The 51323-nt window shown below is 57.2% G+C and carries 30 protein-coding genes and 1 pseudogene; 5 read left to right on the forward strand and 26 right to left on the reverse strand.

Features of this window, described 5'->3' with window-relative positions; all coding sequences use genetic code 11:
* The first annotated feature begins 202 nt into the window (after positions 1–202).
* A complete protein-coding gene (locus Q2B33_RS04080; protein WP_300791893.1) occupies positions 203–1513 on the forward strand; it encodes an ATP-binding protein in 1311 nt (436 codons plus the stop codon).
* Between the two features lie 48 nt (positions 1514–1561).
* Here Q2B33_RS04080 and eno read toward each other — a convergent pair whose 3' ends face one another.
* The 6 genes from eno to gpmI form a co-directional block, all read right to left on the reverse strand.
* Positions 1562–2887: a phosphopyruvate hydratase gene (eno, locus tag Q2B33_RS04085; protein WP_300782317.1), complete on the reverse strand. Its 1326-nt coding sequence runs from the start codon at positions 2885–2887 to the stop codon at positions 1562–1564.
* A 91-nt stretch (positions 2888–2978) separates the two neighbouring features.
* Positions 2979–4181 (reverse strand): ATP-binding protein, encoded by a 1203-nt coding sequence (locus tag Q2B33_RS04090; protein WP_334305371.1) that lies wholly within the window; start codon positions 4179–4181, stop codon positions 2979–2981.
* Positions 4182–4324: 143 nt separating this feature from the next.
* Entirely contained in the window at positions 4325–5347 is a 1023-nt protein-coding gene (locus Q2B33_RS04095; protein WP_300782313.1) for an aldo/keto reductase, read from the reverse strand.
* 21 nt (positions 5348–5368) lie between these two features.
* Positions 5369–6367 (reverse strand): hypothetical protein, encoded by a 999-nt coding sequence (locus Q2B33_RS04100; protein ID WP_300791895.1) that lies wholly within the window; start codon positions 6365–6367, stop codon positions 5369–5371.
* Between the two features lie 65 nt (positions 6368–6432).
* Complete coding sequence (locus Q2B33_RS04105; protein WP_300782307.1) at positions 6433–11991, reverse strand: fibronectin type III domain-containing protein; 5559 nt, start codon at positions 11989–11991, stop codon at positions 6433–6435.
* Positions 11992–12124: 133 nt separating this feature from the next.
* Positions 12125–13669 (reverse strand): 2,3-bisphosphoglycerate-independent phosphoglycerate mutase, encoded by a 1545-nt coding sequence (gene gpmI, locus Q2B33_RS04110; RefSeq protein WP_300571337.1) that lies wholly within the window; start codon positions 13667–13669, stop codon positions 12125–12127.
* 267 nt (positions 13670–13936) lie between these two features.
* Between gpmI and Q2B33_RS04115 the strand changes: the two genes are divergently transcribed.
* Together Q2B33_RS04115 and Q2B33_RS04120 are read left to right on the forward strand one after the other, a co-directional pair.
* Positions 13937–15103 carry a cation diffusion facilitator family transporter gene (locus tag Q2B33_RS04115; protein WP_300913876.1) on the forward strand — a complete coding sequence of 389 codons (1167 nt, stop codon included), beginning with the start codon at positions 13937–13939 and terminating at the stop codon, positions 15101–15103.
* Between the two features lie 67 nt (positions 15104–15170).
* Entirely contained in the window at positions 15171–15599 is a 429-nt protein-coding gene (locus Q2B33_RS04120) for a M48 family metallopeptidase (RefSeq protein WP_296458697.1), read from the forward strand.
* A gap of 99 nt (positions 15600–15698) precedes the next feature.
* Here the strand turns inward: Q2B33_RS04120 and Q2B33_RS04125 are convergent, their stop codons facing one another.
* The 9 genes from Q2B33_RS04125 to Q2B33_RS04165 form a co-directional block, all read right to left on the reverse strand.
* Positions 15699–18374 (reverse strand): extracellular solute-binding protein, encoded by a 2676-nt coding sequence (locus Q2B33_RS04125; RefSeq protein WP_300571342.1) that lies wholly within the window; start codon positions 18372–18374, stop codon positions 15699–15701.
* A gap of 4 nt (positions 18375–18378) precedes the next feature.
* Positions 18379–19686 carry an ABC transporter permease gene (locus Q2B33_RS04130; protein WP_300571345.1) on the reverse strand — a complete coding sequence of 436 codons (1308 nt, stop codon included), beginning with the start codon at positions 19684–19686 and terminating at the stop codon, positions 18379–18381.
* Between the two features lie 21 nt (positions 19687–19707).
* Complete coding sequence (locus Q2B33_RS04135; protein WP_300571347.1) at positions 19708–21594, reverse strand: HlyD family efflux transporter periplasmic adaptor subunit; 1887 nt, start codon at positions 21592–21594, stop codon at positions 19708–19710.
* Positions 21595–21688: 94 nt separating this feature from the next.
* Positions 21689–22648 carry a carbohydrate ABC transporter permease gene (locus Q2B33_RS04140; protein WP_330684645.1) on the reverse strand — a complete coding sequence of 320 codons (960 nt, stop codon included), beginning with the start codon at positions 22646–22648 and terminating at the stop codon, positions 21689–21691.
* Positions 22645–23592 carry a carbohydrate ABC transporter permease gene (locus tag Q2B33_RS04145; protein ID WP_300571349.1) on the reverse strand — a complete coding sequence of 316 codons (948 nt, stop codon included), beginning with the start codon at positions 23590–23592 and terminating at the stop codon, positions 22645–22647. The genes Q2B33_RS04140 and Q2B33_RS04145 overlap by 4 nt, the downstream gene beginning before the upstream one ends.
* A 26-nt stretch (positions 23593–23618) precedes the next feature.
* Positions 23619–25913 (reverse strand): extracellular solute-binding protein, encoded by a 2295-nt coding sequence (locus Q2B33_RS04150; protein ID WP_300571351.1) that lies wholly within the window; start codon positions 25911–25913, stop codon positions 23619–23621.
* A 203-nt stretch (positions 25914–26116) separates the two neighbouring features.
* Complete coding sequence (locus Q2B33_RS04155; RefSeq protein ID WP_300571353.1) at positions 26117–26950, reverse strand: PHP domain-containing protein; 834 nt, start codon at positions 26948–26950, stop codon at positions 26117–26119.
* 71 nt (positions 26951–27021) lie between these two features.
* Entirely contained in the window at positions 27022–30411 is a 3390-nt protein-coding gene (locus Q2B33_RS04160) for an FtsX-like permease family protein (protein WP_300571355.1), read from the reverse strand.
* Positions 30412–30415: 4 nt separating this feature from the next.
* Entirely contained in the window at positions 30416–31120 is a 705-nt protein-coding gene (locus Q2B33_RS04165; protein ID WP_300571357.1) for an ABC transporter ATP-binding protein, read from the reverse strand.
* 147 nt (positions 31121–31267) lie between these two features.
* On the opposite strand from Q2B33_RS04165, the gene Q2B33_RS04170 reads away from it, so the two are divergent.
* Complete coding sequence (locus Q2B33_RS04170) at positions 31268–34399, forward strand: phospholipid carrier-dependent glycosyltransferase (RefSeq protein WP_300571359.1); 3132 nt, start codon at positions 31268–31270, stop codon at positions 34397–34399.
* A gap of 98 nt (positions 34400–34497) precedes the next feature.
* Here the strand turns inward: Q2B33_RS04170 and Q2B33_RS04175 are convergent, their stop codons facing one another.
* Together Q2B33_RS04175 and gpr are read right to left on the reverse strand one after the other, a co-directional pair.
* Positions 34498–35856: a stage II sporulation protein P gene (locus Q2B33_RS04175; RefSeq protein ID WP_300804629.1), complete on the reverse strand. Its 1359-nt coding sequence runs from the start codon at positions 35854–35856 to the stop codon at positions 34498–34500.
* 109 nt (positions 35857–35965) lie between these two features.
* A complete protein-coding gene (gene gpr, locus Q2B33_RS04180) occupies positions 35966–36889 on the reverse strand; it encodes a GPR endopeptidase (RefSeq protein WP_300815152.1) in 924 nt (307 codons plus the stop codon).
* Positions 36890–37134: 245 nt separating this feature from the next.
* Between gpr and rpsT the strand changes: the two genes are divergently transcribed.
* Positions 37135–37398: a 30S ribosomal protein S20 gene (gene rpsT / locus Q2B33_RS04185; protein WP_300571365.1), complete on the forward strand. Its 264-nt coding sequence runs from the start codon at positions 37135–37137 to the stop codon at positions 37396–37398.
* Positions 37399–37535: 137 nt separating this feature from the next.
* Here the strand turns inward: rpsT and Q2B33_RS04190 are convergent, their stop codons facing one another.
* The 9 genes and pseudogenes from Q2B33_RS04190 to Q2B33_RS24685 form a co-directional block, all read right to left on the reverse strand.
* Complete coding sequence (locus Q2B33_RS04190; RefSeq protein WP_300571367.1) at positions 37536–38420, reverse strand: sugar phosphate isomerase/epimerase; 885 nt, start codon at positions 38418–38420, stop codon at positions 37536–37538.
* 59 nt (positions 38421–38479) lie between these two features.
* Positions 38480–39262 (reverse strand): histidinol-phosphatase, encoded by a 783-nt coding sequence (locus Q2B33_RS04195; protein WP_300571369.1) that lies wholly within the window; start codon positions 39260–39262, stop codon positions 38480–38482.
* Positions 39263–39316: 54 nt separating this feature from the next.
* On the reverse strand, positions 39317–40216 hold the full coding sequence (locus tag Q2B33_RS04200; protein ID WP_300571371.1) for a TPM domain-containing protein: 900 nt from the start codon (positions 40214–40216) through the stop codon (positions 39317–39319).
* A 36-nt stretch (positions 40217–40252) separates the two neighbouring features.
* Positions 40253–41242: a hypothetical protein gene (locus Q2B33_RS04205; RefSeq protein WP_300571373.1), complete on the reverse strand. Its 990-nt coding sequence runs from the start codon at positions 41240–41242 to the stop codon at positions 40253–40255.
* A gap of 43 nt (positions 41243–41285) precedes the next feature.
* Complete coding sequence (locus tag Q2B33_RS04210; RefSeq protein WP_300571375.1) at positions 41286–41810, reverse strand: hypothetical protein; 525 nt, start codon at positions 41808–41810, stop codon at positions 41286–41288.
* 165 nt (positions 41811–41975) lie between these two features.
* The gene (gene mnmA / locus Q2B33_RS04215; RefSeq protein WP_300571377.1) at positions 41976–43067 is read right to left on the reverse strand and encodes a tRNA 2-thiouridine(34) synthase MnmA; all 1092 of its coding nucleotides are present in this window, start codon (positions 43065–43067) and stop codon (positions 41976–41978) included.
* 165 nt (positions 43068–43232) lie between these two features.
* Entirely contained in the window at positions 43233–45815 is a 2583-nt protein-coding gene (locus Q2B33_RS04220; protein ID WP_300571379.1) for a leucine-rich repeat protein, read from the reverse strand.
* Between the two features lie 128 nt (positions 45816–45943).
* Positions 45944–49516 (reverse strand): leucine-rich repeat protein, encoded by a 3573-nt coding sequence (locus Q2B33_RS04225; RefSeq protein ID WP_300795087.1) that lies wholly within the window; start codon positions 49514–49516, stop codon positions 45944–45946.
* Between the two features lie 33 nt (positions 49517–49549).
* Positions 49550–51205, reverse strand: a pseudogene (locus Q2B33_RS24685) (leucine-rich repeat domain-containing protein); the annotation flags it as partial.
* Positions 51206–51323 lie beyond the last annotated feature (118 nt).

Below are 51323 nucleotides of genomic sequence, written 5' to 3' on the forward strand. Positions count from 1 at the left end.
CAAAAAGTATACTTTTGGGTAATCAGCTTTTTTGATGTTAAAATACTTTTCACATAGGCATTCCCCGCTCAGTCCACTCCATCGAACGCATCGCTAAGCACTAACATTCGTTGTAAAAAATGTACCTCTCCCACATTTTTTCATTGTATTTTTTGTAAACATCTGCTATACTATCCCCATATCCCCTTGAGGAGGTACACATATGTATCGAGTCGCAATAGCGGAACTCTATAAATGGAAAGAAAGCAGGCACCGTAAGCCGCTGATTATCCAGGGAGCCAGGCAGGTGGGAAAGACCTGGCTGATGAAGGAATTCGGCTGCCAGGCCTATGCGGATACCGTATATATCAATTTTGACTCTAATTCCAGAATGGCCGAACTCTTCGCCTCGGATCTGGACACAGACCGCCTGGTCATGGGAATCGAACTCTATGCAGGCAGAAAAATAACCCCGGACAGCACATTGCTGATTTTCGATGAGATACAGGAAGTCCCGAGAGCGCTTTCGTCCCTGAAATATTTCTGTGAAAACGCACCGCAGTATCATATCGTCTGCGCAGGCTCCTTACTGGGCATCGCCCTGCACGAGGGCACATCATTTCCTGTGGGAAAGGTGGATTTTCTGCCCCTTTATCCACTGTCATTTAAGGAGTTTTTGATGGCGGTTGCAGGCGAACGCTTTGCCGGGCTCCTGAATTACCGGGACTTCCAAATGATCGCCTCTTTTAAGCAGACATACATTGATGCACTCAAACAATATTTCTTTATCGGCGGCATGCCGGAAGCTGTGCAAAGCTTTGTGGAGGAAAGGGATTTTAATGCGGTTCGGAATATTCAGAAGCGCATATTGGCTGCATATGAACAGGATTTTTCCAAGCATGCTCCGATTGAGATTGTGCCGAAAATACGGATGATCTGGAACAGCATCCCCTCTCAGCTTGCAAGGGAGAATAAGAAGTTCGTTTACGGTCTAGTGCGCGAGGGTGGACGGGCAAAGGAATACGAGGCGGCAATCATGTGGCTCTGTGACTGCGGGCTTGTGCACAAGGTCAGCCGCGTCAATGCATCAGGCATCCCCCTGAAAGCCTATGAGGACTTGAAGGCCTTTAAGCTTTTCATGGTGGATGTAGGGCTTCTCGGCTGCATGAACGGCCTGCGCCAGCGCACGCTGCTGGACGGCAATGCGCTGTTTACCGAATTCAAGGGCGCGCTTACAGAACAGTATGTATGCCAGCAGCTTAAGACAGTTGGCGATTTAACTGTCTTCTATTATACCAATGACCGCAGTTCCTGTGAGATAGATTTTGTGGTCGATACCGGGGAACAAATCGTACCTATAGAGGTCAAGGCGGAAATCAACCTGAAAGCAAAGAGTCTGAAAACCTATCGTGAGAAATTTAGCCCCGAACTTTCCGTCCGCACTTCCATGGCGGATTATAAAAGAGAGGATTGGCTGCTCAATCTCCCACTGTATGCAGTAGAAGAAATCTGTAACTGTCTGGAACAGCATTGAACACGGGGGATTCCTGACAAATGCCGGGAATCCCCCATAAAAAATCCATCACTGCACATGAAATGCCGTAAGCCCCGGATACTCCGCAGCCCCTTTCAGCTCCTCCTCTATCCGCAGCAGCCGGTTGTACTTCGCCACCCTGTCGCTGCGGCAGGGCGCGCCGGTCTTGATCTGCCCCGTATTCCAGGCCACCGCCAGATCCGCGATGGTGGTGTCCTCGGTCTCGCCGGAACGGTGGGACATGACGGCGGTGTAATTGTTCTTGTGGGCCAGCTCCACGGCCTCGAAGGCCTCCGTGAGGGTGCCTATCTGGTTCACCTTCACCAGAATGGAGTTCGCCGTCCCCAGCTTGATGCCCGCGGCCAGGCGCTTCTTGTTGGTGACGAACAGGTCGTCGCCCACCAGCTGCACCTTCCCAGCCAGCCTTTCCGTCAGCTTCTGCCAGCCGTCCCAGTCGTCCTCCGCCAGGGCGTCCTCGATGGATATGATGGGGAAATCCTGGGTGAGCCTTTCGAAATAGGAGATCATCTCGTCCGTGCTGCGGATGACCTCCTCGCCTTTTAAGCTGCTCTCCCCGGGGAAGTGGTACATGTCCGTTTTTTCGTTATACAGTTCACTGGAAGCCGCATCCATGGCAATCCACACGTCCTCGCCGGGCTTGTAGCCGGAGGCCCGGATGGCGTCCACCAGGAAGGTCAGCACGCTCTCCGCGTCCGGCAGGTCAGGCGCGAAGCCGCCCTCATCCCCCACGCCTGTGGAAAGACCCTTATCCTGCAGGAGCTTCTTTAAGTTGTGGTAGACCTCCGCACAGATCCGCAGGGCATCGGAAAAGCTGTCCGCGCAGATGGGCATGATCATGAACTCCTGGAAGTCCACCGTATTGGCGGCATGCTTGCCGCCGTTTAAGATATTCATCATGGGAACCGGCAGCAGATGGGCCCCTGCGCCGCCTACGTAGCGGTAGAGGGGCATGGACAGGGCCTTGGCGGCCGCCTTGGCGCAGGCTAGGGAGACGGAAAGCATGGCGTTTGCCCCCAGGTTCCCCTTGTTGTCCGTGCCGTCCAGCTCTATCAGCTGCCTGTCTATGGCAATCTGGTCCATGGCGTTCTTCCCCACCAGCACAGGAGCGATCTTCTCATTCACGTTCTTCACGGCATGCTGCACGCCCAGACCGAAATACCTGGGCTCGCCGTCCCGCAGCTCTACCGCCTCGAAGCGTCCTGTGCTGGCCCCGGAGGGCACCGCGGCGGTGCCGATATGGTACTGCCCGTCAGAGCTGCTTCGGACGAAGACATCCGCCTCCACGGTGGGATTGCCCCGGGAGTCCAGGATTTCACGGGCATGGATTGATTTGATTTCAAGATATGTGGTCATAATAATTCCTCCTTGACATATGGAATCTGCGTATTTTCGCTGCCGCTAGGCTGCCATTAGCATATCCCACATGGGAGAAATTATTCCGTTTTCAATCCGTAAGCCCCAAAAGCCAGTCCCTGGCATTGACGCGGCGGATGCCGTCATATTGGGCCTCCGGATCATCGTCCATAGTCAATATCATCTTGGGATAATGGTCGCGGATGGACATCAGGGGCCTCAGCGCTCTCTCCAGCGTCTTTTCATCTCGCACGGAAAGCGCTGCCTGAAAATAGGCGGTTCCCCTTGCGTCCACAGCCACAAAGTCCACTTCGAACGCGTCCACCTTTCCCACATAGACATCGTACCCCCGTCTCAGAAGCTCCAGATAGATCACATTTTCCAGAATATGCCCCGCATCAGCCTGTCTCGATCCCAGCAGCATATACCTCATTCCGATGTCTACGATATAATATTTGTTCAGGCTCTTCAGATACTGCTTGCCCTTGATATCATACCGCTTTGCCTCATAAATGACATAGCTCTCGGACAGCGCTTCCAGATATTTCTCGACCGTCTTCCCATCGATTTTCCTTCCGGCCGACGTCATGGTATCGGCTATCTTTTTGGAGGACAGGGGGCTTCCGATATTGTCGAATACAAATCGCAATACGCTCTTCAGCATCATTACATCCGTGATTTTCCTGCGGTTCACTATATCCTTTACCACGATGGTATTGTAGATGCCCTCCAGGTAATCCCGGATTTCATCCGGCCGCCCCCTAAGCACCAGCGCATAGGGAAAGGAACTTTCCCGCAGATATTCCGCATACTTGACGCCCCGATCCTCCATGCTGCCCGTACTCTCCATATACTCCCGAAAGGACAGAGGAAGCATCTCAATCTGAACATATCTTCCGGAAATCAATGTCGCAATCTCACCGGACAGCATGTACGCATTGGAGCCCGTGATATAGATATCCACATTTTTCCTGATATAGAGGCTGTCCACCACCTTCGGGAAATCATCGATATGATGCACTTCATCCAGAAAGATATAAGTCATCTTATCCTTTATTAGCCTGGATTTAAGGAATGCATGGAGCTTTCTGCAATCAGTCAGCTCCTCATAGTCCATATCCTCAAAATTGATGGATATGATCTGGGTTTCTGAAACTCCGTTCTCCCGCAGATAGTCCTGATATATTTCCAGAAGCGTGGACTTTCCACAGCGGCGGATGCCTGTCACGATTTTTATCAACTGCTTATCCCGAAACGCAATCAACTTGCTAAGATACTCTCTTCTCTGAATCAGCATAAATATCCCTCCTCGCAGCTTGTATACCCAGTATATGCCGATTTTCCAAAAAAATCAACACTTTTAGGAGAGCAGTCCTAAAAGTGTTGATTTTTATCCATTATCAGGAGCCTTATGTCAGTGCGCTCAGACAGCGCGCCTCAATATGCCTTCCCTGCCAGTATCTCCCGGTAGTCCTTATAATTCTTCTCCAGCAGCGCGGGTGTGTCCAGGCCGTAAGGGCATTTGGACTTGCATCTGCCGCAGTGGAGGCAGCTCTCGATTTTCTTCATCTTCTCCTGGGCCTGTGGCGTGAGCTGGGCCGCGGAGGGGGAACGGCGAATCAGCAGGCTCATGCGGGCACAGTTGTTGATTTCGATGCCCACAGGACAGGGCATGCAGTATCCGCAGCCCCGGCAGAAATCGCCCAGCAGCTCCTCCCTGTCCTTCGCGATGACAGCCGCCAGCTCTTCATTCATGGCAGGCGGGTTGTCGATGTAGGACAGGAACTCGTCCAGCTCGCTCTCCCGCTGCACGCCCCAGATGGGCAGCACATGACCGTACTGCGCCAGGAACGCATAGGCCGCCGCGGAATCGGTGATCAGCCCGCCGGACAGGGCCTTCATGGCGATGAAGCCCATGCCCGCCTCCCTGCATTTCTCCACCAGTTCCACATCCTTCTCCGTGGCCAGGTAGCAGAAGGGGAACTGCAATGTCTCGTACAGGCCGCTCTCCACCGCCTCGTGGGCCACGCTGAGGCGATGGTTGGTGATGCCGATGTGGCGCACCATGCCTTTCTCCCTGGCCTCCAGCATGGCTTCATAGAGGCCGCTGCCGTCCCCCGGCTTGGGGCAGAAGGCCGGATTGTGGAACTGGTAGATGTCGATATAGTCGGTGCGCAGGTTCTTCAGGGAGGTATGGATGTCCTTCCAGAAGCCCTCCGCGTCCGTTGCCCCGGTCTTGGTGGCGATATAGACCTTCTCCCGCATGCCCTCAAAGGCTTCCCCCAGCTTCTCCTCGCTGTCCGTGTAGAACCGGGCCGTGTCGAAGAACGTCACGCCCCTGTCATAGGCCTTTCGTAAAAGCTTTACTGCCTCCTGGGTGGAGATCCGCTGGATGGGCAGGGCCCCGAAGGCGTTCTTCTCCACTGTGATTCCTGTATTGCCCAATGTTACTTTTACCATAGGTATCTCTCCTCTTCCTGCTTACCGCTTCGGCTTCTTCACCAGATACCACACCAGTGCAGCGCCTGCTCCTGCCACGGATACCGCGATTGCAAAGCCTATCAGAACCGGCTTCACGGTTTCCCAGAAGCCGCCCCCGGAGCTTCCCTTATCCGGCGCCCCGATGACGGGTGCCAGCGCCTCCTGATCCTCTCCCGCCGTCTCGCTCTCATCGGAGGGATCCAGCTCCACTTTCTCTATCTCCGGTGTGGGAGAAGGGCTGGGAGACGGAGATGGCCTGGATGTCTTCTCCGGCTTCGGGCTGTTCGTTGGCTTTGTCCCGCCGATTACAGGCCTTCTGCCGCCCGCCGTCTGAGTGTCTTCCACAGGGGCCCGGGTGCTCTCCGCCGGCGGCTGCCAGCTGTTCCCGCTGTTCCCACTGTCTCCGCCTGTCCCTCCGGGCCTCTGGGTAAAGGTGGGGGGCTGCGTCTCCTGGGGCGGCGTCTGCGTGGCATCCGGGGGCTGCGTGGTATCCGGAGGCTGCGTGGCATCCGGGGGCTGCGTCTCCCCGGGAGGCGTCACTGTAGGTGCCGGATTCCCCAGCTGCACATCGCCCGGATTGGAAACTCCCTCCATAGTCCTTGCCTGCGACCCGTAGACATACTGCAGCGAGCCATCCTCCACGCCTACCACGGCCGACCCCTGGCCGCCGTTTCCGCCCTGCACCACTACCCGGCCGATGTCCAGGGACTGCGTCCCCTCCGCGAAGAGGGGATTCGTCCCGGCCAGATAGATATTCATCGTATTATCGTTTTTATTATATCGGTATTCCATCACGCTGGCATTGCTTCCGGAGAATTCAAACGTCACTGTATCCCCCGCCCCGGCCTCCACTGTCAGGCTGAAGCACAGGGAGGAGACCCCCTCCTTTGCCGCGTGGTCGGAATCCAGCACCACCTGCCCGGAGCCGTCTATGCGAAAGCCGTCCCCGCTCTCGGCGAATGCCCGCCCCGGCAGCGCCATGGCTGCCAGGAGCGTCATACAACACAATCTCTTCCAATCTCTTTTCACAACTACTCCCATCCGTCCGGTGCCGGACTTATCATTCATCTGGCTGTGGTCTCCGGCTTGCCGCCGCTGAAGCTGATGCCCGGCAGCTCTTTCGGCATCTCCTTGAACAGAGAGTCGCTGACCAGCCGCTGGCCCGCATTCGTAGTAGCGTCGTTGACCCGGTAGAGCTCTGCCCTGACTTTGGTGATTTTGCTCAAGTCTATCTCCTGTCCGGCGGGAATCCAGTAGATCCAGGTGCCCTTCCGCACATTCGGGATAAGCCCCTCCGCAGGTACATCGGCCAGTATAATGCTTCCCGCATTTACGTTCCCGTCTGCATCCACGCTGCCCACATTGTTCCCGTCCTGATCGTAGAGCAAGACTACATTGTAGGCCGGATTCCCCTTAAAGCTCCCCGTGAACACGATGGAACCGGCGGGAATCACATCTTCCGCTTCTTTGCCGTACTGATAGTCCTCCGTCAGCCTTCCGATTGCCGTAGTACCCGCGGTCTCGATGAAGTCCACATTGTCGCTGGTGACGCCCAGCACCTCCAGCTCCGCTATGGAAATCTGGCCGCTGGTGCTGTCAGGAATCAGCTTCAAAGCTGTGGCACGGTACGTGCACACATAGTCTTGTTTTTCATTTTTGAAATGCACAGTGTCATCACCGTCAAAGCTTCCTTTCCCCACCTCCAGCCATATGCCGTCCACAAACGCCTGGATGCGATATCCGCCTGTGGTGCCTGCCGCTGCCTGCTGCTTGAATCCGGACACCGTCAGCGTCTTGTTGAATTCGATGACGATTTCCGCGGCTCCGCCGATTTCTGCCGTGTATACGGTATCCGCCTTGCCGTCAATGAGCCGCATGGCCACATCCTCCGGCTTAGGCTCGCAGGGATCGTTGTCGGTGCCGGGCTGTACATCCGGCGCTTTCGCCGTCAGGTTCTTGGTGCTCACAGTCCAGAAGGATTTCTCCAGCCTCCCGTCATGCTCTATCTTGATAGGCTCCAGCGTCTTCACCGCCGAGCGGTTCAGGTACTTGTCGATTACCGTCACCTCGTACCAGACCACCCTGTTGTTGATGTACACGGTGTCGCTGAAGGTGTTTTCCGTTGCGAAGCCCACAGGCTCCTTCACGGTCTTGCCGCCCTCGATCATACACCTGGTGATTTCATAGCCCAGCACATCCTCCGCGGGGATGCCCTTGGAGCTGAGAGTGAAGTCCACCTGGTTGGCCGCGCTGGCATTGATGCTGGCAGTCGTCCCGTCGCCCACGGCTTCCACTGTACCTGTGGCTCCCAGGCTGCTGCCTTTGCCCTGGAGGCTGTAGGCTCTGGCGTCGTCACTGACATAGTAGATCGCCCTGGTCTCCTTCTCGAACTGAGCCGCATAGGCCCTGGTGCCCTCATCGGGCGTCATGCCCCAGCGCTGGAAGAACTCCAGTATATTCCGTTCCGCCGCCGCGCAGGACAACCGCATCAGAATCTGGTCGCTGTCCCCCTCCAGCTTCAGCGCCACGCCGCCCGGGCTGGGCGCTTTGGCCACGTTCCTGGAATATCTGTCCACTCTGGCGAAGAACAGGTTGGCAAGCTGCTCGCTGTGGTTCTCATATGTCTTATAGTTGTACCCTCTGTCGTATGCCAGGTGGAGCTGCCAGTACATGCCCAGCTGGGTGAATACATTGGTGGCACGCCCCTTTGTGCCGGAGGTGACCTTCTTGTAGACCTCCGGATACTGGAAGCGCACGCTTCCGTTATTGTCCTTTGCCTGGGCCAGCACGGCGAAGTAGTTGTTGGTGATCTCCGCCACCGCATAGGACCCCTGGTTGATGCAGTGCCCGATTTCATGGGCAATGCCCCATCCGAAGTAATTGCCGGACTGATATCTTCCTTCGCTGTCGCTCGACACAGGCACTGCTGTCACCATGCCCGTTGCGGAGCCCCACTCGATGCCGATATGGTTGCCGGAGGCATACATGAAGGCTCCGGAGAACATCCTCTGATATCGGATGTTCAGATGGGTCCTGGGCACACGGTCTATCACATCCGCCGCGTTCGCGTTCAGGCCCTTGTGCTGGTAGAACAGGTACATCATGTCCTCCATGGCCTCCATGGAATTTAAGAGCCTCTGGGCACGCTCCTGGACGCTGCCGCTGCCCAGTCCGCCCAGAATCTGCTCCGCAGGCAGGGAGAGCATCATGGTATCCAACAGGATGTCGGAAGCCCCCAGGATGCAGTTCTCCCTGTCATACGCATAAGCCACCTGGCTGTTGGACGAGTTTTGATGCTGCTGTCCATGCAGCGTCTCCATCTGTGCCACGAATCCGTCCAGTTCACTCACATAGGCCGTAGCCCTGGCCATGCGCTCCCCTTCGTCCGTCAGATTGTAAAGGTCAAGCTTCGGCACCTGTACGCCGCCGCTGACACGGACCGCATAGAGGTCGTTCTCTCCGCCGTTGCCGGTATACTGCACATACAGCGCGCCGCCGCCCTCAACTCCGGTAGTGCTGCCCAGCTTGGGCACGTGCACGATGTTGGCTCCTATCTTCAGGTTCGCAGCCACTGTGCTCACCGCGGCCGCCTCGGAATGGTACTGGGTGGCCACAAGCTGCAGGCTGGCAGCTTCTCCCGTCTTCTTGGTATTGTGGCCCACATAGACCACGATCTCCTCCTGGGCTGCAGCCGCCACGCCCAGGGGCTGCCATGCATTCAGGCCGCCGAAGCCTCTGCCCATCTCCTTCGTGGTGATGTTGCTGTGGATCCGCACCGATGCCTTCAGATTCTGATCGCGCAGGATTGCCTCCGCCGTTTCCAGCTCCCTCTCCAGCAGCTCTTTGTCCGGATGCAGCTCTCCGCTGACCTCGTCCGGGATATTGACCTGCGCCCGCAGAGCGTCTATGGTCTCCTGGGTCACATCCTCCCGCAGCACGGTGTGGAGGTCGTCCTGGTACAGGTTCATAATCGCCTCCAGCAGCGTGTCGAAGTGGTAGAAATAGACCTCCGATACCGTTATCTGATTGCCCTGGGCGGCATAGCGCGCCAGGCCGAACTGAATCTTCTTGGCATTGACAGGCTGCGGGAGCTTCAGCACATAGTACAGCCTGTTGTCTTTATCTCTCCTTTTCTGCAGAGAGATGCGCCCATAATTTATGTACTCCGCATTCCCCGCCTCGTCCCACCAGCGGACCTGGGCGTAGAAAATCCCGGTATCCTGGGAGGTGGAATCATGGAAGGCTATGGTGTCCAGCTTGTAGACCTGGTCGAACTCATAGGTAAGGCCATGCTTCAGGTTCATGTAATTATAGCCGCCGTCGTCCCAGGTGGTCTTGATATAGTAGGAAGTGGCATCCTGGTCCAAAGTCCCCCACGCCGTGGTGTCGGTATCCAGGGTGCTCCCCTCCATCCTGCCGCCGTTACGGGCAGTGCTGATGATGTGGGAGCTGGGCTTTCCGTTCTCCAGCGGGTTGATCATCTTATATTTAGGCATCACTGCCGGATTGAGGTCTGTCGTAGCAGCCGCCGCAAGCAGGGACGGTCCGCTCTCTCCGAACTCATTCACTCCCGTGACATACACCGTGTACTCCGTCAAATCCTCCAGCCCCGTAATGGTATAGCTGTTGGTGGTAATGCCTTCTATCTTCTGATATTTGCTGTCATCGTCGCTGCTCTTTTTGTAGTGCAGGTTGTAGGTGACCGTATCCTTCATCAACTTCCAGGATACCACGATGCTCTGATATTTCCCCACTGCGGATACATTGTCCGGCTTGTCCGGCTTTTTGGTGGGCTTGGGGATCTCGGTGACGGGGTCTCCGTATCCGCTGCGCCATGTGCCGTTCACCGACTGCACCCGCACCTGGTATTCCTGATAGTTGACCAGCTCTTTGCCCCCGTAGGAGCCGATGTCCAGAGCGTTCTTCGGCACCATCACCGTCTCCGGCGCATTGGAGCCCACAGGCATGATCTCCACCTCATAGCCCGTGACATTGGAACAGGCCTCCCATGACACGCTGATCATCTTGCTTCCGGCATTGGTGCTCACTTTCTTGGGAATGTCCATCTCCGGCTCGGGGATGCGATCCTCCATGCCGTTGACGAAATCCACCTTGGAGATTTCCACCAGGTCGTTGCTGCTGCGCACGCCGGTGATGGTCAGCATCACGCGCTTCACCGCGATCTGGGCTCCCAGGCGCACGACGATGTTCCCGTTCTTGTCCAGCTCTGCAGTGACATTTGTCTCAGCCGTGAGCCGAAGCTGCGATACATCCACGATTCCCGTATGCTGCTCGTTTCCTTTCTCGTCCAGGTAGGTGATGTCCACCATGGCGCTGGACACGGGCGTGTCCCCGGTATCGATTACAATCCCGTCTGCTTTTCCGTTATCCCCCAGCAGATTCGTATTGAGTTCGATGTTCAGTCCCACGGGGTTGTCTTTGGTAATCTTCCCTCCGTCGCCTGTCTTTAGGGTGACGGAGCCGTCGCCCTGTACAAGCGCATTCAGGTCCCCCTCCACCGTCATGTTCGCACCGCTGATCGGCTTCGCCGCCACTGTCGCGGCCTCGGTGCCGTCAGGCCCCACTGCCACCGTAGGCACGGAGCTCTGAATCTTCGCCAGGATATCCCTGTTCTCGTTATAGCCCTTGGTGAAATATTCCAGGTCCGCTAAATCTATCTTTCCGTCACGGTTCAGATCCGCCGCAAGGCCGGCGGCGTCCCCGCTCTCGATGGCCTCCATCAGCGCGGCCCTGTCGCCCTCATTGATGACGCCGTCCCTGTTCACATCACCTATCAGCAGGACGCCCGGATGGACGTCCCCGGCCGCATAGTTCATCCCGGCCAGGAAGCCTGTCATGAGCTTCACGGATTCCCTGCCCTTCACAGATACTTTCTGTGTGTAGGCCGCAAAGCCCTCGCCGGTCACGGTCAGCGTATAGTCGCCCTCTGCCAGCCCCTTGAAGGAACAGCTTACCTCCTCCGGACTGTTGCCGTTATCTCCGCCCAGCTTGACGAACCTCTCCTGGGTACCGCCCTGGGCGTCTGTCAGGTTCACGGCAAAGTCCACAGGACTCCCCTGAATCAGGGCCGAGCCTATGGACACGTCCACCTGTCCCATCCTGCCTTCCCGCACGGATTTCCATCCTCCATCGGATTCCGCCTGGACTTCCTTGTCCGGCGCGGTGGTTTCCTCAGGCACCGCAGTGCCTGACGGCGGCGTGTCAGCGGGCTCTTCTGTTTCCGTTGGAGCCTCCGTCTCCGTCGGCGCTTCCGTTGGCGCCTCTGTCGGCGTTCCTGTTTCCGTCGGCGCCTCTGTCGGGGCTTCCGTTGGAGCTCCTGTCTCCGTCGGCGCTTCTGTCGGCGCTTCCGTTGGAGCCCCTGTCTCCGTCGGCGTCCCTGTTTCCTCCGGCAGGCCGTTTCCTTCCGTCTGCCCTCCCCCCGTCTGATTTCCGCTATCCGAGGGATCCGTCACAGTCTGCCCTCCGTCCTGGTTCCCGTTTTCCGCGGGCGTCTGTTCCCCCTGCGCCGCCGGTACGGATGTGCCTGTCTCTGTAGCATAAGTGGAAAAGCCTGTCCCAAACACTAAGACACACGCCATCAACAATGCCAGTTTCCGCTTCATAATCCTTTCCCTTCCTCTCCGACCGCACTTTCTGACAAGAAAGGGGCCATAAACCGCTTTCGCACAATTCATGGTCCCAATCAGCGCGCCTTGAAAATACAGCCGCTTTCTTCCTCTCTATTTCAGCCTCTGTCTATTTCTTCTGCAGCAGGGATTTTCCGGTCATCTCAGCGGGCTGTTCCTTCCCCATGATTTGGATCAGGGTGGGGACGATATCAGCCAGACAGCCGTTCTCCCTCAGCGTATAAGCCTCGTCATAGTTCACCAAAATGAAGGGTACCTGATTGGTGGTGTGGGCCGTGAAGGGCTCCCCTGTCTCGTAGTCCACCAGCATCTCCGCATTGCCGTGGTCCGCGCAGATGAACATGGCGCCGTCTTCCTCCCTGACGGCATCCACTGCCCTGCCCACGCACTCGTCCACTGCCTCCACAGCCTTGACGGCCGCTTCCAGCACACCGGTATGGCCCACCATGTCCGGATTGGCGAAATTGATGATGATCACGTCATATTTCCCGGAATGGATTGCCTCGCAGAGCTTGTCGCACACGCCGTAGGCGCTCATCTCGGGCTTCAGGTCATAGGTGGCCACCTCCTTGGGGGAGTTCACCAGCACCCTGTCCTCGCCCTCATTGGGCTCCTCCACGCCGCCGTTGAAGAAGAATGTCACATGGGCGTATTTCTCCGTCTCCGCGATGCGGGCCTGCTTCATGCCGTTGGCCGCCAGCCACTCGCCGAAGGTATTGGTGACGGACACCTTGTGGAAAGCCACCTCCTTGTTGGGGATGGTGGGGTCGTAATCGGAGAAGCACACATAGGTGATATCCTTCCTGGGGCCTCTGTCAAAACCCTGGAAGTCGTCGTCGCAGAAGGCCCTTGAAATCTCCCTGGCCCTGTCGGGGCGGAAGTTGAAGAAGATGATGGAGTCGCCGTCCTGCACCAATGCCACGGGCTTTCCGTCCTCCATGGCCAGCGTGGGCTTCACGAACTCGTCCGTCTCTCCTCTGTCGTAGGATTCCTGTATCCCGCAGATGCCGCAGACCGCCGTCAGGCCCTCTCCCTTCGTCATGGCGTCATAGGCCAGCTTCACGCGGTCATAGTTGTTGTCCCTGTCCATGACGTAATAACGTCCCATTACAGACGCAATCTTGCCTACGCCGATCTTCTCCATCTCGGCCGCCAGCTGCTGGGCGTACTCCTTGCCGCTGGCGGGCGGGGTGTCGCGGCCGTCCAGGAAGCAGTGCACGTACACCTTCTCCAGGCCGTTCCTCTTCGCCAGCTCCAGCAGGCCGTAGAGGTGGGTATTGTGGCTGTGGACGCCGCCGTCGGACAAAAGTCCCATGAGATGGAGGGCGCTGCCCTTCTTCTTACAGTTCTCCACCGCCTTCAGCAGGGCGGGGTTCTCGAAAAAGGTGCCGTCCTGGATCTCCTTGGTGATCCGGGTCAGCTCCTGGTACACGATGCGCCCTGCGCCCATGTTCAGATGGCCCACCTCGGAATTGCCCATCTGCCCCTCGGGAAGGCCCACCGCCATGCCGCTGGCATTGCCCCGCACGAAGGGGCACTCCGCCATCAGCTTGTCCATCACCGGGGTCTTCGCCATCGCCACCGCGTTGCCCTCTTTTTTTTCATTCAGTCCGTATCCGTCCAGAATCATCAGAACTACCGGTTTCTTGCTCATATCTGCTCTCCTTGCCGTATCCGCCTGCCCTCTTTCCTAATTTTAAAAGGCGGATGCTTCCTGTTTTTTATCTCTGTGGAACGCTATGATTTCCACACTTTACCAAAATTATACACTGAAAACGCTTTCCGCGCAATACCTTCCGTACCGGATTCCGGTATTTTGGAATTTTTCCGAATTTTTTCAAGAGGGGAAGATGCATCTTGCAATTTCACCACAGAATCGGTATACTGGAAGGAAATATTTTCACTGGACAGGAGAAAAAACATGGTTTCACTGTTAGCCAGACTTTTCATCAAGGAACAGAACGACGCGAAGGACCCTGCGGTCCGGCAGGCTTACGGAATCCTCTGCGGGGCTGTGGGGATTTTCCTGAACCTGTGCCTCTTCGCGGGGAAATTCCTGGCGGGGACCGTCAGCAATTCCATCGCCATCACGGCCGACGCCTTCAACAACCTGTCGGATGCCGGCTCCTCCATCATCACCCTGATCGGATTCAAGATGGCGGGCCAGAAGCCCGATCCCAGCCATCCCTTCGGCCATGGGCGCATCGAGTATGTGTCCGGCCTGCTGGTCTCCATCGTCATCCTGCTCATGGGCGTGGAGCTCCTCAAATCCTCCGTCTCGAAGATTCTCCACCCGGAGGAGCTGGCCTTCTCGCCCATAGCGCTGGGGATACTGCTGTGCTCCATCCTGGTGAAGTGCTATATGTTCCTGTACAACAGAAAGCTGGGAAAGCGGCTGGATTCCTCCGCCATGCTGGCCACGGCCACGGACTCCCTGAGCGATACCATGGCCACCACGGTGGTGCTCATCGCCACGGTCACAGGCCACTTCACGGGGCTGGCCATCGACGGCTGGTGCGGCGTGCTGGTGGGGCTGTTCATCTGCTACGCGGGATACGGCGCGGCCAGGGACACGGTGAGCCCCCTGCTGGGACAGGCCCCGGAGAAGGAATTCGTCCGGCAGATCAACGACATCGTCATGTCCTACAGCGACATCCTGGGCATCCATGACCTGATTGTACATAACTACGGGCCGGGCCGGGTTCTGATCTCCCTCCACGCGGAGGTGCCGGTGGACGGCGAGCTGCTGGCCCTCCACGACACCATTGACACCATCGAGCATGACCTGCGCGACACCCTGCACTGCCATGCGGTGATCCATATGGATCCCGTCTGTGTGGGGGACGAGCAGACCATGCGCCTGAAGGCTCTGGTGGCAGGCTACATAAAGGAGATCGGCGACACTGTGTCCATGCACGATTTCCGCATCGTCACAGGCCCCACCCACACCAATCTGATCTTCGACGTGGCCGTGCCCTATGATTTCCACCTCTCCGACCGGGAGCTGACGGAAACGCTGACCGCCCGAATCCAGAGGGACAATCCCAACTATTTCGCTGTGATCGACGTGGATAAGCAGATGGCATAAATGCCCGCATCGGCATGGGGCCATGCGGCGCTTCGCTCACAACGGAAAGGAGAGCAGGATTTCAGAGATGCCCACAGAGAAAAGAGACCTCACTGCCGCGGAAATCAGGCGGCTGGAAGCCCTGGAAAAAAGATACCGGGAGGCCGCCCGGGCGCAGTTCCAGCGCCGGGCGGCGTACTACCACCGGTTCACCGGAGGCCATTACACCTCCGTCGCGGTGCGGGACCAGAAGACCCGCTGGGGGAGCTGTTCCTCCCGGGGCACCCTGTCCTTCAACTACCGGCTCATATTCGCCCCTCCCGTGATACTGGATTACGTGGTGGTCCATGAGCTCTGCCACCTGACCCACATGAACCATTCCAAGGATTTCTGGGACATGGTGGCGCAGATCATGCCGGAGCACAGGCAGTACCGGAGGTGGCTGCGCGACCACGGGCATGAGCTGACATTGACGGCCTATCTGGAGCGGATGGGGATCCCCGTCACGCTGGACTGACCGCTGGACCGCCTGGCCGGAATATCGATATCCATTCCTGCCCTCCATTCCCCGCACGAAAAAGGAACCGCCACCGAAGCGACGGTTCCTTTTTACATGTCATCTGTTCTCGTCCACATAGAGCTGCGTCCTGTTCTGGATGGTCTTCGCCACCTCCTGGGCCGTCTTCTGGCCGGTGTAGAACGCGGGCATCTCCTCGTTGATGATGTTCATGACGCTCTCGTTGTAGTAATAGCACTTGTCTATGGACAGGATGAACGCCACGATTTCGTCCACCTGCTCCTGGCTCAGGGGATCCAGCTTAATCTCCTCGCCGTTCATGTAGAAGGTGTCGTCATACTCCTCTTTGGTGCCGTCCTCATTGATCCAGAACGGACGTTCCGTGCCCTGCTGAGCCATCTCATCGAAATATTTCTTCTGGACAGGCATCCCCCATGAGAGCTCAGACTGGTACTCCTCCGTGAGATAATATCTCAGGAATTCCCAGGCCCCATCCTTGTTGCGGGACTTGCTGGAAATGGCGAAGCACTCGTTTGCCGAGATATAGGAGCCCATCCCGCTCTCCGTGGGGAAGCCGATATAGGCCACGTCCCCGCCGAAGTATCCGTTGATGGTATAGTTCGTATCCTTGATGCTGCCGATGTAGAGCCGGGACAGGATCGTCCTGCCGTCCCGGTACTGGGACTCATAGTTGGCCCAGTAGTCCTCGCCGTAATAGTCCTCCGTAATCTCCTCTGGAAGGCTCTTGGCAAATTCCATCATGGCGATGAAATTCGGTGTGTCGAAATCGCATTTTCCGGTTTCCACATCAATGAAATCGCTGCCGCAGAACTGCATCATGGTGGAGAAGAAGGCGTCCCGTGTCAGGTCTCCGATCATGTTCGTCCCCTCCGGCAGACTGGCCTGGAGCTGCTTCATGTCCTCCATGGTCCATGCGGTCTTGTCCCCCACGATAGACTCCTTGCCGATCATAGTGCCCACCGAGAAGCTGGGGATCACATAATACAGCTTCCCCTCCACAGAGTAGGCATCGAACACATTGCTGATGAATTCCACCTGGGACAGTTCTTCGTCCTCCTCGATCATCTTGCCGATATCCTCCAGCAGCCCCTTGGCCACATAGTTCTCCACGGGAAGTCCGGCCGCAATGAGGATGTCCGGCATATTTCCGGTAGTGACATCGTTGTTCAGCTGGGTGTATCCGGCCTGGTAGTCCTCATAAGTATTGTAGGAATCATAGGTCTTCACCGCGATGCGGTATTTTTCGCTGCTGCGGTTGAATTCTATGACCCTCCTCTCCATGTCGCCGTCAACATAATTGCCCGCCAGCACCAGCACGTCCTTGTCGGGAATGTCCTTGGGATCCACGTAGGTGAACAATCCTGCCTTCATGCCCTCCTCGTGGTCCTCGTAATATATGCCCAGGAAAGTGCTGTCGTCAATCTCCACCACGCCGGAGAAATTGGTCACGTACAGGTCGGAATTGATAAAGTTCATCTTCTGGATCAGGTTCTCGTCCCCTATCTTATAGGTGTAGATGCCGTCGCCGCTGCTGCATACCAGATCCGAATTTATTCCCACGTTCATATTGCCAAATCCTGTGTAAGCATAGCTGGCCGGCATGGGAGTGGGCTGCCCTAAGGTATCCGCAGCGGGGTCGTAGGTGGTAATGAACTGTTTTGCGTAGTCGTTCTCATCATAGTATATCACGAGGAAAGTGCCGTCCCCTTTGTCGATGATGCGGTCAGTATTGTTGAACACCTTGCCCACGTCCTCGGACAGGGGCTCCCTGCTGCCCAGATTTCCCTGGGCGTCCACGGCCATCCTGTAGGCTGCATCGCCGGTGAGTATCAAAGTGGCAGAGCCCTCCGCCGTTACGGCCATGGCATTGACATATATATATTCGTCCTCCGACTGCAGTCCCTCCAGCTCCTTCTCCCACTGAAAGCTTCCGTCCGCATTCCAACTGGCGATATAATACTTCTGGGTATAGATTTCATTGGCATAGTCGCTGTAGGAATAGTACCTGACGGCATATATCTTACTGTCAGCGCCGAAGCTGAAATTATTGTAACTGGAATTCTCCCAGATGTCCTGGGGCACATAGTCCGGCTCCTCAACCCCGAAGGCATCGTCCGATATCTCTCCCTCGGCATCGCCTTCCGGATCGGTGGCAGCATCGCCCTCGCCTTCTCCCTCCGGATCGGCTTCAGCATCGCCTCCGCCTTCTCCCTCCGAATCGGTCCCGGTCTCTCCCTCGCTTTCCGGTTCTGCCGCAGAGTCCCCTTCGGCTCCGGCTTCTCCCCCGGTATCCTCTCCCTCTTCCGGTTCCGCCGCCGTATCCTCTTCCCCGGTATCCTCTTCCTCTGCCTGACTTTCCGTGCGGGGCATCGGCTGCATGCCGGAGCCTGCGCCTCCCCCGGCCTGAGGCTCCCATTCGGGAATGTCCAGGTTCGTCATCCGGATATCGGAACCGTCATCCTTCATGGCCAATAACCTGATATCCGTTACGGGATTCTCATTGAACTTCTCGTCGTTCCAATGGTACACCTGCATCAGCAGCCGGACTTCCCCGTCCATATGGGCAGACGCGAAGACGTTTACATCGTCCCCGTCTATCTCCGGCAGGGCGATGTCCTGCACCCTGTACACATTCTCCTTGGCCAGGGCGGAATTCTCGTTCTTGCCCCCGCCTCCCCCGCAGGCACACAGGCCCGCTGTCATGCCGCAGACCAGGCCAATGGCCAGGGCCTGCTTCAACCGCTTCTTTTTCATAATCCTACGCCTCCTCATTTTTGCGCCCGCCACGCCTCCATCCGAACCTGCGCTTCTTTCGGGCACCTTCCGCAGATTGCTCCCCGGACATTTCTTCCGCCCCGGCCTCCTCCGCGGACGGCTCTCCGGGCATTTCTTCTGCCCCGGCCTCCTCCGCCTCATCGAAATCGTCATATTCGGACTTTTTGCGCTTTTTGCGCTTCTTCCGGATTTTCTTCCCGGAAGCTTCCTCCCCCGGTTCGGCTTCCCCGGCTTCCTTCGCCTTTCTCTCCTTGCGCTTCTCCCGGAGCTTCTCTATCCTGCGCTCCGCGAAATCCTGAAGCTTATGCCAGACATCCTTCATGGTCCAGCCCTTGTGCCGCCACCAGATGCAGAAGAACACAATCGCCAATCCCACAGGGTAGAGCAGGAAGAGGATGCCGAACAACGTCAGCACCATCAGCACATCCGCATACCCTCTGGCGATGTTCTCCCAGTAAGGGTAGATGATGGCCTTGCCGTTCATGGAGCGGGTTCCGAACTCCGCGATGAGCTTCAGCCTGGAAAGCAGGGAATAGCGGGAGGTATTCTCCACCACTTCCACCTCTTTCTCCTCGGCCCCCAGCTTCTCCTTGACATAATTATAGGCAAAGCCCGTCACAGGGTTAGGCATGACTATCTCGTAATGATTGATTCCGTGGCTGTCCCCCAGCTCCGTCAGCGTCTGGTAGGATACATACACCACGGTGCTGTCCAGCCCCGCAGCCTCCGCGAAATGCCCAGAGGGTCTGCGGATCACGCCTGTGACGATGTGGGGGACGCCTCCGATATAGACCGTCATCCCTGCCACGTCGTTAGAGCCGAACAGCTGCCAGGCCGCATCCTCGTCTATGACGCAGTAGTCCTTCATCAGGTCATTGCCCGAAAAGTAGGAGCCGTTCAGCAGGGTCAACGGATGGAACAGGAAAAAGTCGCCGCCGATGCCGATGGCGTCCGCCGTCAGGTTCGTCTTGCCGTTGGACAGGGTCACCTGGCCGTCCGCGCTGTAGGCATCCGCCCAGAGCCTGGCGCCTGGATTCTCCGATTCCTGAACCACGGAAGCTTCTGTCAGGGCGGCATCAACCGTATGCTCAAATTCAATGAGCGCATCCTCCGTGATGCCGGAGCCCACGGAGAAAAAGCAGCTCACCTGGGAGGCGTTCCCGTCTTCGCTCCAGCGCTGCGCCGCCGTCTGGGTAAGCTGGCTGCGTCCCAGATGGTTCGACACGAGCAACAGGATCAGGAAGATGAGAAAGGAAATCCCCCCGCTTATGCCCAGTACTATTCTCTTCATATGGAATGCCTTCCTTCCCGATTACCCTTCCGCCAGCCTGACTTGCTTTCCGGCCTCCACGGGCTTGGTGGATGTAGTGATTACAAACTCGTAGCCGTACAGTGCGGCGCTGATCGCGGACTGGGTGTCGTCGCTGGCCAATACCTCCACATCCACCCGCGTTGCGATATAACGGGTATTCAGGGGCCCGGGCTTGGATTCCACGATCAGGATGAATTTGCCGTTGTTGTCCTCCCTAATCGCGCTGTTGGGCACGATCAGGTCGTAGTTGGCGCTCTTCTGGCCCACGGATACATTCAGGGTCTGCCCTGCCGTCACATCGCCGTCCACGTCAAAGGTCAGCAGCTTCTTCTGTCCCGGCTCATTGGGGTCGGGCTTGATGTTGGCCAGGGTCACTTTCAGGTCGTCATATCTCCAGGCGTTCACCAGATCCGCCACGTCCCCCACGGACAGCCGCTTGGCCTGTTCGTTGGTGACGGAGAAGCTCATGGAGAAGCCCTTGCCCGCGGGCTGCAGAACCGCCGCGGGGGTGCCGGGCTCAGTGCTCTCTCCCGCCACCACGTTCAGGGTGGTCACCGTGCCTGCCACGGGGGCTGTGATGGTGGCGCCTACGGATTTGTCCGTCAGCTCCTTCACCAGCTTCTCCTGATCCGCGATTTTGGTCAGGAGGGCCGAGAGATCCACCTCCTTGGTGAATCCTGCCAGGAGGTCTGTCAGTTCCTTCTCCACGTCCTCCTTCTCGGCGGTGGCCTTGCTCAGGCTCAGGGTCAGGTCAGCCTTTTCGTTGTTCAGGGCTTCCCGCTCTCCGCCGCCGGAGCCGCCAGCCTCCTTGTTGGCCAGGTTGCGCTGGGCATCGGCAAGCTTGCCCTCCCAGGTGCCCTTGGCGGTCACGGCGCTGTCGTATTCGGTCTGGGCCTCGTTTATCTTCTTCTGGGCCTCTGCGCGGTCTGACTCGATGGCGGCGCTGGCATTCGCCAGAGCTTGGTTGGCGTTCTCCAAAGCCAAATATGCGCTTTCCTCAGCTTTCTGAGCCTCCTTCACACTGCCCTCACCCTCACTCTTTAGACGGTCAAGCGCAGCCTGATCCTCAGCGCTCAAATCTCCCTGAGCCGCCTTCTCCTCAAGGCTTTTCTGACGATTTTCCCTCTCGCTTCTCTCCTTTACCGCATTATCCACAGCCGTCTGGCAGGCCGCCACATTGTCCTGCGCCACCTGCACCGCGCTGTTCACGGATTCCAGCACGCCCTTAGCCGCCTCCAGCTTCTGATTTGCCGTCTCAATCCACGCCGTGGCCTTGCTCAGCTCTGCCTGGGCATAATTCACCGCCTGCTGCTCCGCGGAGGTGTCCACCGAGCCGTCCCCCAGTTTGCCCAGGGCAGCGTCTATCTCCGCAATCCGGTTGTTGTAGGCATCGATAGTGTTCTCCAGGGCATCAATCCGGCTGTTGTAGGCATCGATCTGGGCCACCTTGGACTCCGTAGAGGTCACATCGCCAGTCTGCACCTTGTTCACGATATTGGAGGAGGTGTCCGCCGCCACGATGGCCTTGTCATACTCCGCCTTCAGGCTGTCCAGCTGGGTCTTGGCCTCCTTCAGCTCCGTGCTCTCCGCATCCTCCAGATACATCAATACATCGTCCTTCTCCACCTGGTCCCCCACCTTCACGGCCACCTGGGACACCTTCCTGGATTCCGACACCTCCACATTGTAGGGATTTCCGCTCTCCACTACCCCTGAGCCGCGGATCTTGGCCGTGATGGTCCCCGACTCCACGTACTGCGTGGCTACCTCCGGCAGGGAATAGTTCATGATGGTGTTGGAGAAAAAGGTGAGCACCAGCATCACCGACAAGAATATGATGGCCGCTGTCTTCACCCATTCCCTTCTCTTCTTTCCGTTCTCGTTCATCGCTCTTCCTCTCCTCTAATCCTCTATCTGTCTAAAAAACAAACTGAAACTGGTGCAAGTCCGGAAGAACGCCGCACTTGCGTTCTTCTCACACTTAGCCCTTGATTCCGCCCTGATATGTAATGCCGTCCACCAGATATTCCTCCCCGTACAGGAAAATCAGCAGGCTGGGCACCATGTAGATCGTAGCCACCGCGAAAGCCAGTCCAATCTCCCCCGCGTTGATCTTGCTCAGGAATACCGACAGGGGATGCTGCTCCGGATCCGACATCAGGATCAGCGGCTGCTCTACCATGTTCCAGTAGTCAATGAACACCAGTATGGCCGCGGAGCATATGGCCCCCTTGCACAGCGGCATGCATATCTTGCGGTAGATCTGCCATTCCCCCGCCCCGTCTATCTGCGCCGCCTCCAGCACCGACTCCGGGATCCTGCGCATGAACTTGGTCAGCAGGAACACCGCAAAAGGCGAGAAGATGCCGGGGAGCCAGATGGCCCAGTTGGTGTCCAGAAGGTTCAGCCAGTCGCTGACCAGGTAGTTGGGCACCAGCGTCACCTGATAGGGCATCAGCATCAGGATGATGTACGCGAAGAATATGATCTCCCGAATCCTCCCCCGGTATCTGGCGAAGCCGTAGGAGGCCAGGGAGGCCACGATCAGCTGGAACACCACAATAGGCCCCACCAATATCACGGAGTTCCAGAACTTGAACAGATACTCCGGACTCTTGAACAGCACCGTATTGTACTGGCTGAAGGACACCATATCGGGGATGAACTTCAGGTTCACCCTTTCGGAGATATACACCTTGCCCCCGTTGGCGTCCGTGGCGAAGATAGAGCCATAGTTGGCCGAAATCTCCGAGGCCGCCATAAAGGAATTCGTAATGGTCAGCACGATGGGCATCAGGAACAAGATGGCGAAAGTGGCAGCCACGATAGTGGCCAGCGCGATTTTCGCCGTCTGATACCTCTTCCTGCGCATGGCCAGCTTCCTGTCCCGCTCTCTGGGATCCAGGGTGGCCGCAGACATTTTTTCCGGTCTCTTTTTCACCCCTCCACATCCTTTCCGAAGCGATTCTCAGCGATGAACAGGACACCGATGATCACAATCATCACCAAAGACATCAGGATCGCTGCCGCAGACAGCGTCTGGTAGTCCAGGGATTTGAACTTATTGTTCATGAAATGCTGCAGCGTGTAGATAGAGTCATAGGGGTAATCCGTGGTCAGCAGATATACCTCCCTGAAAATCTTGAACGAATTGATCAGCGACATAATCGCCACGAACAGCAGCGTAGACGACAGATAGCGAATCTTTATGTAGAAGAATGTCTGCAGGGGCCTGGCGCTCTCCAGCTCCGCCACCTCCAGGATGTCCTTCGGTATGCTGGCCAGCGCCGCCATGAACAGGATCATGTTGTAGCCCAGGTTCTTCCACAGGAACAATATGACGATTACCACAAGGGCGTAATCAGATTTCAACCAGTCGATCTTTTCGCCGCCCAGGGCCGCCAGCACCTCGTTCACCGCGCCGTTATAGTGGAACAGCACCTGCCAGATCAGCACGATGGAAGCCACGGGCACCATCATGGGGCTCAGGAAGAAGGTACGGAACTGGCTCCGGAAAGGGAGCTTGGCCTCCAGCACGATTGCCAGCAGCAGGGACAGCACCACCGCCAGCGGCACCGCCACAGCCGAGAACATGAACGTATTGTGCACTGCCCGCCGGAATGCGGTATTGCCCATGATGCTCGTAAAATTGTCCAGAAATACAAAATTACCGCTGATGGGATTGTCTACCAGCGAATAATAGATGACCACCAGGAAAGGGAGGATGAAAAAAGCCAGCACTCCCAAGAAGCTGGGGGCGATGTACGCCCCCGAGCTGATCTTAATCTTGCGCATCCTTCTGGTGGTTTTATTTTGATGTCCTTTTGCGGAAGCCTCCGGCGGTTTTCCGCTTTTTTTAAATCTCTTCACTCTCATAACTCCCATCCGCCTGTCTCCCAAGGCCGCAGGCGCTATTTATTCTCGCCCACGTAAATCTTGATGCGGCTCTGGATGACCGAAGCCACCTCGTCCACGCTCTTCTGTCCCTTGTAGAAGGGCGCCGCCTCCTCGTTGATGATATTGAGGACCTCATCTCCCTGGGAATAGCTCACAGGCTTCGCAATCTCCATCAGGGACAGGGCCAGATCCACCTCCTCCTGGGTGGGGATGCTGTACTCGTAGCTCCAGCCGTCCCCATAGGAGATGCTGCTGCCGCCCCCCATGACGATGGGTTCCCCGTTCTCGTCATAGTAAAGCTCCCCGTTCTCGTCCGTATAGTATTTCACCTCCACGGCATCCGCCGCCATGGCGTTCAGCTTGCTCTTCATGGTAGGGAACCCAATGGAGCTAAAGCCCCTGTCGGGATTCTCCTCCTTCGTCAGGAAGCCCTCGATGAATTCCCACGCGCCGTCCTTATGCCCTGACTTGGATGTGATGGCATAGGCCTGGGAGGCGGAGAGCATGCAGCCCACGCTGCCGTCCATAGTGGGATAACCGATATAGGAGGCATCCCCCTGGAAGATTTCATTGCACATCTGCAGCTCATTGAAGTCGTAGATATTCTCTTCATAGAGGAGCACCTGGCCCTTCTGAATCTTGTTGGGCGTGGACACGTCCTCCTTCTCCCAGTCATACTCCTCCGGGAAACGATTGGCGAAATTCAGTATATCCTTGAACTCTTCGGAGTCAAACCGGCATTCCCCGGTGGACCAGTCGATGAAGTAATCGGCATTGTACGCCATCAGTGTCATCATGATGACATCCTTCGTCTTGCTGTCGAACAGCAGGGCGTCCGGATGGGCATCCGCATAGGCTATCAGCTCCTCCAGTGTCCATCCCATCTCCGTGCCTACCTCAGATCCCTTGCCTACCACGGTCGACATCTGGAAGCCATAGGGGATGCTCACCAATTTGCCGTCCAGGGTGTAAGCCTCCAGGATGTTCTCCAGGAAATCCTCCCGGCTCAGCTTTTCGCTCTTCTCCAGATAGCCGTTCAGATCCTCGAAGACGCCCTTTGCCGCCAGCTGCTTGATGTTCAGGCCGCTCAAGTCCAGGATGTCCGGACAGTTGTTGGAGGTGATGTCATTGTTCAGCCTAGTCATGCCGTCCGCCATGTAGGCTTCGTAGTCATCCCCGTCCCAGCTGTTGAAGTCCAGATAGCCCTTGATGCTGATGCGGTACTTGTCATTGGATTTATTGAACTTCACCGCCGCGGCCTGGATATCGGAACCGCCGTAGAGGCTGCCGATGACAATCGTCTCCTTCTGGGGCACCTCGCTGGCCTTTGTCTTGGTCAGCAGCGCGATGCTCTTCTCATTGGTCTCCCAGTCCGAAGCGACGGCCAGGATGCGGCCATCCTCCAACCCCCAGAAGTTCTCCACAGTGTTGCCGTTGATATCGCTGTCCAGCCAGGTGAACAGCTCCGTGGATGTCTGGGACTTCGTATCATACTCGTACACACGATTGCCGTCCTGGGCCAGGAAGTCCTTGTCGATGCCGGGCACCAGCGCGTTGCTGTTGCTGCTGGGATAGTTCTCATAGGTATTGCCCGTCTTCTTGCCGTCAAAGTCGATATCGCACAGGACAGTGTCTCCATTGCTGGTGTAATAGCACAGATACATCTTGCCGTCCTTGCCGCTGCCCATGGCCCGGATCCAGTTGACATCGGCTCCCAGGGACACTGTCCCCCGCTTGTTGCCATCCGCGTCGAACAGCCAGACATTGTTCTCTCCTGTCACATAAATCCGGCCCTCTCCGTCGATGGCCATGTTGTCCACATAGCTCTCGGCCACCAGCTCCGTCATGTCCTCCGCGAATATCTGCTTGCCCTCGGCATCGAACTTGCACAGGAATGTCTCGGACTTGGTGTAGTCCTCATTATAGACATTGGTAGTGCCGTACATGCTGCCGTCCTGGGCATAGACCAGGCGGTTCAGGTTCCAGTTCTTCTCCTCCACATAATTCAGCGGTGTCTTCGTTATGTTTCCGTCCGCCAGGGAATACCTGCAGATGCTCTGGGTGGAAATCTCCGTTTCCTCGTCATAGTCGTAGGACTGGTAGCAGAGGGAGTCCCCCACCAGCTGCATGTCATAGAAAGAAACGGTCTCGTCGTCGATGGTGATGAACTCCGGCACCCAGACCCATTCCTTCTTCTCCGTCTCCCCCCCTGAGGAATTCCCGCAGGCCGCCAGGGATAACGCCATGGCCGCTGAAAGCGCCAGCCCCAGGACGCGCCGACAGATTGCCTTGTTTTTCATAAGCTTCATTTTCCATATACTCCTTTTACATGATCCGGCACAGCCCCCGGCCCGCATCCCCCGCAGGACTGTACGCAAAAATACTCAATATGTAGTGCAGACAAGATAACGCTACATACTGAGTATATCACACTATGGCCGAAATGTACCTTAAGATTTTATGAATTACAGAAGAACAACGCTTAATTTTGCAATAATTCTGTAACAAACACTCACTTGGCGCTCTTCTGTGTGCAGCTTAGAGCCTCCTGGCACATGCTTACGCGGATATAGAGCTTGCCCAGCTCCCGCCTGCGCTTCCTGGCCCTCATCATGCTGGCCGCATGGTTATAGAACCAGAAGGACTGCACCAGCACATTGTTCAGGCTGCCCATCTTCTCCTTGGTGGTGCCCATGTAGTGCCGGCCTCCGCAGGTGCAGGCCTCCCGGCCCCTCTCCTTCACCAGCCGGATCAGGTCCGACTCGCAGGCGATCTCGCCCTCGAACTCCGTATAGGCATAGCCCACGCACTCCTCCTTGTGGGCGTCGCTGCCGCCGAAGACCGGCTTCTCGAACCTGGCGGCGATCTCCATGGCGGTAGCGTTGCTCTCCGGGCTCTCGCAGGCGTTGAAGCCCTCCAGGAAGTCGAATCTGTCCATCACGGCCAGGCGGTTTTTGTGCTTCCTGGTATTGGTGATGCTCAAGTACCTCTCCCCGCAGGGGTGGGCAGGCCCCAGGATCCCGCCGTTCTTATGGACGATGTCTATCAGGAACTGCACCGGCAGGCCCCGCAGCTCCAGAATCTTCAGCTTCACGCCCTCGGGCATGACCACCAGGATATGGCCGGCGTCGATGGTGTCGTACTCCACGCCCTTCAGGACTACAAAACCATCTTCATCCCCGTCCCCATGCAGCCTCTTCCAGCTGCGGTACCCCTTGTAAGAGTCGTGGTCGGTGACCAGCATCCCCTGGAAGCCCTTTTCCTTCAGGCAGGAGATGAATTCCGCTATGGGCACCTTCCCGTCCAGGGAGCCCTCCTTTGTGTGGCAATGCATATCGAATTTCATTGATTCCATCCTTTCCGATTCTATTCCGATTCCATTTATCTCCATAATCATTTATGACGGCAGTCCACTGATCAATCCACGCTCTTTAAGGACTCCGTCATGCTGATCGACTCCAGCTTGCCGCCCATGGCCAGATTCACCAGCCAGGCGAAGAGGAGCGTAAGGATCCCGCTGTACACATAGCTTATGGGCCTTACATAGATATGGAACGCAATCATGTCCACCCGGATCTCGCTCATGACGAACCTGTGCAGCAGGTGTCCAAGCCCCAGCCCCAGCGCCATGCCCAGGGCGCTCAGCAGCACGTTCTCCCGGAACACATAGGCGTTGGTCTCCCGTCTGTAAAAGCCCAGCACCTTGATGGTGGCGATCTCCCTGATCCGCTCCGTGATATTGATATTGGTCAGGTTGTAGAGCACGATGAAGGCCAGCCCCGCCGCGCACAGGATGACCACCACCACGATGATGTCCAGCGCGGAGAGCATGCTGCCGATACGCTCCATCATGTCCGAGCTCACGCTGACATTGGCCACCTGGTCCAGCTGCATCAGCTCCGCGGAGAGCTCATGGATCGTGGGCGTGTCCGCGGGCACCGGGCTCCCCTCCTCCGCTCCCTGTGCCAGGTTCAGGTACACTGTCCTGCGCTCCGGCTCCTGCCCCGTCTGCTCCAGCCAGGTATCCTCGGAGACATGCACATAATTATACAGATAGTTCTCGTAAATCCCGGTCACCTCCACGGACAGCTCTTTCCTGTCGCTGTCCCTGAGGGTTATCCTCTCGCCGATCCGGATATCATAGTCCTCCGCCAGCTTATTGGAGATCACTGCCTCCCCGTTTCCGGGATAGTCGATTGGCTCCCCTTTTTCCGTATGGAGGTTCAAAAATGGCGCCATGCCCTCTTTGGTCCCTGTGACCAGGTAGACGGATTTCACCCCCGCCTGCGCCTCCAGGTCCATGTTCTTCTCCATGACGCAGGTGTAGCCCGCGATGGCCTCCATCCCGTCCAGCCTTTCCCGCAGCGCCCCGTCGGCATCCTCCTTCAGGGTCATCCCGCAGTCATAGGTCTGGATCTCCCCGAACTGCCTGTCGCCGATGTCCGCGATGGAGTCCTTGACCCCGAAGCCTGTCACCAACAGCGCCGTGCAGCCGCTGATGCCCACGATCATCATGAAGAGGCGCTTCTTATAGCGGAAGATATTGCGCAGGGACACCTTGTGCAGGAAGCCGAGCCTCCTCCACACAAAGGGGATGTACTCCAAGAGCACCCGCTTGCCCGCTTTCGGCGCTTTCGGACGCATCAGCGCCGCTGCCACCTGGGCCAGCTCCATGCGGCAGGAGAGCCATGTGGTGCCGATGGAGCACAGCAGCGACACCGCCAGGGATATCACCGCCAGCCTCCCGTCGAACACATAGCAGATTGGGTCCGTGTCGTACATGAGGCCGTAGCAGAACCATATGACCTGCGGAAATCCCCAGGTGCCCAGGAAGAAGCCGAAGGTGCAGCCCGACAGGGCCGCCAGGCCGGAGTAGACCATATATTTGGACATGATGGTGCCCTCGCCGTAGCCAAGGGCCTTCAATACGCCGATCTGGGTCCGCTGCTCCTCCACCATCCTGTTCATGGTGGTGATGCATACCAGGGCCGCCACCAGGAAGAAGAACACCGGGAAGATATTGGCGATGCCGTCCACGATGGAGGAGTCGTTCTCGAAGCACACATAGCCGATATTGGTGTCCCTGCCCAGCACGTAAGCCTCCGGCTGCTTTAAGTCGTCCAGCTCCCTCTGGCCGTCGGAGATCTCCCCCTCCGCGTCCGCTATCTTCTCCTCGAACTCCGCTTTCGCCTCCTGGTACTCCTTCTCCCCGTCGGCGTATTCCTGCCTGGCATCCTCCAGCTCCGCCCCTTTTTCCGCAAGGGCCTTCCTGCCCTCCTCCAGCTCCTCTCTGGCCGAGACAAGGGCCTCCTCCCCCTCCTCTATGGTCTGCCTGGCGTCCGCCAGCTGCTGCCTGCCGCTCTCGAGCTCCAGCTTTCCCTCTGTCAGGGCCCTCTGGCCGTCCTCCAGCTGGGCCCTGGCAGAGGCGATGGCCACCCAGCCGCTGTCCAGCTGGGCCTCGCTCTCCGCAATCTGGGCCCTGGCCGCCTCAAGCTCCGCCTCCTGGGCCGCCAGCTCCGCCTCCATCGCGTCCAGCCTGGCCAGGGCCTCCTCCAGCCTGGCGATGAGGGAGGCGTTCAGCTCCCCCTCGTTCTGTCTCAGCTCCTCGAGCTGGCTCTCCAGCTGGAACCTGCTCTCGTCCATGAGCCGCCTGGACACCGCGACCGCCGTCTCGCCGCTTCGAAGCTGGGCCTTGCCCTCCGACAGCTCCCGCTCCCCTCTGCGCAGCGCCACCTCGTTGGTATCTATGGCAGTCCTGGCCGCGGCCAGCTCCGCCTCCTTCTGGACCATGAGGGCCTCACCGTCGGCCAGCTCCACCTCCTTCTGTGCGATGGTGGCCTTTCCCTCCGCCAGCTCCGCCTCCTTCTTGCGGATGGTGGCCTCACCGTCGGCCAGCTCCGCTTCCGCATCCGCCAGGGCCTTCTCCCCGTCCTCCAACTGCTTCTTCGCATCGTCCAGCTGCTCTCTGGCGTCCTCCAGCTCCCTCTCACCCAGGGTGCGGTTGTCCGATAGCTCCGTGCGGGCATCCGCCAGCTTCTCGCTGCCCTCCCGGAACAGCCTGTCATACCGGTCCCGGGCCTGTCCCTCGGCAAATTCCTCCCACACCGAGGTCTTCTCGTCCATAAAGGCATCGTACTCCCGGCTGTACAGAGGGAAATCCTGCCGGAAGCGCACGTAGACCTCCGTGAAGTAGTCCACATCGAAGCCCTCCGGGTTCAGGTAGGCGAAGCCGTCCAGCCGCCCGGAGCCCAGGGATGTGTTGCCCCGCTCATACTGGATGTACAGAGGGGACTGCACCAGCCCCACCACCGTGTATTCCCTGTGGGCGAAATGCTCCAGATCCCCCCGGGCATTGTCCCGGGACAGACGGATCACGCTCCCCACAACAGACTTCCCGAAGCTGCCGCTGTCCAGCACGCACTCCGCCCCGGTCTCCGGCAGCCTACCGGACACCAGCTTCAGGGTATTGAGCGTCTCCGGCATGCTGTGGGTCTTGATGGCGCCCATGTAGTCGTCCCCCAGTTCATAGAGCACGTCAAAGGAAATGGCGCCCTCCGCCGCCTCCACGTCCCGGGCCGCGGAAAAGAAGTCCACGTTCTCCTGGTCGAAGCCCAGTGTGGACACCAGGCGCAGGTCATAGAACCCATGCTTTCCCAGATAACCCGTCACGGTCTCCACCATGGCCCCGGTGGTCACCTTCAGCCCCGCGAAAAAACCCACCCCCAGCGCCACGATGCCGAAAATCGCCAGAAAACGCCCGAAGCTCGATTTGATTTCCCTGAAAGTCGTCTTCCCGATCCCCCGCATAGGCTCACCACTCGATTTCCGAAATATCCACTATATTCCGGTTCTTCACCATGCTCACGATGGTGCCGCTCTTCACGGTGATGACCCGGTCGGCCATGGCCGTCAGGGCCTGGTTGTGGGTGATGACGATGACGGTCTTGCCCACCTCCCTGCAGGTATTCTGCAAGAGCTTCAGCACGGCCTTGCCCGTATTGTAGTCCAGGGCCCCGGTGGGCTCGTCGCAGAGCAGGAGCTTGGGATTCTTGGCCATTGCCCTGGCGATGGCCACCCGCTGCTGCTCCCCGCCGGAGAGCTGGGCCGGGAAATTGCCCTTCCGGTCCTTCAGCCCCACCTGGTCCAGCACTTCGCCCGCGTCCAGGGGGTTCCTGCAGATCTGGGCCGCCAGCTCCACGTTCTCCAGGGCCGTCAGGTTCTGGACCAGGTTGTAGAACTGGAACACGAAGCCCACGTCATAGCGCCTGTAGGCGGTGAGCTGCTTTTTGCTGAAGGAAGAGACCTTCTGGCCGTCCAGGTACACCTCCCCCTCGGTCGCAGTGTCCATGCCCCCCAGAATGTTCAGGATGGTGGTCTTCCCCGCGCCGGAAGCGCCTACGATGACGCAGAACTCCCCCTTCTCGATTTCAAAGTCCACATCGTGCAGGGCCGTGATCTCCACCTCGCCTGTCTTATACACTTTTTTCACGTTCTGAAAGCTCACGAAAGCGTCCATACCCTCAAATCAGCCCTTTCAAATCCCGCATAACGGCTTTCTGACTCACACTCAATCAGTATAACACAAAAGCTTTTCTTCTACCACTTTTTTTGCTATAATAAATTCTAAACAAATCTAAAGCGATTATATAAGGAAAGAAATGCCATGATTATCATTCATCTCGCCGCATTGTCGGGAATCCTCCTCATGGGGGCATGTTGGATCGCATCCGGTAGGAACCGTCCCGCTCCGGGAGCAGGAGGGTTTGCCGCATTGTTCCTGGCCGCACTGGCCCTGCGGCTGGCCGCTGCCGCCCTCTCCAAGGGCTTTGGCACCGACACGGCATGCTTCGCGGCATGGGCCGAGCGGATCTGGGAGGTGGGGCCCGGCGGCTTCTACGACCCGGATGTCTTCTCGGACTATCCGCCGGGATATCTCTATGTGCTCTGGCTCCTGGACGGCGTCCGCAGGCTCCTGGGGATAGAACATTATTCCGCCGCCCATCTGGTGCTGCTGAAGCTCCCTTCCATACTATGCGACCTGGCCTGCGGCTGGCTGCTGTGCCGGGAGGCCGCCAAAAGGCTTTCCGGGCGGCACGCCTTCTTCCTCTGCGCCGCTTACCTGTTCCATCCGGTGATCCTCCTGAACTCCTCCGTCTGGGGCCAGGTGGACTCCCTGACTGCGCTGGCGGCAGTGTTCCTTTGCGTCTCGCTGATCCGCGGGCGGATGTATCCCGCGTACATCGCTTTTGGCCTGGGGCTTTTGGTCAAGCCTCAGATGCTGCTCCTGGGGCCTGTGCTCCTGGTGGGCACCATAGACCGGATTCTGGCCAGCCGCCGGGACGGGAGCGGAGGCAGGGCTGTTTCCTTTCTGCCGGAGCTTTTGCACTGCCTGTTCCAGTGCCTGTCCGTGGCCCTGGGCGGCGTCATCCTATGCCTCCCCTTCGGCCTGGCGAAGGTGGCGGCGCAGCTTCTGGACACCCTGGGCTCCTACCCTTACGCGGCGGTGAACGCCTACAATCTCTGGGGTCTCTTAGGCCTGAACTGGGTCAGCCAGGACAATGCATTCTGGGGCATCCCCTACAGGCACTTCGGCGCCCTGGCAATCGCCGCGGCCGTGGTGCTGACAGTGCTGCTGGGCCTGCGGGGCAGGGGCTCCAAGGATAGATATCCCTTTCTGGCGGCTTTTACGGTGATCACCGTCTTCCTGTTCTCCGTGCGGATGCATGAGCGCTACCTCTATCCCGCCCTGGCGCTGCTGATGCTGGCCTATATCTGCAGGCCTGCGCCCGGAACATACGTTTGCCTCTCCTGCTTCGGCGCCCTGCATTTCTGCAACACGGCGTGGGTGCTGTTCTTCTATGACCCGGGCACCTATGACAGGAGATCGGCCTCCATCCTGCTGGTGTCCGCGGGCATGCTGTTCTGCGGAGCCCTGTTCTACCGCACGGCTTACAGGCATTACGGCGGACAGGACAGGCCGGAAAGCCCTCCCCTGCCCGCCCCGGCTTTACAGAAGGGCTTTCCCGGCACTCCCCCCCGGCGTTCCCCGGGGAGGCTCTCCCTGAACCGGGCGGACATCCTCTGTATGCTCGCCGTCACGGCGGTGTACGGCTGCTTCGCCCTCTATGACCTGGGGGAGCGGCAGGCTCCCGTCACCCGGCTGGACATGGTGCAGGGCCAGTCCATAGAGCTTTCCTTCGGCTCCGGGGCGCCCGCCTCGCTCTCCTACTACATAGCGCCCTGGCAGGACAGGACTTTCCTCATGGAGGGAAAAGGGGAATCGGATCGGAACTGGTCCTATCTGGGGGAGTTGTCGATGCAGAATGTCTTCACCTGGCAGGAGACGGTTTTCCAGGTCTCCGCCGCACATTTGCGCCTCACTCTGCAGGACGCCCAGGCCGCCCCCATAGAGCTGGTATTCCGGGACGCGGCGGGGAACATTCTCGTGCCTGAGAACGCTTCGGACTATCCCGCCCTGTTCGATGAGCAGGAACTGTACCCGGATGCCTTCACCTTCCGCAACGGCATGTACTTCGACGAGATCTACCACGGGCGCACGGCTTACGAATTCCTCCACGGGCTAACTTCCTATGAGAACACCCATCCCCCTCTGGGCAAGATCTTCATCGCCATGGGGGTGGCGCTCTTCGGCATGAATCCCTTCGGCTGGCGCATCATGGGGACGATTTTCGGCATCGCCATGGTGCCCGTGGTGTACCTGTTCGCCAGGCGAATCGCCAGAGAGACCCTGCCCGCGGCTCTGGCCTGCATGCTGTTCGCCTTTGACTTCATGCATTTCACCCAGACCAGGATCGCCACGATCGACACTTATGTGACCTTCTTCGTGATACTGATGTACCTTTTCATGTATCGGTATGTCACATTGAGCTTCTACGATACGCCGTTAAAGAAGACCTGGCTCCCCCTGGGGGCCTGCGGGGTCTGCATGGGGCTGGGCATTGCCAGCAAATGGACCGGCATCTACGCCGGGGCCGGGCTGGGGCTGCTCTTCTTCTCCGCGCTGTACCGCAGATACCGGGAGTATCTCTACGCCAAGGCTGACCCAGAGGGGCAGAGCGGGGGCATCTCCCATGCCCATATCCTCCGGTGCTTCCGCGGATATGCCTGGAAGACCATCGCTTTCTGCCTGGTCTTCTTCGTGGCCGTGCCCGCCGCCATCTATCTGCTGTCCTACCTGCCCTTCCGGGATTACGGGGACAGGGGGCTCCTGGGCCGGATGCTGTACAACCAGCGCACCATGTTCTCCTACCACAGCAACTTGGTCTCCGACCACCCCTACGCCTCGGCCTGGTATGAGTGGCCGGTGATTTCCCGGCCCATATGGTACTATTCCCGTGTAGTCACGCAGACGGCCCAGGGGGGCCTGCGGGAGGGCATCAGCGCCTTCGGCAATCCGGCGGTATGGTGGGCTGGGATCCCTGCCTTTCTCTACATGGTCTGGCTCTGGCTCGGCAGGAAGGACCGAAACGCCGCCTTCCTCACCGTGGGATACCTGGCCCAGTACCTGCCCTGGTTCTTCGTGACCCGGGACACCTTCATCTACCACTATTTCCCCAGCGTGGCTTTCGTGGTGCTGATGGTCATGTACGGCCTGCTGCAGTGGAAAAGGCGCGTGCCCAGACGCTTGTTCTTCCTGACGGCGGCGCTGTACGGGATGCTTGCCTTCGCCCTGTTCCTGCTGTTCTACCCGGTGCTGGCGGGCCAGCCGGTGGAGGCCTCCTTCGTGGCCAGGTATCTGCGCTGGCTCCCCGGCTGGGTGCTGACGGCCCGGTGAAGACATGGGCACGCCGGTGTCCGTCTGTACCGGAGCCCGTCTGCCGGTGTCTGTCTGTACCGGAGCCCGTCTGCGCCGGAACGGACGCCGCCCGGCCTCTACTCCGCCGGGGCGTTCCCGGACTGGCCGCTTCCGGACAGCACCAGGTCCAGGATATGGGCCAGGGGGTCGCAGGCGTTCATGACCTCCTCCAGGGTATTGTTCTGGGCCCCCAGCTCGATGAGCAGGGATTTGGGCCGCAGGTGCATGTTGTAGCGGTATCCCCTCAGATAGATCCGCCTGGTGAGGTTCGGATAGTACTCCATGGCTGTCTTCTGCATCTGGAAGGAGAAAGCCAGGTTGCTGTCCAGGTTCTCATTGTACAGATAGGAGATGTTGCCCGTCTTCTTGGTGCGGGACAGGCCGTTGAAGAACATGAACCTGGCCGTGGGCCTGCCGTCCAGGTCCATCACCAGGCGGGTGCCCTCTGGCATGGCGTCCCTGTGCAGGTCGATCACCACCTGGATGGAAGGATATTGCTGCAGCAGCGCCTCCAGGTCTCCCAGCGCCACCGCGTAGGAATCGTCCCTGGATTCCGTGTCATATTGCCCCAGATGATGGAGCACCTGATAACCGTACTCCTCCGTCAGGATGGTGGTCAGCCTCTCCCCCACGCCCATGATGGTCTCCGACATGTCCCCGGGCGTGGAATCCGCGAATTCCTCATGGGCATGGGTGTGGTAGATGAGAATCTGCGGCCCCTCCGCGTCCTTGGATATGGTCATGTCCTGGCCCATCAGTTTATGTACGTCCAACTGGTCGCTGCCCGCCACGGTGTTGGCATCCACGGTGTAGAACTGCTGTATCAGCGTCTCGTAGTCGCTCAGCGGCTCCAGATCCAGGTTCACCTGTTTCTCATGGGGCAGGAATACGCCGGGGCGCTGCTCCATGGCCGCCTGGTTCTCCGCCCGCAGAAGGTCTGCCAGGTCCTCCTCCCCGGGCTGGGCGGCGCTGTCCGGCCCTGCCGTACTCCCCCCCTGGACAGGGCCGGCATCCCCCTCCGGAGGGATGTCCTCCGGCAGGGCTTCCTCCACCTGCCAGGTCTCCTCCTCCGCCTCGGCCAGCAGGATCGTGCGGATGTCCTCGGCGCTCTCCCCCTGCTCTCCCGACGGCTGCCCTGTCACATATCCGTAAAAAGGGAACAGGCAGGCAATCTGTTCCCGCAGCAGCCACCAGGTTCCGTGGCCGCCCTCCTCCATGAAGGCAATGCCCGGCATGAACTGGCTGTACAATAAGGTGCGGGCCCCGTCCCATATGCTCTTCAGCATGGCCTCGCCCATGGTAGCTTCCCCCGTGGATACGGAGACCGCGCTGCAGCTCTTCGCGGCCGCCTGTATCCCGAGAATCAAAAGGGCCAGCAGGATCAGCCTCCCAGCCCGTTTTTCGGCAAAAGCTTTCCTGGAATGCTTTTCTTCCATATTTACGGCAATGCACTTCCTTTCTTCCCTTCCCAATATATGCCCGTCTGTGCCGTTCCATGATAGAATTGCCGTGAAAGCCTTGTACCAGTGCCCCGATGCATGAATCCTAGCGCTCCATGAAGGTCTCCCCGATGGCGATGTTGATCCCCTCGGATACGGTGAAGCTGACCCGCTTGATCACCGCGTCGATGTCCTTGCCCGTCATATACATATTGTTCAGCTCCGCGAAATGCAGCTGCTGCTTCTCCCGGTACCTGACATTCTCCAAATCCTTCTCCTCCAGGAGCCTGTCCAGGGCATCCGCCACGATGGTGGCCGCATCCACCACCGTGGGGATGCCGATGGCTATCACAGGCACGCCCAGGCTCTCCTGGGTCAGGGCGTTCCTGTGGTTCCCCACCCCGGAGCCCGGCTGTATGCCCGTGTTGGTGATCTGGATGGTGCGGTTCAGCCGCCTGACGCTGCGGGCCGCCAGGGCATCTATGACAATCAGCGCATCGGGAGACGTCTGTTCCACCACGCCCTTGACGATCTCCGCGGTCTCCATGCCGGTCTTGGCCATGACGCCCGGCTCCAGGGCGCTGATCTGGTTCATTTTGCTGCAGTTGTAGGCAGCCGTCCCGTACTCCCTGACGATGTGCCTGGTGATGAAGAGATTGTCCACAACCTGGGGCCCCAGGGCGTCCGCGGTCACCTCCCGGTTGCCCAGCCCCACCACAAGGATGGACTGTTCCTCGTCCGCTCCCGGCAGGAGCTCCAGGATCTCCTCCGCCAGGCGGCCGGATATCTCCCTGTGATAGTCCTCGTCCGGCTCCACCATGGCCGGAGCCTCCATGGTCACATAGATGCCCATGGGCTTCCCCATGGTCCTGGCGGCGTTCATGGTGTCTATCATCACCTTGGTCACGCGGATATCCTCTTCCTCGTGATAGCGTTCCTCTACCCTGACGCCCCGCAGCTTGCTGTCCGCCTCGCTGATGCTCTCCCTCGCCTCCAGCGCCAGGTCCGTCCTCATCTGAAAGTTTCCCATGGACTGTCTCTCTTCCATCTCTTCTTCCCTCTCATTCCCGAATCTGTATATGCAGCGATTAAATCTTGCCCCAAAACCGGATAAACGGCATGGCTTGCTTTTATTATTTTAGTCAATTTTTCTCAGATTATGTCTTGACAAACTTTCTATTATTTACTAAACTATCCTTATGTGTTTACGATAGTCCTCCGTGTCTGGCTAAAGTGAAACGTTAATAATCTTGTATACAATTGGAGGTGTACGACTTGGCTAACATTAAATCCGCGAAGAAGAGAATTCTGGTGAACCGCACAAAGGCTGAAAGGAACAAGGCAATCAGATCCGGCGTCAAGACCGCTATCAAGAAGGTCTATGCCGCTATCGCTACCGGGGACAAGGCTGCCGCTACAGCAGAGCTGTCCGCTGCCACAAAGGTCATCGAGATGGCCGGAAGCAAGGGTGTTTATCACAAGAACAACATTGCCCACAAGGTTTCCCGTATCAGCAAGGCCGTCAACGAGATGGCCTGAACCACAGGACAAATAAATCCATAGGCAACATGCAAAAAAGGCATCCGTCTCTCACCACGGATGCCTTTTCTTTTTCTATGCCGTCTTTCCATGCCATTTTCCTATGCCGTTCTGCCATGGGCCGCCGGTCTCCCGCTCTACGCTCCCGCCGCCTGCTCCCGGATGCGCTTTATCAGGTAATGCCCCGTCTTCGCCATCAGGGCGCTGGCCTCGGGCATCAGCTCGGGAGGAAGCCCCCGCAGGAATTCGTCCGCCTCCAGGGTGAAGTCCCCCTCGTAGCCAATCTCCGCCAGTGCGCCGGTTATGGCCTCCCAGTCCAGAGCCTCCATGAAGGGCATGGTGTGGCAGTCCCGGACATAGTTCACGTCATGGACATGCAGAGCCTGAAGCCGCTTCGCCCCCATGGCGCGAATCACGTCCTGGGGCTCCCTGCCCACCAAAGCGCAGTGCCCCAGATCCAGGCAGCCCACGATCCAGGGGCTGTCCAGCTCGTCCAGCAGCCCGCAGAACTCCTCCGGCGGGGCGCAGACGCTGTCCACGATATAGCCCCTCTTTTTATCCCTCTGCCACATGTTCTCCGCGCAGATGCGGATTCCGTATTCCTGGCAGTAAGGTATCAGGCTGCGGTAGAATTCCAGGTTCTCCTCCCAAAGCCTGTCCCGGTTCGTCGCGTACTCCAGCTCCTGCATGGGGTGTACAACGATATTCCGTACACCCATCAACGCAGCGGCCTCCATGGCGCGGAGGATCCGTTTCCGGATCTCCCTGTCGTAGGGCTCCTCTCCCCTGGAAGAGGGGAAGGGCGCGTGGGCCTGGGAGAATCCGATGCCGCACTGGGCGGCGGTGTCCTTCAGGCGGAGGGCATGCTCCCTCCAGGCATCGGTGCACCAAATCCCCTCCCCCAGCTCCATGCCGAAGAAGGACCAGTCCAGGGCCTCGAAGCCCGCCTTCTTCAGGATCGGGATGCAGGCCTCGTCCCCGAATACCTCCGCTGCTACATGTGTCTGCGTGACAAGCCTCATATGCTTTCCTCCTTGCAGATTTTATTTGTACATCCTGTTTCCTTTTTCCTCCATGCCCCTCAGACCGGAGGCCGAAGCTCCACTGTCTCCCGCAGCGAAAGCCCATACCGCCTGGCTATATCCTCCGCCTCCTGTATGGACTGCGGACGGTTCAGGGCTTCCGCGTCATGGGCGTCTATCCCGACGATTGCCTCGCAGCCCTCCTTCCCGGCAATCTCCCAGAAGCGCTCGCTGGGATAATTCCTGCCTTCGTAGATTCCCAGGCAGTTGATCTCCAGGGGCAGGCCCAGGCTTTTTGCTTTCCGGCAGAGCCGCCGCATCTGCTCTTCATAGATGCCCTCCTCCCCCGTGAACCGGATCAGGTCGGGATGGGCCACATAGGTGAAATACCCCGTCTCCATGGCCTGTATGGTCTGCGCGCAGTATTTCTCCAGCACCCCGGGGTCATCGGTGGGCCGCCCGCTCCAATAGCCGCCAATCTCGCATTCGATGTAATGCTGGCCCAGCAGGAAATATTCCACAGGATAATCCGCCACCAGGCGCTGCAGCTTATGGAAATACTCGATATAATGCTCCGTGTAATACTCTACCTCCAGGCCCAGATGGATCTCGATGTCCTCCCGGTATTCCCTCTTCAGATCCAGGACCGTGTCCACATAGCCCTCCAGCTGATCCACCTGCATCCGCATGTGGGAGACAAACTCCTTTGGGTAGGAATAGGGCGTATGGTCGGAAAACCCCAGGACCTTAAGCCCGCCCCGGATAGCGTTCTCCACATATTCCCTCTCCGTCCCCGAAGCATGCCTGCACCGCCATGTATGGGTATGGTAATTTGCCCTCATCTTCTCTCTGCCTCTTTTCTCTTTGCCAATGCCCTTCTTTACGTCTCCGGGCCCCTAATGCCTGTGGCTCCCGCCTCCATGGCTGGCCCCGCCGCTGCTGGTATGGTGCCCGCCTCCTCCGCTGTGCCCGCCTCCTCCGCTGCCGGAGTCCGTCTCGATCTTCCTGGCGGCCACGTTCTTGCGGATCAGCATGTCCTCCTTATTCCGAAGCTCCGGCCTGCCGCCCGCCACATAGGCGTTCACCGCCACCGTGTTCTCCGCTTTCTTCTGGGAGGCGCCGCTGACGGCATAGATTATGGCCACGATGACAGGCAGGATGGCCACCAGCCCCCAGGAAAAGGGCAGGGACAGGGACGTGTCCATGAGCTTGGCCACCTCTTTCACATAGGCCCTGTAGGCCCTGTGGGGATCCGTGGCATAATAATCGTCCACCGCATAGAGCACCTGGTCGATGTCCCTGACACTGAAGCGCTGCTCCACGCTGCCGCTGGTGGACAGGTGCTCGCCGTTCTGGCCCTCGTACCAGTTGTGCAGCAGCAGGACGCCGTCCCCCTCGAAGCCCTTGTTGTAGCCGTATCGATTCTCGTCCCAGAAATCGTCCGCCAGGTCGCGCATGTTCTGCTCCCAGTCCGCTGACCGCAGGCCGTACTGCTCCATGGCCTCCTGCCCTTCCACTGACTGGCTGAAGGTCACCAGCACGATGTCTATGTGCAGCTCCCTCTCCGTCTTCGCTATATATTCCCGCAGATCCTCTTCCTCCGCGTCGGTGAGGACGTCCGCGTAGTCATACACCCGCTCCTTAGGCGCCTCGTTGTTTGCCCTGGGCATGTCCCGCGTCCGGGCCGACAGCGCCGCCGCGATGCACGCCGCCGCCAGGATTCCTATCCCGATGAACCAAAAGCGGAAATAGTGCAGATATTGTTTCCTTGCTTCTTTCTTAAAATCCTCTTCCATTTTTCCAACCTCTTTCGCCTGCATTTCCGTGTCGAATCAAAGCAGCCCTAACAGTATCTGCAGAAGCGCCAGGGCAGCCGTCAGGCAGGCCCACAGCGTGCCCGTGTACGCCAGGAACTTCGCCCGGGAGAAGGGCGCCGTCCCCACGATTTTTCCGGTCTGCCCGTTGACGTAAAAGGGGTAGTCCTGCTCCTTATATCGGTATATGTACTTCCACACCGGCAGCAGCCCGTAGGACGCCCTGCTGTCCCGCACGGAGATGTCCTCCCGCACGGTGCGCACCGTATTGTACCCGGCATAGCTCTCCCGCAGGAGCTTGGCCGCGTCCTCCTTCATCAGCGCCATGGCGCGGTTCTCCACCTCACCGGCGGGCATGTTGTACTTCTCCCCGTAGAAGCCGGACATGAACCGGGGGCTGAAGTCCACCATCTGGCCGTACTGGAAGGGGGCCAGCAGATCCATCACATCGTCCGGCATCTGTTCCGAGGCGTCCACGGGAATCCTGTCGAAATCCATGTCCATGCTGCGCTCTATGGCAAAGACGCTGGTCTCCGTGTATTCCTTGTCCCCGCTGCGCCAGACCCTGACCTTGGTGCCCTCCCCCTGATAGTGGCAGACGGTCTTGTAATCATAGAACCAGTAGGGCACATAATAGCCCTGTATGCCGTTCAGCCGGGCCTCCGAAAGGAAGTCCGTGGGGGAGAACCGGCATTTCCGGAATTTCTCCCGCAGGGAATTCTTGCAGCTTTCCTTGCCCATCTGGAAGGGGATCAGCATCCGGGGGGCATACTTTCCCTCCACCCGCTCGTTGAATATCAGGAAGCTGTCGCAGTAGGGGCACTGGGTGGCCGAGGTATGCTCCTGCACCTCCACCTCTCCGCCGCAGTTGGGGCAGAGGGTCAGCGCCTCTGTCTGCCCTTCCGCCCGCTCGTCGCTGCCCTCGCTCTCGCAGTAGGGACAGTACATGCCATGCCTCTCCGGACTGTATACCACATTGCCGCCACAATTCTTGCATCTGAAATACATCGTTTCTTCCTCTCTCGCTGTCTGACATCTTCAGCGGCGCCGCCTATCTCCCGCAGAAATCGCAGAGCACCACTATCTTCAAAGGCGTTGTCTGGGCCGGTATGCTCCTGGTGGAATTGTCGTAGGTCACCACCAGGTTGCGGCCTGTGGGGCTCCCCTGGAAGTACTGGTTGTTGGTGGTGCGCACCTCCACGCTGCCGTCCAGGTTCAGCTGCAGGGTCTGGTCCTCGTTCACCAGCGAGGTGTCGTAATACCCTACATCCACCATCCGCCCGTTCTTCTGGACCGCTGCCGCCACCGCGTTGTACTGGGGCGGATAGATCAGGGGCATGGGCGCGTCCATGGAGTACCAGAAGGTGCACATCATCCCCACGGCCAGGGTCTCGAAATCCACCACATAGGTGGAGGGCGTCACCACGAAATTCACGGTGTTCCCGTCCATGTCCTCCACCGTGATGAACAGCATGCAGCCGTCCGCGCGGCGGTTCCCGATCCTGGTAGGCACCAGCTCCACGATCGTCCCTGTAACAGAGCCGAAACGGCTCCTTTTGAAAGATGTCTGATTCATAAAATCCATATATTTCCACTTCTCCGCAATAATCTGTCTTCCTATTTATATGCTTTTCCCGCGGAAAGTTGCCTGTCCTCTGTCAGCTACGGCTTGCTCCGGTTCGTCTGCCTGGGGCCGGGTCCTTTCGTCTATGCGGCATATCTGCCTGCGCGGTATATCCGCTCATGCGGTATATCCTCCTGTGATGATGCCCCCGCCGCACACATACTCCCCGTCATAGAAGCAGATGGACTGTCCCGGCGTGGCCGCCCGCACCGGCGATTCAAAGAGGGCGCGTACCTTCCCGTCAGGCAGCTTCTCAATCCGGCAGTACTCGCCCTTATGGTTGTAGCGGATCTTGGCCAGCACACGCATGGGCGCCTCCAGATCCTCTATGGTCATGAAACTGACACTGTCGCAGACCACCTCCCTGGTGAAAAGGGCCTCGTTGTCCCCGATGACCACCTCATTGGTATCCGGACGGATCTCCGTCACATAGACCCGCTTTTCGCCGGGCAGCTCCAAGCCTCTGCGCTGGCCTATGGTGTAATGGGTGATGCCTTTGTGTCTGCCCAGCACTTTTCCTTCCCCGTCCACGAAATCGCCCGGGCCAGGAACCCGTCCCGGAGCCTGGCCGTCGATGAAGCCTGCGTAGTCGTCATCCGGCACGAAGCAGATTTCCTGGCTGTCCGGCTTCTGGGCCACGGGCAGCCCCAGGCGGCTGGCTATGGCGCGGACTTCCGCCTTCTCATACTCGCCCACGGGCATCAGGGTGTGGGCGAGCTGCTCCTGGGTCAGGCTGTAAAGGGCATAGGTCTGATCCTTTTTCTCGCTTACGCCCCGGCGGACGGAGAAGCGTCCGTTGGGGAGCCTGGCAATCCTGGCGTAGTGCCCCGTGGCTATGTAATCCGCTCCGATCGCAAGGCTGCGATCCAGAAGCGCCTCCCACTTCACGTAGCGGTTGCAGGCGATGCAGGGGTTCGGTGTACGTCCCTGCAGATATTCTTCTACGAAATAATCTATCACATGGCATTTGAACTCCTGCCTGAAATTCATCACGTAATGGGGAATCTCCAGGGCCTGGGCCACTCTCCTGGCATCCTCCACCGCCGACAGGCCGCAGCACCCCTGGCTGTCACAGGTTTCCTCCCCGGCGCCGTCCTGCCATATCTGCATGGTGACGCCTATGACTTCATAGCCCTGTTCCTTCAGAAGATAGGCCGCCACGGAGGAATCCACGCCTCCTGACATGCCTACCACTACCTTTTCTTTCATGGTTCCTCCCGCAAGTAAAACTGATGCATACATTATAAAGTATCTTTCCTAAAAAAACAACGGCCAGGGCTGCTATATTTTGTCAATTTTATTTCAAAAGTAACTGAAAAAGGCTGTGGTGGGATATCCTTCCCAGCCGCCAGCCCTTTTTACGTCCATATATCATCAATACTTAAGACAATCCTTACAGCGTACATAGCCCTGTGCTTCTAATGACGCTATTGTTTCGTTGGAAGTCGCATAATTTTCCTCTTTTATTGTAGGCACATATCTGCACGCAGGAATATGAATCCTCCCCGTATTTATATTCAACACATAAACAACATCTGTACTCTGTTGGTCTTTATTGAATATATTAGAATTATTGCCACCTGAACTTGAAGGGTTATTTGTTGTATTTCCAAAACAATTCCAGCAAGTCTCATATCCTTGTTCTTGCAGACTATCAATCGGCCCATTGGATTCCGCATAGTTATGAGGTGCTATCTCACTAACTTCTGCACAATTCGGATAATGTATCAACTTTGTACGAGTATTCAATACGTAATCGTAAGCATTACTCTGTTGTCCCGAATTATCATTGCCACCCGTTGATTCAGGCACCTCTGTCGGTGTAGCTGTCGGCACTGGAATTGGAGACTCTGTCGGCGCAAGTGTTGGCACTGGAGTCGGAGCTTCTGTCGGCGCAACTGTTGGTACTGGAATCGGGGACTCCGTTGGCGCAACTGTCGGCACAGGAATCGGGGACTCTGTCGGCGTAACGATAGGCATTACAACATCGACATTTCCATTTGGAGCAATACCTTGGATATCACCTTCCTTTTCCACTCTCCATATCCCGATCATGGACACCTGATCCAGCCTGAAATACAGAGCCTCCCTGCCATCCAGCGTAATCTTCTCCGCTTCCACCGCTTCCAGCTGGCCGTTCCCGTCTAGTGTCACGACCTGCAGCTTGCGTCCCTGCAGTCCCTCCGGAACAGGGATTTCCATGTCAAGGGCCCGATTTCCCAGCTTCATCAGCGGAATCCCGCTCTCGTCCGTCAGGGTAAGGCTGTATATAGCCATCCCCTCCGGAATGCCGCTTTGGAGGGCGCGCCGGAATGCGCTTTCCATCCTGCCCACATCCTCGGGCTGCTCCACAGTCAGGGCATAGCTCCTGGCAGCCCCTTCCAATGTAGCGGACGCCCCTTCCAGCCCCTCCACCGTGATGCCCGGCTCCCCGCTGTCCGTTCCGTCATAGACACGGTAAGCCTCATTGGCCAGCCTTGTTGCCGAAGGCTCATAGGTATATTCCGCTTCCGCGCCCTCATAAGTAAGCACGGTATTGCCAAAGGCCTGAAGCCCTATTTCCCTCACGGACGCAGGGATGGAGATTTCCGATACCCCATTCCCCAGGAAAGCCCTGTCCTTGATTTCCTCCACATTCTTTCCGAGGGCGATCTCTCCCAGGCCGGTACAGCCCTCAAACGCCCCTTCGCCTATCACCAGCAGGCTGTCCGGCAGGGCAACGCGCTCCATCTCCGTGTGGCCGCGGAACGCCTCCCCGGCAATCACGCGCACGCCCTCAGGAACCGCTACCTCCTTCGAATCCCCCCGATAGGCCACCAGGACCCCGCCTGTCACCAGGAAGTCTCCCGCTTCGGCGCTCTCCTCTCCGTCCTCAGGGCTTCCGCCGGCCAGGAAACCGTCCACCCACAAGCTGTGCTCAAAGGCCTTCGGCTCCACGCACATGACGCTGTCCGGCAGCGCGACATCCGCCAACCGGCTGCAGTGATAGAAAGCGCCATAGCCGATATGCTCCAGCCCCTGGGGCAGTCCGATGGATGTCAGGGAGCTCCTGGCAAAGGAGAATTCCCCTATCCGGGAGATCCCGTCCTCCAGGGTCATGTCTCCCAGCGCCGCGTCCCGATAGTACGCCTGGTCCGCCACGATGCTGCCATCCACTATCCGGTACTTCGGAATGTCCGCATCTGTCAGCCCCTCACCGTTTTCGTTTCCATCGGAACCACTTACACCGCCCACATTGCCGGAATCCGCCGCAGGGACGTCCGCAACCGAACCGCCTGTCTCCTGCTCAGGCCCTCCTCCGAATACACGCAGCATGGCATTGTTCAGAAAGAGTACCGCCCTGTTCCCTACAACATGCGTAGTGCCCAGCACCTGCCCTTCCTCTATCGGAGCCTGCGTGGGCGCAGACGTCTCCTCTGGAACCGGCTCGGGGGTAGGCGTGCCCACGATTCCCTCTACCGCGTCAGAAGAATCCGGCGGCGGTGTCTCTTCATACCCCGGCATCTCCTTCTGCCGCTCATAGAACTCCTTGGCATACTTCTCCGCCGCGCTTCCGCTCTCGTAATGAATCGTCAGCTGCGCGCAGCCGTCAAAGGCCGACTCATGAATGTTCACCGTCTCCGGTGGAATCGTGATATCCTTCAGATTGACACAATCCTTAAAGGCTTCCCTTCCTATGGAAGTCGCCGTGGAGGGGATGGATATCTGCTCCAGGCCCGTACAGTTGGTAAAGGCATAATCCCCCACCTCGCTCAGGCCTTTTCCCAGGACAACCGTGTCCAGATTGTCGCAGCCCCAGAATGCATAGGCCTCAATCCGCTTCACCGAGTTCGGCAGCACCACCAGTTCGATATTCTTGTCGTCCTCAAAAGCCCCCTGGCCGATGACCTGCACCGTGTCGGGAACGGACACGTTCTTCTCCGTGCCCCGGTACCTTGCCAGCGTACTTCCCTCCATTTGAAAACCGGAAGCAGATGTTGACGCATCTGCTTCCGTTCCAGGAACCTGCATGATTATCAGTGCCGCTATTACCATCAAGGCACCTAAAAGACGCTTTTTCCCTTTCATATACATTCCTTTCAACGTTAATTCCTTGCCCTCACAGCCACCTTTTGCTTCTTTTTGGAGCCGTTCCTTCCGTCCTTCATCATGAACATCACGAAGGAAAGGCAGGCCAGGCCAATGGACAGGAACCACTTGGGATGGATGCCGTCCCCTGTGGTCGGCGTGTCATCCGTAATCGTGCCGTCCGACAGGTTCGCGATGTCCACATAAATCACATACGGTGAGAAATGCTCTGCCGTAAAGGTGATGCAAGGCACTCCGCTGATAGTCGTGAACCTGGGAGTCAGCTTATCCAGCTTGTCGTTCACCACGCCGGCCACCTTGTTGTTGCCCGCATAGGTAATCAGCGAATCCGGCAGCGGCAGGGTAATGCTCACGGACAGGCCCGTGGTATCCGTAATCTTCGTATTCCCTGTGGAATCGTAGAGAGAGATGTCCATGGGGAAATATTTGATGTTGTCAAGGCTTCCGTACTCGGCCTGCAGTGCCCGCAGGACCGCTTCCGCCGCGCTGCTGCTCTCTGTTATCTTAATGGTAAAGTTGTCAGAGGAGCCGTTCACCGTAGCGGAGACCACGCCTGTGTTGGACAGGCCGTTCTTGTCGATGACTACAGTGGTACCGCCAACTGTGCCTGTGGTGCCGTTGGGACGGTTGGTGTTGGTGCTGGAGGTGTTGCCGGAGCCAGTAGTGGTGCCTCCGGCCGAAGCCTTGTAGTTCGCTATGACCGCCACGTCATTGTTAGGCATGGTAAGGATGAACGAGGACAAGGTCTTATCCGTCACCACTGTGGATGCCGGGCTCACGGTCCAACTGGTGAACTGCTGTCCCCTTGCAGGCGCATCCGCTGTAATGATGATCTGCTCTCCTGCCGCATATAGTCCCGAACCGCTTCCGCCGCGCACCTGGAGGGTGTGGCGGTTGGCATTGTTGCCGCTTCCGGTATTATTGCCGCTTCCGGTGTTTCCATTACTCGGGCCCGGACTAGGGCTGGGGCTGGGATTAGGGCTGGGGCTCGGGCTGGGACTCGGCTCAGGACTCGGGCTAGGACTCGTCCCCGGGTTGTTGCCATCTCCCGATGCAGGCGCATACCTAGCATAAAAATCCGTATCCTCCTGGATATTGTTCAGCGGCTTATCCCACTCGGTGAAGACATAATCCGTCACTGCGGGAATGTTAATGCTGGGCGCATCTGAACCTGCCTTAACCGTAGTAGTATACTGCAGTTCGTAAGGATTGCTGATGCTGCCCTTTCTCACATAAAACCGCACTACATACTCGCCTTCATTCCGATATTTCGCCATGGCTGTATAGTCACCGGTAACTTCCTCCAGATTTCCTTCGCAGTCCCAGGTGACGAAGTTCGGGTCATTCATAATCGCGGCGAGCTCCTCCACATCTTTTGCCCGTCTCAGCGCGTTGCCGCCGTCCGCGATTTCCATCTTATAGACTTCCTTCAGGCCGTCCTTGCTGTCCATGAAGGTAATCACATGCAGAGCGAAATCATACTGTGCCGTAAAGTGCCAGGTATCACCGTTCTCCAATACATACTCCCAGTCGGTGAAGCTGTATGTCATTCCCTTGACAGTCACCCTCTGAGGTATCTCAGGGTAGGAAAGCTTCGCTTCGTCCACGGACGCGACTCTCTGCTCCAGGGTAACATCCGTAAACTCGCCGTCCTCACCGCGGTAGGTGTAGATGACATAGTAGGCCGTGGGGAACTCCGTCTCCTCCGTGAGGAATCCCTGGGCCGCACCTGTGGCCTGGGAAGTGACGCCGTCCTTCACGTAATACCATCTGACATCGCCGGCCTTTTGCGTAAGCCCTGCGACACCGTAACGGTTCGTTGAATCCTTGCTCTCATTCTCACCATAAAACGCGAACGGCGAGCACCCTGTGTTCTTGCCTTTTACATAAAAGCTGTCCACTGCGCTTCCGGCAAAGGCGTAATTGCCGATTATCGTCAATGTCTCCGGGAATGTCACTGTCTGAAGGTTGTCTGTATTGGCAAAGGCTCCTTCTGGAATCGCTGTTACATTCGTACTGGACAAATCCACAGACCTTACATGGCTCCCTCTGAACGCCTCCGGCGCTATCGCGGTGATTCCGGAACCAAGCTCTGTAGCCGTCACCTCTTTCAGATTGCTGGCCCTTCCGGGCAGACACTCTATGATGGTATTTGCGTTCCCGCTTTCATCCAGTCCGTAGATTATGGACTTTTCCGCATCGCAGGTATATTTCGGGCTATTCTGGAAGTTTACAAAACCAAGCTTCTCACAGCCAAAGAACGGGGCCTTTCCCAGACTTGCCACATCCGCCATGGAGACGTCGGTCAGGTTTTTGCAACCTTCAAAGGCATAGTCTTCTATGATGACAGGGCTGTTGCTGCTGTCTGCATTTAATGTGACTCCTTTCAGATGCTCGCATCCTGCAAAGGTTCCTGTTCCGTCCTTGAAAGTGGCAATTCCGTTCTTATCACGGCTTGTTGCTTCGCCGCTTTTCACAGCAGCCAGGCTGAATGCGGTGACTGTCATGTCTATCGACATGTCTGGATTGCCTGCCGCCTTAAAAGTAACATTCTCGTTTTCTTTTGCCTTAATGAGGCCCGGGGCTATTGTCTGCACTCCTTCCGGCACCACCAGATTCAAGGCCCCGTTGATAGCCTCTATCTGGTTTTCCGTCATACCGTCCGTTTTTCCGTTCTCCTTATATGCCTTGGCGGCATCTTGTGCCTCCTTAATCTGCTCCTCCGTCAGATAGGTATAGTCGGAAGTGCCCGCGATGCCGCTCTGCAGGTCAGCCAGCGAAGGGAAATCCGTCAATACGCTCATGCCCTGCGTGTTCGTATTCGGATTCACGGCATTGGGGTCATACTCTACTTTTATATTCGTAGGCCATCCGCTGTAATAGCTGATATAGCTTTCCTTCTGTGCGCTGGCATTATACCTGCCCTCGCTGCTCATGGCATACAGGAACGGTGCCGATGAAGCGGATATCGGTCCGATGAAGCTCAGCTTCTTGGCAGGCGTATTATCGCTATCTGTTACCACATCGCCATTACACCCCTGCCTATGGCTGCCCGTCACATCCTGTGTCTTAAACGCATTGCTCTCAATCACCAAATCGCCTGATGCAAAAAGCACGCTGGTGAGATTATGAGAGCCTTTAAAAGCGTTTGCCTTGATTGTTTTCACTGTATCCGGTATGGCTACCTTCGCAATGTTACAGCTATTCTCAAAAACTCCCGCATTTATTGCCGCCACAGTGTATGGCCCTATCTTACTGGGAATTTCTAAATCCTTTACACCATCTGTGGATACATGCTTCTCAAGGTTGCCGCCTGAATTTACTACGAAGGTATTCTTATTCTCTGCCGCTTTCTCCTCCTGGGTCGTAAGCTCATAATGATCCTGCTTTTCGTATCTGCCATTTTGGTCTGTTGCGGGATCTGCGCCTATATAGGTAAGGTAGCTAAACGGAAAGCATTCTTTCCATGCCAGTTTATGCACTTCCGAATCCCAGGCCATGCCTTCTGAGAAAGGCGTCCTATCCGTGGTATAGTCTCCTAAGCCCTCGAAGTAAAACTCGCTTGTCACCTGACTTTTAAAATCATTATAAGTAAAACTGGCGTCATCAGGAAATGCTATTTTTCTGTTCCTTGTTGAAATCCACTTTAAGTTATTGCATCCCTTGAATGAGGACATGTAGACCTCATCATCGCAGTTGTTTGGAAATGTCAGGGATTGTAGGGAACTACAGTTCTGGAACACTCCTGTCCCCAAACGCCGCAGGGCATTGACATTTGCGCCGCTGCATAAATCGAGTTCTGTCATTGCCATGCAGCCTTCAAACGCGCCGTTATCTATCTGCACTACGCCATTGGGCAGAACAAACTTCATCAATGTCTGACAGTCCTTGAATGCATAAGCCCCTATTTCGGTCAGGTTACAGTTCAAAGCAATGTCTATCGTCGTCAAGCTACGGCAATTATCAAACGCATGGTTTCCTATACAATGCAATCCGTTTTCAAGTTTTATCGTAGTAATACCTGAATTGTAAAATGCATAGTCGCCAATCCCTTTGAATTTAGGGCTCACTATGAGATTTTTGACATTGTTCTGGTTGGCGAAGATACCGTTCTGAGGATTGCTGTCACTCACTGTCCCCCCAAATGCCCATTTTCCATCCTTATTCGTAATGAACTGATTGCTGATATATGTTACGTCCGCATTTTTAATGCGCTGATAATTCGAATTCTGCCCGACTTTCTGATAGTTTCGCTTCTCAACGGGACTATTTGGATCATCTCCAGTATCGTCCGCAGCATCGTAGTATAAATCAGTATCAGGAAGCACTGACCATGTTGCATAGGTATCTGTATAACAGGGCAGATAGAATCCTGTCCTTTCTTTAACAGTCAATGAAGTCACAATAGTCTTAATAACATTACCGTCCGCACCTATTATGTCCTTGGTCTCTCTTTTTACAACCTCAACAACACGGTTAACCTCCTTCCCATTCATACCCTCCATCTTTACCGTATCTTCCAATATTGGCTTCTCTTCAAGCCCGGCCGTAGTATCTCCTGGATAAGTTTTCTCTATCCACTCTTCATAAAACAAGAAATTTCCGTTCAGCCCTACGGCTACAAAATTATAGCCGCCCCCGCCATCGTTTATCCTATATTGTCCGTAGGCATCTACTGGCCTTGTAAAATCAAGAGTCCCGTCCTGCAGATATCCCCCATTATACCCTACAATCACAGCCCCGTATCCGCTGTTGTCATTGAGGTAGGCAAACTGAATTTCCTGACCGGCAGTCGTATAAATTTTTGTTTGAGCATTCATTTGCGGAATCATGCTAGATGTATCGCACTTTTCATAACCATCCTGCCCTGTCCCCGCCCCAGAACCCGTAGGGGCCGCCTGCAGATTATCCACCGGAATAGCCGCTATCACAAGAGCAGACACCAGGAACAAAGCCCCCAATGTCTTCCTCATCGTTCTCCACATTCTTCTGCTTTTCTTCTTCACAGCCTTACTCATCTTCGTTACTCCTCCGCGATTTTCTTCATCACTGCGGCAAAGCATCCGCATCTGCATGACGCTTGCATCTATCCATATATTTCCATGGAATATGATATTACAGGGTAATCTATGTATATATCGTCTTTTTTTACCCATTCGATTAGCCTTTTGCCCTTTTCCGGCAATAATTTCCAAAAGCAGACAAAATCGTCCGCATTTTACATGTTCCCGGCAAAGCGGTCGGCCTTTCTTTACCATTTTACTATATCCTGAAATAATTGCAAGTGCTTTTGTCAGATCTGATAATTTTTCCTTGCAGAATCGTTACAATTCACGGCCTAGCCGATTAGGATTTCTAGAATTTCTGAGTTTTCAT

The organism is uncultured Acetatifactor sp., from assembly GCF_948601915.1.
GTDB lineage: Bacteria > Bacillota > Clostridia > Lachnospirales > Lachnospiraceae > Acetatifactor.

Bases quoted from the DNA above. Each gene is read 5' to 3' on its own strand.
- Q2B33_RS04080 (WP_300791893.1), top strand. From the start codon at position 203: ATGTATCGAGTCGCAATAGCGGAACTCTATAAATGGAAAGAAAGCAGG.
- eno (WP_300782317.1), bottom strand. From the start codon at position 2,887: ATGACCACATATCTTGAAATCAAATCAATCCATGCCCGTGAAATCCTG.
- Q2B33_RS04095 (WP_300782313.1), bottom strand. From the start codon at position 5,347: ATGGTAAAAGTAACATTGGGCAATACAGGAATCACAGTGGAGAAGAAC.
- Q2B33_RS04100 (WP_300791895.1), bottom strand. From the start codon at position 6,367: ATGACGCTCCTGGCAGCCATGGCGCTGCCGGGGCGGGCATTCGCCGAG.
- Q2B33_RS04105 (WP_300782307.1), bottom strand. From the start codon at position 11,991: ATGAAGCGGAAACTGGCATTGTTGATGGCGTGTGTCTTAGTGTTTGGG.
- gpmI (WP_300571337.1), bottom strand. From the start codon at position 13,669: ATGAGCAAGAAACCGGTAGTTCTGATGATTCTGGACGGATACGGACTG.
- Q2B33_RS04115 (WP_300913876.1), top strand. From the start codon at position 13,937: ATGGTTTCACTGTTAGCCAGACTTTTCATCAAGGAACAGAACGACGCG.
- Q2B33_RS04120 (WP_296458697.1), top strand. From the start codon at position 15,171: ATGCCCACAGAGAAAAGAGACCTCACTGCCGCGGAAATCAGGCGGCTG.
- Q2B33_RS04125 (WP_300571342.1), bottom strand. From the start codon at position 18,374: ATGAAAAAGAAGCGGTTGAAGCAGGCCCTGGCCATTGGCCTGGTCTGC.
- Q2B33_RS04130 (WP_300571345.1), bottom strand. From the start codon at position 19,686: ATGAAGAGAATAGTACTGGGCATAAGCGGGGGGATTTCCTTTCTCATC.
- Q2B33_RS04135 (WP_300571347.1), bottom strand. From the start codon at position 21,594: ATGAACGAGAACGGAAAGAAGAGAAGGGAATGGGTGAAGACAGCGGCC.
- Q2B33_RS04145 (WP_300571349.1), bottom strand. From the start codon at position 23,592: ATGGGAGTTATGAGAGTGAAGAGATTTAAAAAAAGCGGAAAACCGCCG.
- Q2B33_RS04150 (WP_300571351.1), bottom strand. From the start codon at position 25,913: ATGAAGCTTATGAAAAACAAGGCAATCTGTCGGCGCGTCCTGGGGCTG.
- Q2B33_RS04155 (WP_300571353.1), bottom strand. From the start codon at position 26,950: ATGAAATTCGATATGCATTGCCACACAAAGGAGGGCTCCCTGGACGGG.
- Q2B33_RS04160 (WP_300571355.1), bottom strand. From the start codon at position 30,411: ATGCGGGGGATCGGGAAGACGACTTTCAGGGAAATCAAATCGAGCTTC.
- Q2B33_RS04165 (WP_300571357.1), bottom strand. From the start codon at position 31,120: ATGGACGCTTTCGTGAGCTTTCAGAACGTGAAAAAAGTGTATAAGACA.
- Q2B33_RS04170 (WP_300571359.1), top strand. From the start codon at position 31,268: ATGATTATCATTCATCTCGCCGCATTGTCGGGAATCCTCCTCATGGGG.
- Q2B33_RS04175 (WP_300804629.1), bottom strand. From the start codon at position 35,856: ATGGAAGAAAAGCATTCCAGGAAAGCTTTTGCCGAAAAACGGGCTGGG.
- gpr (WP_300815152.1), bottom strand. From the start codon at position 36,889: ATGGGAAACTTTCAGATGAGGACGGACCTGGCGCTGGAGGCGAGGGAG.
- Q2B33_RS04190 (WP_300571367.1), bottom strand. From the start codon at position 38,420: ATGAGGCTTGTCACGCAGACACATGTAGCAGCGGAGGTATTCGGGGAC.
- Q2B33_RS04195 (WP_300571369.1), bottom strand. From the start codon at position 39,262: ATGAGGGCAAATTACCATACCCATACATGGCGGTGCAGGCATGCTTCG.
- Q2B33_RS04200 (WP_300571371.1), bottom strand. From the start codon at position 40,216: ATGGAAGAGGATTTTAAGAAAGAAGCAAGGAAACAATATCTGCACTAT.
- Q2B33_RS04205 (WP_300571373.1), bottom strand. From the start codon at position 41,242: ATGTATTTCAGATGCAAGAATTGTGGCGGCAATGTGGTATACAGTCCG.
- Q2B33_RS04210 (WP_300571375.1), bottom strand. From the start codon at position 41,810: ATGAATCAGACATCTTTCAAAAGGAGCCGTTTCGGCTCTGTTACAGGG.
- mnmA (WP_300571377.1), bottom strand. From the start codon at position 43,067: ATGAAAGAAAAGGTAGTGGTAGGCATGTCAGGAGGCGTGGATTCCTCC.
- Q2B33_RS04220 (WP_300571379.1), bottom strand. From the start codon at position 45,815: ATGGAGGGAAGTACGCTGGCAAGGTACCGGGGCACGGAGAAGAACGTG.